Genomic DNA, 57,671 nt, shown 5'->3' with positions numbered 1-57,671 from the left:
GGCTGCATCACCGATGCGTTCAGATAAGGGCGGGATATTGATGACTATTTCGCTGAGGCGATAATACAAATCTTCCCTGAAACGTCCGGTGCTGGCCAATTCTTTCAAATTTTGATGAGTCGCGCAGACGATGCGCACATCGACAGGAATTTCCTTATGACCACCGATGCGCTCGACCACCCGCTCCTGCAAAAAACGCAGTAATTTAGCCTGCAGTGACATGGGTAAATCGCCGACCTCATCAAGGAAAAACGTACCCTCATTGGCTAATTCGATTTTGCCTAGATTCTGTTTAACTGCTCCCGTGAACGCGCCTTTCTCGTAACCGAACAGCTCACTCTCCAATAAATTTTCGGGAATGGCCGCGCAATTGATCGCCATGAAGCGCTTATTCTCACGTGGGCTAAGCTGATGCAGGGCGCGCGCCAAGACTTCTTTGCCGGTGCCGCTATTGCCCAACAACATCACTGAGGCCGAAGACGGCGCGACTTTTTCTATGTTGCGACAGACTTTCAACATGCCGGGGTCGCGACTGATGACACCAGACATGGGCGATGACGATTGAATTTGCAACATGCGACGATTCTCTAGCTGTAGTTGATGCAAGAAAAAAGCGCGCTCTATGACCAAGCCTAACAAGGTAGGATCAAACGGTTTTTGATGGAAATCGTAGGCTCCCAGAGCGATCGCCTTGACTGCATTATCGCGCTCCTGGTTGCCGGATAAAACGATGATTTTGGTATCCGGTGCCAGCGCCAAAATTTGCTGCAAGATAGCCAAACCTTCGGTCGCGCCATCCGGATCTGGCGGCAAGCCCAGATCCATGGTCACCACCGCCGGCTCATGCCTGCGCACATGGGCTAAAGCAGACTCTCGGTCACCGGCCACCAATACCTCGTAGGCATCGAAGCTCCAGCGCAATTGCTTCTGCAATCCCAGATCGTCTTCAATGATCAACAATGTCTTTTTTTCCTGGCTCACAGCGTAACCTTTTGTGGTGTATGTTTCATTAAGCGGCTTTCTGCTCCGGCTCAAATAGCGACAAGACTAACTTGAATGTGCTTCCTTTTGAGGGTTGGCTACTCACTTCCAGCGTACCACCTAATTCCTGCACATATTCCTTAGTTTCAAATACCCCGATACCCATGCCCGCTAGCTTGGTAGAAACAAAAGGACTAAACAATTTTTCCTGGATAAATTCTTCTGTCATCCCCACTCCGGTGTCGCGAATCTCGACAATTGCATTATTCGCGTCTTGCCGCAAGATCACTCTGACTTCACCATCTTTGGCTGTGGCTTCGATGGCGTTTTGTACTATGTGTCCTATGACTCTCTCTAGCCGTCCCCAGTCGGCCTTGATGCAGAGATTTTTTTCTAAAATTTCCAAAACTGGCTTCGGTGTGTAGGGTGCTTTTGATTCCACCACCTGGGCTAATAATTGATCCAAAAAGATGCCACTACGCTCTTCGGTGCTGGCGCCACGGCTGAGCTTTTGCAGCAGGACTTTCATTTTTTGTACAGAATGCTCTATGGTATCGAGCATGTCTTGCTGAAATTCAGGATTATTCTTATGCTTCTCTGCATTCGACAGCAACAAGGATAATTGCGCCACCAGATTCTTAAGATCGTGCACCATGAAGGTAGACATACGGTTAAACGATTCAAACTGTCTTGCCACCATCAGTGCATTGGCTGAATCCTGCTGAGCCAGATAACTGGCGGCCTGGCTACCCGCTATTTTCAATAAATCGAGGATTTCCCAATTCAGCTTAAGCGCACTTCTGGCCTTGGCCAACACCACAAAGCCAAATAATTTACCGTGCAAAATTAATGGCAAGACTAGCCAGGCTTTATCATAGGCCGTCAACCAAGTCGGGATAATAACCGCCTCATAGGTTTCAGAGCCAAAATCTACATCGCTAAGATCGATCACCCATTGCTTCTCTTCCAGTAAGCGACAAAAACCGCTAGTCATAGGCTCGGCACTGTCGTTTAGCTGCATATTCCATTGACTCGATGCTTCGCAAAAGCTGGATTCCCGCACCACAAACAAGGCCGCCGCCGGGCTCTCGACTAATTCCGCCAGCGCACGGATGGCCCGTTCTCCCAGATCTGGCCCAGGCATAGCGAGCGTGCGGGTAAACCGTATCCACTCTTCTCTATAGTCATAATTATAATTGTAAAAATGTTTACTTATAAAGACTTTCAACCAAGAGCGTACCGATCCAGAGAATATCAATACAACCAACAGAACCACGGCACCAAACAAAAAGGCGACCTGCATCACGAAGCCCCAGTTACCGCCAAAATAACGCAAATAATAACCAGCGGCGGCCATCGCTAATAGATAAAAAGCGGCACCGAGCAAGGTCGCAGAATGAAATAAGATCCGGCGCGATACCAGGATGCCCTGCGACCATTTAGGATTACGCGCAATCGAAATCGCCAAGAGCGGCACGGTGATAGCATCAACGATGCCGCGCGCGGCCCATATCTCTACATTCACCTTACGGAACAGCATGGCGTCGCTATACAGATAGAAATCGTAGACAAACAATCCACCTATGCCGAGACACGCAAATTTGATACCCCAACGTCCTTTTTCTGAGGTGTTTCTAAAGAACTGCTCGACCAGCAACATACCAATTACCGACATCACCACGCGCCCATTGGTCTCACCCAATAGATTAAGAATCGTCTTGAGAAAATCAGGTAGAGCAAGTTCGCGCAGCAGCGTGGCAAATAATTGTAGGATTAAAAATCCACAGATCACCAAGACATGAGGCTTGGCATTGGCTAGCGCAGAAAGCCGAATTTCTTGCGGTGGATCTAACAAAATAAGTAAAAAAATTACCCACGCCGCACTACGCGCGAACTCAAGCGTATGCGCCAAGACGCTTAGGGGGATTTCTAAATAGGCATGCGAAGCGAGACTTGCAGCCCAGACCGCGGTCAGTAAGCAAGCAGCTGTCATCGACAACCAATGCAATCTACCGCGCCATTTGGTGAGCAAAAGCAGGGAAAGAAGTGCAAATGCCACCGCTGCGATGGCATAACTTAGAACCGCAACGCTAATGAACATCCGGACTACTTTCTGATGAAGTCAGACGAGAAGTGAGCAATTTCATCGCGCACCTTTCCCCAGCAATACAACTTGTACTGTTTCCAAAAGAATTAAAACATCCAAAAACAGACTATTGTTTTTCACGTAGTAAAGATCGTATTGCAGTTTTTGCAGTGCATCCTCTACCGAAGCGCCATAGGCGTAACGCACTTGTGCCATGCCAGTAATGCCAGGTTTAATACTGTGCCGCATATTGTAAAAAGGAACTTCTTTGCAGAGTTGCTCGACAAAAAATGGGCGTTCTGGGCGCGGCCCAACGAAGCTCATCTCGCCTTTTAAGACGTTAATAATTTGTGGCAATTCATCGATACGCAATTTACGTATCACACTACCTACCCGCGTGGTGCGGGGGTCATTGCTAGTCGCCCATTGTGGGGTATTGGCTTGCTCGGCACTGATTCCCATACTGCGAAATTTCAGTACACTATATGTTTGGCCATTTTTTCCTACCCGCTCTTGTCGATAAAAAATGGGTCCGCGATCTTCCAGAACAATCAGGCTGGCAGTAAAAATCATGAGCGGCAAGGTCAATACAAATAAAAAAGCACTCACCACCAGATCGAAGATTTGCTTGCTAAATTTACGTGAAAAACTTTGATTGAAACCTTCGCCAAATACCAGCCAACCTGGCTGTAAAGATTCCACCCGAATCTGGCAGGCCTCGCGCTCAAAAAAAGCCGCCGCATCGATGACTTTGACGCCATTCAATTTGCAATCTAATAGGTCTTGTATAGGAAATTGAGCGCCGCGACGGTTTTGTACCGCCACCACAATTTCATCGGCCTGATGTTTTGCTGCCAGAGCAACGATACCTTCCGAGTGTGGCAGTATGTACTTGGCAAGCACGCAAGTCTCTTCGTTCGCCACAGGTACAAAACCTATGATGTCATAGTCATGGTGAGCAGTATTACTCAAGGCCAGTGCATGGCATTCTTGCGCGAGTTTGCCTGTACCTAAAAATATAATGCGTGATTTCAACAAGCTAGATTCGGATGTTTTAAAAAACAGTACCCGACCCAACAACACCCCGCTAGCGGAAAATACAAAGACCAGCCCCATCACCCCACGACCTAAATACAGATCGGGAAATACATAAAACAGCATCGTGATCATGGTCAAGGCCAACGCGAATGCCGGCATTAAACGCAAAAAAGTATTGCGTATTCCCTCGCGAAAATTAATTTGATACATGCCCAAGGCACTGAGGCTAAAAACCACAGTCAGCGCAAAGGTGACTGCAGTAAAGAAAAAGTGCTCTATGCCGACAAACGAAGGGTAACTATGATCTAGCATCCTGACCATGGCACCCAAATAGACAGCGCCCAGCGAAATACAAAACTCAAATATCAATAAGCTAAAGGTAATTTTAGAGACATGGTGATTTGCGATTCGCAACATTGAAACTCCGAGTTTGCTGCTAGAGCGAGGGGTTTTAGATAAAAAATGCTTAATTTACATATTTTTTAAATATTTTTTATTTTAACATCCTTGCATGACAGTATGATTAAGAAGACAATCAATAATCGATTTATAGGCCTCACTCGATGCCGATTCACAACATATTTTGCCTCGGCAAGCATCACACTGGAACTTACTATACAAGCCAAATTTGCTTGATGCAACGCCAACAATAACGAAGCGTGAAATTTCTAAAAACTGTTGCAAATACGGAGAACTCCATCATGAGAGCGCTTGCTAAAATTTTTATTATCAGTAGCATTTTTTTTGCCACTGCGTCACAGGCCAATGACAAGACTGAGGCCTTGCAATTGCTGCAGCAGATCCGCGACAACATAGCCAAAGCCGCCTGCGATGATCAGCAACAATGCAAAACCATAGGGATAGGGCTGAAAGCATGCGGTGGCCCCGAGCTCTATCTTGCATGGTCTAACCTTGCTACCAACGCAGAGTTATTAAACTCGCTTAGCCAGCGCTATCGCAGCTTGCGTGAAGCGCAAATCAAGGCATCCGGAGAAATCAGCAACTGCATGGCGATCAAAGACCCCGGTGCTTATTGTCAGTTTCCGGCAGAAAAGCCGACTATGGGTACATGTCAATTAGGTTTAGAAGGCGTAAACATTGCAAAATGAAATGCTTGGGAAGGAAAAATAGAAAAAGGCTGCAATTTTAAAATTGCAGCCTTTGTTATTGCAGTCTGAATCAAGGATCTAGACTGCCGCAGTTAATGCTGTAGAAATACTTACTTGCTAATTCTAGTATCACTACGCTCGCCAACTGCAGTTGGAGCTACTGCACCCGTTTCTATTCGCAGGATAGTAGTCGCCTGCACGTTACCACCAGCATCTTTAAACTGCCCGGCCGCCAAGTAACGTTGATTCGTTGCCAAACCAGACCAGCTCATGCCGACAGTCGCATTCGCACCGGAAACCACCTTACTTGGAGCTGCCAAGCTGAAATTGCCACCAGTATCGCCTGTCGTCACGACCCAGTTAGACATGCGGTAGCTCATATCTGGGTTACCAGTTGCCGTTCCGTAGGCAGTTACACAGACTTTATAATTACCTGCTGCCGGGCTAGCGACTTGTACCTGTTCTGCAGATCCATCATTGCCAGAATAGACGTAACTACCATCAGGTTTCAACAACATCATGTCGAAATCATCAGCGCCTGGGTTACTAGTATCCTGATTACGCAAAGAGAAGCGTGCCGCTACTGTATTGGCTGGGATAGCAAAATTATGCACCTTAGTCGATGCGGTATCGCTGCCTGCAACACATGCCGCCTTCAATTGTGCACTGGTCAAAGCGCCTGGTGCCAGAGTAACGGAGTCACCTAAAGTTGCAGCTTTCAAGCCACCTTTCGCTGTTCCCATCAAACCTGTGAAGCCAGTCTTAATGGCAAACAACTTGCTGCCAGACACTTTGTCGCTAGTGAGTTCAGCTGGAGCTGAAATCGCCTTTCCAACCAAGGCACTGAGTGGACTACGAACCACGTGACCTGCTGCATCCGACCAAGTCAAGGCACCATATGCCCAGACGTTTTCGACTGCGGTAACGGGTGTGATCTTAACCGTAAATGCAGCCTTTGCACCCGCTGCCAAATTCAAAGTTGAAGGCGTCACCAATACATTAAACCCTGGCAAACTCGCTACCGCATTGTAAGTTGCCGCAGTATCGCTGACGTTGGTCACTTCACGCGTCATGGTTGTAGGGCCGACTACGTTACCGACAGTTAATGAAGGTAAGTTGAGGTTGTAGGTCTCATTCAAAGTACCAATAGTGGTACAGTCAGAGGCTGGAACGACTGCCGCTTTATTTACCTTACATTGATATTTGATGTAATCGTTTTTACCCAAGTCATACACTAAACCTGGATTGGCCGCGCCATTTGGATTCACATGACCTGCGCCTTGTGACCATGGCAATTTACCATTTTGCATACCGATCAGGCCGTCATCCAAGGTAGGAGTAGACGTTGTCATCATGGCGGACTTAACAGCCGCAGGTGACCAAGTCGGGTGCTGTTGGCGCAACAGCGTCGCGATACCCGCAATATGCGGAGACGACATAGACGTACCTTGATAGGACGCCCAAGCTGGAGCTCCAGCGGCGCTGCCATCGGCAATCGCATTTCTCTCTGCCTCAGTCATGCCAGGAGTTACATTGGCAATGATATCGACACCAGGACCGGTGATGTCAGGCTTAAGTTGATTACCATCAAACCGATTCGGACCACGTGAGGAAAAGCCCGCCATGATAGGTGCTGGCACCTTGACTACGCCAAATTTTGATATTGCTGCATTGGCGGAAGCCGTAGTTGCGTAGGTTTTGATCAGTGCGCCATCGGCAACGCTGACGTGCACAGTCGGCACTGAATGCACTTCGGCGACCAAGCCAGCACCATTATCGACCAGCACCATACCGACACCACCAGCATTTAACACTGCCAAACTCTTGTCGACACGGGCATTGGTACCACGCGTGCAGGTCACTACTTTACCAGCGACCTTTGCGGGATCCAACAGTGGCGTGCCAGGAGACACAACACTGTTACTAAAACATAGTTTTAATTCAGTAGCATCAGCACCTGCCAGGCCTGCGTCTTCTGCCCGTATCATAGGAGACGCAGCTAAATCAACGGTATTGAAACTCGCACCAGAATACTTCGCGCCGTTACCTAAAGTGACTGAACTCTTCAAGCTGCGATCATGTGTAGATGCCGCAACAGTAGTCAGCCAAGGGCTGATATGCGCCACCTGGTTATCTGGTCCGCTATTCCCAGCCGATGCGGCAACAAAAACACCTGCATTGGCAGCACGCAAGAATGCCTGTTCCGCCAAGTCATTGACGCTTTCACCACCACTGATGGAGAAGTTAATCACGTTCACACCATCTTTAACTGCCTGATCAATCGCACTCACGATATCGATACTGGTACAACTATTTTTGCTGCCAGTGCCATCAGTGGCGGTGGCATCGACAAAGGTCCAGCATACTTTGTACGCAGCAATACGGGCGCGTGGCGCCATCCCTGTCGCGATCCCCATAGGGACGCCACTGATGACCGCAGTCGCCCCCCAGTTGCCAGCGACAGTAGAGGCTGTATGATCACCATGACCTCCGTGGCCTACAGTGCCACCGACGGAATCACGTGGAGAATCGAGAAATTCGGTCCAGTGAAAAGTCGGGTTGCTGGCCTTCATGCCGCTAGCGTAGGCATGCGCGCCGACCAATTTATTATTACAATGTTTGGCTGGATCGAAGCCCAGGCCGCTATCGCATGCACCTTTGTAGCTTGCAGGTGCAGGGCCAAAAACTTGGGTACCGCCAGCATCATGGGTAGGAACACCATTGGCATCAACGCGATCAGCAAATGCGGTATTTTCTGGCCAGATACCGCCATCGATAATACCAACCACCATGCCTTCGCCCGACATATTGCGACCACCAAGCTGCGACCACATACCATTGGCTGCATCTAAACCTAAAAAGCTCGTGGTCGTAATGGTCTGTAGCTGGCGCATTTCGTTTGCCTGCACACTAAGAACATTAGGATTATTTTGCAGACTCTGGACCTCGGCATCCGTCAACATGGCGGCAAAACCATTGAGTACCGTGTTGTAGGACGCCAGAATTTCTGCATTGGCGATAGTTGAAGTCACCAGATTTTGCTGGTCACCCAGATAGCGCACATAATTCTGTACATCGACAGATTCAAAATTAATACGGCTACCGGAAGTTGCCTGAGTTGGCGCTAAATTGGCCACGCCGCCGGCATAACTGGCGGTTGGTTGAGCTTGTAGTTGTACGATATAAGGACGACGTGCTTCTTGCGCGTAGGTGCTGGCGGAAAAACCGGAAAGCAGCAGCATCGCGGCCAAAGAAATTGGGCGAAGTTTCATATTCTTGATCCTTGAGAGTGTAGAGGACTGATCTAATTTTTATACAGTGTTGCGACGACGCAGGCCGGCAATTCCCAGCATGCCCAAGCCCATTAACAACCAGCTTGAAGGCTCAGGAACCGTTGCGGTGAGAATATTATCCAAGGCAAAATTGACTTTACTATTGCCGTTGGTGCAACCACTGTAATTGGCGTTAGTACAGGAAAAGCCAAGGAAACGCACGTAGTCGAAATAGATGCCTGCGAAACTGTCGTTCAAGGTCAAAGTCGTGAAATTGTATTCACCATTACTTAAGCCAGATAACAATATATCTGTTTCTATGGCATTAGCACCTTGATATCCTTTAACTCGAATAAAACTACTAGCAGGTAAAGTATCGCCTACCCCGATGGTGCTCGCTAACAAACTTTTTAATTGAAATCGTTGATTGTCTTCACGGCCGAGATAGACATAACCATCGTTCAAAGTCCCGTAATAATTGCTCTGGTTATTTTGCGGGCAGCGCAGTCCATCGGCACAAATGTCGCCTTGATTGCTACCGTCGATGAAAGCACCAATCAGGTCGCCGTCGGTCCTGCCAACGCCGTAACTTTCGGTCCAGAATTGACCTGCGTTTTTATGATCGCCATGAAAGACGAAGGGGCCGTCTTGCTGGGTCTCAAAATCGACAGTGGTAAACATGCTCGCGTGCGCGACACCAACGCTTAAGCAAGTCAAAGCAACGGCGGCAATGCTAGTTTTTAGTAGCTGTTTCATGCTCAGTCCTCATCTCAAATTATTTTTAAAATTTTCCTCCTGGACCGAGTTTCGTTCCAAGTTGCTGTTAAATATAACAATTCAATTACGCGATGTGGAAATTATTTTATCAACAATAATTTACCAAATATCACTCAAGCCCAAATTAAATTCGGCACTTCATAGATGAATTTTTATGCAAATTAATGTGGAAAATTTCTTCCAAAAAGCGAAAAATTTTTGCGAATTTTGTGCTCTTGTTGGTGTGCGGAAATTGCTGCAATTGCATAATTTATGTGCAGCAATATTCTGTGCAGAAATAAGTCAATCGAGAAAAATTTTTAAATAAACTCCGACGAAATTTGAAACTGCGTGTTAATCTTTCGCACATAAAATAGCGCTCATAAACAATTTTTGCTGACTTGCCAGACACGTTCAAAAAACAAAAATGAGTAAAAGCTAAGCAAAATTTCGGGAGAATAGGTCTAATGCGTGAAGTAAAAAATAGCGACAACAAGAACTTGCAATCGAAGACTAAACATGAGGGTTTTACCCTATTAGAATTACTGGTTGTTATCGTAATTATCGGTTTGTTAGCGGCTTACGTAGGCCCAAAGTATTTCTCACAATTAGGTAAATCTGAAGTGACGATTGCCAAAGCCCAAATCGAGGCTTTCGAAAAATCCTTAGACACCTATCGTTTAGATCTTGGTCATTATCCAAATAGTGAAGAAGGTTTAGGCGCCTTACTGAGCGCACCGGCAGCCAATGCCGCGAAATGGAATGGCCCTTACCTTAAAAAAGCTGTTCCACCAGATCCTTGGGGGCATCCCTATATTTACCGTTCGCCGGGAGCTAAATCTGATTTTGAAATCGTCTCCTTTGGACGCGATGGTCAGCCTGGCGGTAGCGGTGAAGACGCCGATATCAGCAACTAATTGCCACTGTTCACCCTAAGATGAGTTAAGCGCCATGCGGTACGATGTTCGAGCCTTAGCGCCCGATTTAGTGATATCCCTATTGACTATCGAAGCAGTTGACGAGGCCGATGCGCGCCGCCAACTTGAGGCCCGTGGTCTATTCGTTAGCGCGATCAATCCTGCACAGGCTAGTTGGCGCAAAGGACGCAGCGGCCAACCCAAAAGCACGCTTTCCCTAGTGCTGTTCAGTCAAGAATTATTGGCACTATTGAGCGCAGGATTAGGCGTGGTTGAAGCACTCGAAGCCTTACAAGAAAAAGAAGCCAACGCCGCCACGCACTCGGTATTGGGACGCTTGTTAGCTGGTTTGCGCGAGGGCAAACGCTTCTCCGCAGTGTTAGCTGAACAAGCTAATCTGTTCCCGCCTTTATATGTAGGTATAGTCAAAGCCGCTGAGGGCACCAGTGATCTTCCGCGTTCACTTACCCGCTTTATCGACTATCAGCAACGCATCGATATCGTGCGCGGAAAAATCATCAGTGCCGCAATTTATCCTATGATTTTGCTCGGTGTAGGGGGCGGTGTCAGTGCCTTCCTGATCACCTATGTAGTGCCACGCTTTGCCGAAGTGTATCAAGGTGCCGGACGTAATTTGCCGTGGATGTCGCAATTATTGTTGAGCTGGGGGCAATTTGCCGCGAATCACGGTGCGCTCTTATTTGCGGCGATAGTCGGCATCCTTAGCCTCGGCTTTGTATTGGTACGTCGTATGCTGGCGCAAGGTGGCATTGCCCGTATTTTAGCCAAATTGCCTGGCGTTGGTGAGCGCGTGCATGTCTATCAATTATCCCGTCTGTATCTGACCTTGGGCATGTTGATAGAAGGCGGCATCCCTATCGTGCAGGCGATTAGCACGGTGCAGGATATGGTTACGCCGACGGTCAGAGTCGGCTTAAACAACGCCCGCAGCATGATAGAGTCAGGCATGTCGCTGTCGATCGCCTTTGAGGAAAATAAACTGACTACGCCAATTTCATTACGCATGTTACGCGTGGGAGAACGTACCGGCGACATGGGACCTATGTTGACACAATCGGCAGCATTTTACGATGGCGAAATCAGTCGCTGGATAGATAGGTTTACACGCACGTTTGAACCTCTATTAATGGCCGCGATAGGCTTGATCGTTGGTGCCATCGTGGTCTTGCTGTATATGCCGATTTTTGATCTGGCCGGAGACATGTCATGATGGGCCAGGGAATGACGATTGATGCAGCATTACTGGCACGTGCCCGCACTCAAAGTCAAATATCACAACGTCCCTTGATCACAGAATTAGAGGAATTGAGTGGCAATGATCCGCGTCAAATAGTAAAGGGACTGGCACTGCCATTTGGCTTAGCAGTATTGGAAACGGCAGATATGCTGGGTTTAAAGCCGGCTTTTGATTTGCTCCCGCTATCACTAGCGATGGCGCGCCACTGTGTATTGTTACGCGATGTCGATCAAATCGTCATCGCAGTGATCGCAGATCCTTTTGATCTTGATTTGCAGACCTGGCTGAGTCATCGTGCCAATGCGAGTATCCGACAAGCACTTCCAATAAAATTAGCCTTGCAGTCTGACATTCAGGCCTATCTTTCCAAGCAGGAGGAATCGGCACGTGCGGTCGATAATTTATTGCCAGGTGCCATCGATACGAAGCGCGATCACAAAACCGCGGCTAATCTATCATTTGCCTCGGTGTCAGAGGCGGCTAGCCCAGCTGTCAAGCTAGTCAATTCAACTTTGTATGACGCCTTAAAAGCAAGTGCTTCTGACATTCACCTGGAAAGCACGTCGGCCGGTTTAGCGGTTAAATATAGGGTTGACGGTGTGCTAGATCACGCCACCTCAGTCAATGGTGTGGAGCTAGCCGAACAAGTTATCTCACGCCTGAAAGTGCTGGCGGAACTTGATATCGCCGAAAGACGGGTACCGCAGGACGGCAGCTTTAGGGTAGAAACTGGTGGACGTGAGATCGACTTGCGCGTCTCCATCATGCCGAGTATTCATGGCGAGGATGCAGTGATACGGATACTCGATAAGCGCGCCATGATAGAAGCCTATGGCGCGCTGACACTAGAATCGCTGGGCTTTGATATGGCGTCGCTGGTTAGTTTGCGAGCCTTAGCGCAAGAAGCGTATGGCATGTTGCTAGTCACCGGCCCAACTGGATCTGGTAAAACCACAACTCTGTATGCGGCATTAACTGAAATTCATAATGGCCGCGAAAAAATCATCACCATCGAAGATCCGGTTGAATATCAGTTACCTGGAATTTTACAAATCCCGGTAAATGAAAAAAAAGGCCTGACTTTTGCCAAGGGCTTGCGCTCCATCTTGCGGCATGACCCGGACAAAATTATGGTCGGTGAAATTCGCGACCGCGAAACAGCGGAAATTGCCGTACAGTCTGCGCTGACTGGTCACTTGGTCTTGACCACGGTGCATGCGAATAATGTGTTTGACGTATTTGGTCGCTTCACCCACATGGGCATCGATCCGTATGCCTTCGTTTCTGCACTTAATGGCATTTGGGCGCAACGTTTAGTACGTATGAATTGCCCGCATTGCGCCAGCCCTCATGTGCCTAGCGATGCTGAATTAGCGAGCGTTAATCTGTCGCGCATAGAAGTGCAGGATTTTCAGTTCATGCAGGGAAAAGGCTGCGGCGATTGCCGTGGCACTGGCTACAAGGGGCGACGTTCCATCGCCGAAATTCTAACTTTGAATGACGAAATTCGCGAGCTGATCGTCGACAAACGTCCGATACGCCAAATCAAAGCAGCGGCCTACGCCAATGGCACTAGAAGCCTGCGTTTAGCGGCTTTGGATTTAGTAAGACGCGGCGCCACTACGCTAACAGAAATCAAGCGGGTGACTTTGCATGCTTAAACGTTTCGGGCAATCATTAAGAATCGGCATTACAGGTGACAGCGTCACTGTGCTGCGTATCAGCCGCTGGCGCGGACCAGCTGTAACAGTGCTTTCAGAGCAAAAATATACGGCAGTCGATAGCTACACGCCAGACCAGTTAAGCCTACGGCTGCAACAAAGCCTGCAAGGAATAGGCGCAAATAAACTCCCAACGACGATAGTGCTGGCTGACGATTTAGTCCGGCTTTGGCAGGTAAGCCCGCCACTAGGAAGCACTCGCATCGCGGATATACAGGCAGCGGCGGCCATGCGTTTTCTCTCTTTGTTTGGCGAGCCAATCGGCGATTGGCAGATGAGTGCCGACTGGCAGGTGCAGCGATCATTTTTTGCCGCTGCAGTACCACATACGATACTTAAGGTACTGACACAACAAGCAGATGCACATCAATTGGCTTTGGTCGAGATAGCACCGCAATTTGTTTTGGCGTGGAACCGCTGGAGTGCCAAGCTCACGCCAGGAGCATGGTTCGCTTCGATCAGCGATCAAGTGCTAAGCGTGGCTTTAATCGAAAAATCAAACATCTGCGCTCTGCACAGTATTTTAGTGCCGGCAGAAGCAAGTTATGAATGGCTGCAAGCATATCTGGCGAAACTAGGTTTATTGCTGAATATTGCAGTTCCAAAGCATTTACAAATATGTGGGAAATTCAGTCCGAATTGGAGGCAAGAGACCGCAGCACTCAACTGTAGCCGGCTAGACCAGGCAAGACGAGGAATGCCAGCGTATAGCGCTGGTGTAGAGTTAGCCCTGACAGGAGTAGCTCTATGAAAAAAATTAAAATTGATTTTGCAAAGAATAGTCTGCGCCGGACGATCTGGCATACTGCGCCGTTGTACTGGTTTATTTTTATCCTTGGTGTGGCAGCCTGCCTAGCAATTAGTTATACGATACTCCAAGCTCGGGCGCTGCAACAAGAGCAGCAAGCGGCTAGAAATAAAATTTTGAAGGCGCGCGATAGTCAAATAGTGCCGGTCAAAAAACTTGACATCCCAGTGGCACAGGCAAGTGCCGTAAATCAAGTTGTGTTGCAGCTCAATCTGCCATGGCGCGAGTTGCAGTATGCATTAGACGAAGCAACTAACGAAAAAGTCGCGCTGCTAGCTCTGGAGCCTGAGGCAAAATCGCGCTTATTGAAAATCACAGCAGAAACTAAAAACAGTGATGATATGTTGTCCTATATTGACAGACTAAAATTACAAGATTTTTTTGTCAGCGTAGTCTTGAACAAACATGAAATAAATGAACAAGACGCGAATAGACCCTGGCGCTTTCAACTAGATCTGCAATGGTCAGAAAAAGCTAGCAAGCCATGAATTTCTCTACTTTCACTATGCTTCAATTGCAGACGCGTTTATGGCTACAGCAACGCGGGCTCATCGCCTCAACTGGGATCGTCTTGCTAGTATTAGCATGCCTAGCCTGCTTGGCTTATTTTTCATATGCTAGAACGCTAGCATCACCGGAGCCAATCGCTAATCTAGCTAAATTAGAGAAAAAAGATAACCCTATACCGACGACCAACGAGTTTCAGAATCTGGCGGTTTTTTATGATAGCTTGGGCGAGCGGCGCTATGCGGAGCAACAACTGAAAACCATATTCGCATTGGCAAATAAAAATGCTTTAAGCCTGACCAAGGGGCAGTACAAATTAAATTATGATAAAAATTCTCAGGTCTATACCTACCAGATAGTTTTGCCAGTCAAAGGCCCTTATCAGTCCATCTGGCAGTTTGTACTCCAGACTCTGGATGTGATACCGTTTTCGGCATTGAATGAAATTAGCTTTAAACGTGATAGTGTCAACGACAACCTGCCAGAAGCGCGTTTGCATCTGAGCCTGTATCTACATGACGTAGCGAAAAAGGGATCGCCATGAAGACGCGCCATTTAGTAATGGGGTTGTGTCTCTTGCTCGCAGCTGGCGTCGCTTTGTTTGGAGATAAAACTCCTGCTGGGGGCGTGGCAGAAGCAGTAGCGCGCGCCACACCTGCAAAAACAGCGGCGACCTCAACTATAAAATCGCCAGTATCTAGCGCTGCCGTCAGCGCCAGCGTGAGGATAGAAAGCATACTGCCACGCCCCAAATTAGCACCCGAAGACAGTATGGGTGATAGCACGACCGTCTCAGCAGTGGCAATGTTTGGAAATCAAAACTGGAATCCGCCACCGCCGCCAGCGGCCAAATTTATACCCGTAGCGCCCGTGCCTCCTAGCGCGCCGCCACTACCGTTTGTGTATTTGGGAAAATCCCTCGCCGATGGCACCTGGGAAGTATTTCTGGGGCGCGGTGATCGCACTATCATCGTCCAAAATAATAGCGTCATCGATGGCACCTATCGCGTTGCCGAGATAAAACCGCCGCTGCTCACCTTCACTTACCTTCCGTTGAATCAGATTCAACAGCTCACTATTGGAGTTCTCGACTGATGTTAAGTCAAACGCAAAAATACCGCTCATCGGATGCGCTGCTGTTCCGTTTGCTAAAATCCTTCGCCCTGCCTTTGTTGTTGCTGAGCTTAACAGGCTGTGCCGCTCAAATAGCGTATAGGGATGCCAAAAAATTAGTCGCTGAAGATCAAATCGAGGCGGGACTTGTCAAATACAGGGAGGCCATGCGTGCAGATCCGTATAACGCGGAATATAGGATTGCCTATCTACGTATCCGCGACAAGAATGTCCTGCAATTACTGGAGCAGGGTGAAGCACTCTTAAAAGAGGGAAATAACGAAGCGGCAAGAAATAGTTTTAACCAAGCTTTAGCATTGGACGCTGCTAGTGAGCGGGCGCGTAACGATTTGAGGTCATTAGAAATAAATATGCGCCAGGAAAAACAAATAGCGGCGGCCTCAACTGCGCTAGAGATGAAAGAAAACGAGACCGCACGTCAGATACTCAATGCCGTCTTAGCAGAAAGCCCTGGTAATCAAAAAGCACGTAGCTTGCTGGCGTCTATCGCCGAAAGCCCCAAAGCGGCAAGTGCAGAATCAGGGATAGCAAAGCAATTTAAGAAACCAATTTCTATACAATTTAAAGATACGCCTTTGCGCCAGGTATTTGACGTCATCGCCCGCACCTCTGGTTTAAATTTTGTTTTCGATAAGGATGTCAAGGCGGATCAGAAGGCCACCATCTCATTAAAAAATAGCAGTATAGAATTGGCGGTTTACTACCTGTTAATGAGTAATCAGCTAGAGCAGCAAATCGTCGATGCCAACACCATCATGATTTATCCGAATAGCGCCGCCAAACTCAAGGAATACCAAGAAATGGTGGTAAAGACCTTCTTTATTGCCAATGCAGATGCCAAGCTGGTCGCCAATACGCTTAAAACCATACTCAAATCCAAAGACATTGTGGTCGATGAAAAGCTCAATCTTGTCATCTTGCGAGACACACGTGAGTCTATACGTCTCGCAGAAAAATTAGTCGCCTTACAGGATATTCCAGAAGCTGAAGTCATGCTGGAAGTAGAGATACTCGAAGTCAAGACTAATCGCTTGACTGAACTTGGCGTTGCATGGCCCGCTAGTTTGGCATTGTCGCCCTTAACGGCTGGTAACGGCGTAGGTTTTACGATTGCGGATCTACGTAATTTAAATCAAAATAATATCGGGATTACCCCACCTAGTGTGACCATCAATGCCAACACCAAGGATGGTGACGCCAACACTCTTGCCAATCCGCGGATAAGAGTCAGAAACCGGGAGAAAGCTAAAGTACATATCGGTGAAAAATTACCGAGCGTCACCACCACCGTCTCTCCCGGCGCAGCCGGATTCGCATCGGAATCGGTCAGTTACATCGATGTCGGCTTAACGCTCAATGTAGAACCGACTATCTATCTGAATAATGAAGTAGCGATCAGGGTGGATCTGGAAGTGAGTAATTTACTTGGAACCATGACCACGAAATCCGGCACCGTCGGCTACCAAATTGGGACGCGTAAAGCCACCACGGTATTGCAATTAAAAGATGGTGAGAATCAGGTACTAGCCGGTCTCATCAGCAATGAAGATCGTAGCAATGGCAATAAAGTTCCTGGTGTTGGCGATCTGCCGCTCCTTGGCCGTCTGTTTGGCAGCACCAAAGACGATACGCAAAAAACAGAAATCGTGCTTTCTATCACACCCAGGCTGATACGTAACATTCGCCGCCCGGAAGCGAATTCCTCCGAATTTTCCGCAGGTACGGACGCTAACTTTAGAAATCGGCCGGATGCTGTGGCCCGTGCCCCAGCGATAGTAGCACCCGCCAAAGTTGAGCCAGTTGCCACTCCCGTGCTCATTCCGGTCTGGCCAGCAGCGACCGAGGTTGGCACAGAACCGGTAGTGAAGCAGGAAAAATAATGTCCACCCAGTGCTATAAATTGCGCGGCTTTACCCTCATAGAATTGTTAGTTACTCTGGCGATTCTAGGTTTGCTGGCTAGCCTGGCTATTCCAGTGAAACAGGTGGCGCAACAACGTCAGCAAGAACGGCAATTGCGTACCGCATTGAACGAGATACGACATGCCATTGATGCCTATAAAGCAGCGGCGGATGAAGGTCGTATCGTCAGATCGGGCGCTGGAAATTCTTATCCGGAGAGTTTGGAATTACTCGTGGAAGGCGTCACGGATCTGAGCAGCCCCAAACATGCGAAGCTGTTTTTTTTGCGGCGTTTACCACGCGACCCATTCAACCCCAATACCGAGCTGAGTGAGTCTCAAACTTGGGGCAAGCGCAGCTATGCCAGCGAGGCCAGTGATCCGCGTGAAGGCGCCGATGTTTATGACATTTACTCGACCTCGGAAAAACTGGGCCTGAACGGCATTCCGTATAGAAAATGGTAAACATGAAAAGTCTAACGCGACGAGGTATGGGATTTACGCTGATAGAATTATTGGTGGTCTTGGGCATTATCGCCCTGATGTTGACACTGGCGGTACCGCGCTATTTCCCCACCATAGATGCGGCGAAGGAGGCCATGCTGGCCGATAATTTACGGAATATGCGCAGCACGATAGATCAATATTATGCCGACACTGGGCGCTATCCAGAAACCCTAGTGCAACTGGTCGAGAAAAAATATCTCAAAGCCCTACCTATCGATCCGATTACAGAAAGCACGGAAACCTGGATTATCTTGGCACCAGAAGATGACACTAAAGGTAATGTCTACAACATCAAAAGTGGTGCCAGCGGCAATGATCGTAATGGTAAACCCTATCTAGACTGGTGATGGCATGAGGGTGAAAACTAGCGCTCGACAAATTCAATCTGGCTTCACCTATGTGGGTTTGATCGTCTTAGTAGCGATCATAGGATTAGTCGCGGCCAGTACCTTGAAAATGGGAGCCTTGTTACAACGCCGTGCGGCGGAGCAAGACTTGCTGGAAATCGGTGCGGCCTTCACCTCAGCCTTTAACAGTTACGCGGAAGCTTCAGGGCCAGAACAACGTCGAAGCCCCACTACACTCGATCAGTTATTGCGCGATCCGCGCTTCCCCAGCACCAAGCGGCACTTACGTACTTTATATGCAGACCCAATTAGCGGTGAGACTAAGTGGGGCTTTGTAATGGGTTTAGATAAGCTGAGTATCGTAGGCGTGTATAGCTTATCGAATGCAAAACCTATCAAACAGGGAAACTTTGCGCCTGGCTTTGAGCAGTTTGAAAACAAGACGCATCTTAGTGAATGGAAATTTGTGGGACGTGAAGCGCGACTATTAAACCAACCTGCGATTGCTCCTAAGCCGGCGCCTCTTGCTCCCTTACCGACATCAGCTACAGATGCAGTTAAGCCAGGCTCACAAGGCAGTCTATTTAATCTTACTCAGCCATGATGTTGACCAATTGGGTCAAATCATAGCCGCCGTCATGCGCTTGCGTTGGCGAACTTAGTACCATATTGCCAAACCCACACACTCTGGTGATACCCAGCAACTTGGCCATACTCAGTAAGCGTTCACTTTCATTAATGGATCCGCAGCAACCCATAGTCTGCATCCAGTATTTTTCATCTTTAAGTCCTTGCAAGATGGCCGTCACATCGTCGTACTTAAGGATGTGTAAAAAACGGCATAAAGGAGAGGGTATCAAGCCGGACTTCCACTGACTCCAAACTGCGGTTGTCCATGAATTTTCTTTGGGACAATGCAGCTTCACTCCTCCATTGAGAATACTCTCGGCCTTGATATCCTCTCTGGCATTAATGATATCGACATAGTCGTCGCTACTACGCATTGCTGGCGCATCAGCGTAAACCGATTGGAAGCTCGCATGCAAACAATCCAGGAAACGCTCAAATTGTTGATTAGAAATTTTACTTTCGACAAACAGCGCTTGCAAATTATTGCAAGCTTTTTGATCCCACATACTGACGTCCATCACTATGTTTTTACATAAGCTTTCTAGTTGAGCGTCTTTCAGACCCGCTGCGGTCAATACGCCAATCCCGTATTTCGGACCATGGCTGAGTATCCTTGCCGTGTAGCCCAGATCGGCACGCCAGCTCATCACGGCATCCATACCGCCCCAAACGATAATTCTATCAACACTGTTTTTAAATAATATTTCTATCTCTTTATCGCCACCTTTCCAACAAAAAGCAACAAGCCGAGTGACCAATACTTGATCGACGTCTGCGTCCAGCAGGCTTTCGAGAAAGATGCCGGGCACGCCGCCATCCGCGCTGGAGAATTTATAAAAATTGATATTGCCGGAGAGTAGGCCATCGACCAGGCCATCTAAGCCAGACACTAGGGTATTGGTTGCGCCTATATGTAGTACCAGACCGACTGGGCAGACTAATTTATTACCTATGGCTGCTTGCCATCTTTGTTCTAGCGTTGGTCTTGAAAAAAATTGCGCGCACTCATTAAAAAACAGGATAATCGAACTGCCGACTATTCCAGAGTTTTCTAAGTGCGCCAAGATACGCTTATGGAAAATATTGCTTTCATCGCTCCAGAGTTTGCCCAGTCTGGCCAGAATATCTATAGTTTTATCTAGAGAAGGAGGTGGACTTAGTGCCAGTGTCTTACCTGTCTCAAGCAAAGATTGAAGGTCGTTTGCGTGTATCGGTGCGCTACTGTTTAGCATACGCCCAAATTGAAAGCTCTTATTTAGCATGACCGCCCCTTCTGGATATATTGCTCTGCATTGAGGGCGCAGGTCATGGCTTTTTTCGAGCCTCCTCGTCCTAAGATGGTCAAATAATCTCCTGAACGACCACATGTGCAATGCTGCTCTAGATACCCCAAATCCGAACTAAGTAAGGAAGCCGAGGGATAGCTTTGCAAGATAGGGGTAAATAGTTGAACTAAACCAGTCTCCCCATACGTGAGCGGCTCCATAGTTCTAAGATCGCGTATCACCACATGAGCCAGAGCCGAAACATGCAATTTGTTTTTCTCGCAGGCCACATAGAGCGCTGGATGCTCAACCAGAGAGTAAGAATCGCGGATAGCCGAAGCTGGCAGATTGCTAAGGCTGGCTAGATAAGTGTACAGATTAAAATCTTCACCGTACAAATGCGCGAACTCTTTCCAGCCTCCACCGCTCAAAATATAACTATCTTCTGGAAATTTCACTTCCCCATATTTTTGATGATAGGCTTTGATGATCTCGCAACTGTAGTGTAGAAAGCCCAATATTCGAATGGGCTGTTCTGCCAGCACGTAGGCTCTTAAGGTCTCAACTGCGCGCTCAAGTAAAAATACGGTGTGACCATTTTGGTCCAGATCGAGCGCATAAAAATTTGCCAAACTCGGGGTAAGCTGTGACACCACGCTATCGGTACCTGCCGTGCCAGCGCCATTCGAGGCATCTGGGCTATAGCCTGCGAACAAATAGTTGGCCGCTTGCTTACTAGCCAATCCAAACTCAGCGTAGACCTTGAGTATCCCAGCGACGATGCGTACTAAAGAAGTCTCATCGATAGTAATTTCCGCCTTTTGTCCACTCGTTCCGGAGGACAGAATACTCAGTGCGGGCGCTGCATGCGCACTACTACTTAAGCTATATTTTTTGAGTACTGCAGAAGTGATATACGGAATATTTAGGAGATCATCAAAACCCTGCAAAGACGCCAAGTTACAATCTGATAAGTACATCAGTTGGCGATAAAAATCATAGTCCTGATATTGGATATGCAGAGTTTCTCGCATTGCCTCAAAAAACGCCAGCTTCCATTTTTCGTCTTTATTGAAGCTATCGAAACCGTATAAACGATCCACCGCATTGCTGCTATTTTGGCCAAGCATTTGGGCCTTAGCGAATAGCAATTGCGGCGATGCAATCAGGTTTTTGAGCTGATTCACACTGCTCTCCTTTGAAAATGAGTTTTCTAAAAACCACTTCGAAAAACAGAACAGCGCACTTAAATTAAACTTAAACCCTTTACAATATAGTTAATAAAATAAGAAAGTGTTAGGAATTTTTATTTCCCTATGCAGAAACGCGAAAAAATCACTCCGAGCAAGTCATCAGAAGTAAATTCACCGGTAATGCTGTTGAGTCTATCCTGGGTCAATCTCAATTCTTCGGCGAATAAATCCAAAGATTGATCGTTTTGCGCAGCATAGCTGGCCGCAAATTCGAGATGTTCACGTGCCTGCTTGAGCGCGATCAGATGACGTTCGCGCGCCAGGTAGAGGGATTCACCAGTCTGTTGCCAGCCAGCGATGCGCAACAACTCTTTGCGCAATAAATCCATGCCCAGATGCTCTTGCGCCGACAAATAGATATGCGTCGCGTCTTCCATTTCATCAACGCTAGCATGATGACCAGAAACATCGATCTTATTCCAGATGCGGATCACCGGCACGCCATCGGGGAATCTGGCAACGATAGCCTCATCGGCACGGGTTGGGCCACGGCTGGCATCAAGAAGATGCAAGATGACGTCAGCTTTTTCGACTTCGGCCCAAGTGCGTTCTATTCCTATACGTTCAACCGCGTCGATCACGTCGATGTTCTCACCGAACTCTGGCTCATCGTGATCGTGTCGTATCCCGGCCGTATCGATGATATTGAGCGGGATGCCTTCTATGTGTATGGTTTCTGTGACCTTATCACGGGTGGTTCCGGCAATCGGGGTAACGATGGCGACATCATCGCCGGCCAAAGCATTGAGCAAAGATGATTTGCCTACATTTGGCTGACCTGCCAGCACTATATTCAGACCGCTACGTAACAATGCCCCTTGTGCGGCTTGCTCAAAGACTTTTTGAAGTGCGTCTTGTATCGTTAATAATTGACCACGTGCGTTCGATTTTTCCAGAAAGTCGATTTCTTCTTCAGGGAAATCCAAGGTCGCCTCGACCAACATACGCAAGTGCACCACTTTTTCTACCAAAGCATTAATGACTGTTGAGAAGGCGCCGGATAAGGATTGTGATGCCGATTTTGCCGCCGCCTCGGTAGATGCCTCAATCAGATCAGCAACTGCTTCGGCCTGCGCTAGATCAAGCTTATCGTTCAAGAATGCGCGTTGAGTAAATTCACCAGGTTGTGCCAATCGCAGACCGGCGTCTTTACCGGCCTCCAGGCAGCGCGCCAGCAACATCTGCATTACGACAGGACCGCCATGTCCTTGTAACTCAAGCACATCCTCTCCGGTATACGAATTTGGTGCCTTAAAAAAAATGGCTAAGCCCTGATCAATCACGCTGCCATCGGCCTGGGTAAACGGCAAATAAGTGGCATGCCGCGGTTTTAATTGGGCAACGCCAAACAAGGCACTGACGATGGGCGCAAGATCTTTGCCAGATATGCGGACTACGCCTATGCCGCCACGACCGGGTGCCGTAGCAATCGCGGTGATGGGAGTTGGGTCATAAGTACTGTGATGGTTCATAAGGAATTTTAACCTTGCAGGCTTAACCCGCAAAAAATTTATAGTGCGTGTGATCTAAATACTACATGACTTGTGGCTTTGCCATAAAAAAAGCCCATGCTCGCATGGGCTTTTTTCTATTTACATAGATGCGTAAATCAAGACTTATGTTCAGCTGGGATCATTTTGTTATTAATCACCCATTGCTGGGCAATCGACAACACGTTATTCACTACCCAGTACAGTACCAAGCCAGACGGAAAGAAGAAGAACATCACCGAAAAAGCCAAAGGCATGAACAGCATCATCTTCGCTTGCATAGGATCAGCAGGCGCAGGATTGAGCTTGGTCGTGATATACATAGAGATCGCGTAGATCACTGGCAATATATACCAAGGATCTGGTGCAGTCAGATCAGTGATCCAGCCCACCCAAGGCGCACCGCGCATTTCTACGCTGGCTTGCAAGACCCAATACAAAGACAAGAACACCGGCATTTGGATCAAGATAGGCAAGCAACCACCAAGCGGATTGATTTTTTCTTTCTTGTACAACTCCATCATCGCCTGATTCATTTTCTGCGGATCATTTTTGTATTGCTCGCGCACCGCAGTCATTTTTGGTGTGACCACTTTCATCTTCGCCATACTGCGGTAACCGGCAGCCGATAAGGGGAACAAAGCAAGTTTGATAGCAATGGTGAAGACCACGATAGTCCAACCCCAGTTACCCAATAATTTGTGGATCAATTCCATCAACCAAAACAGCGGCTTGGCAACTATCGTCAATACGCCATAGTCCTTCACCAGCTCTAAACCCGGTGTGACTTTTTCCAATAATGCCGATTCTTGCGGACCGGAATACAAACGAGCATCCATTGACACTGTCGCACCTGGAGCGATCGTTCCCATAGGCAAGATACTGCCCACTGCGTACAGATTGGTATCGACTTTTTTAGTGAAAATTTCGCGCTGTGTTTTATCTTGTGGAATAAATGCAGAGACGAAGAAATGTTCAATCACAGAAACCCAACCGTTATCGGCCTTAGTCGCATGGTTGCTATTACTAGAGCCAAGTTTTTCAGTTTCTTGTTTACCAATTTTTTCAAAATCAAGCTTCTGAAATTTGTCTGCATCGGTGTACACAGCAGGTGCAAAAAAGTCGCCGCTACCTGAGAACATGCCACCGCTTTCAGGTTTAGTACCGTCATGCAATAATTGCAAATACAGGGATGGCGTAATCGCAGCCGCGCTGTTATTGCTTACTTCATGCTTGACGTCGATAACGTAGTCAGCTTTTTTGAAGGTAAAAGTTTTCGTCAGCTTGACGCCAGCCTGCTCGGACTCCAATACCAATTGAACCTGGTTACCATCGCCCAAGCTACGTACACCTGGTTTAGCGATAAAGCCGGATTTATGATTAGGGAAATTACCGCCTAACAAACCTGTCTGTGCCAAGTAAGTGCGTTTCGCATCTTGCGTGAACAGCACCACGTTTTTGCTGTGGTCATGGCTATCTTTGTGTTTAAGCAGCTCTAGGCGTTTTACTTCGCCGCCTATGGTATCGATATCCGCCTTGATCAAATCCGTGGTGATGGTAATGATTTCACTCTTAATAGCTGGCGTATCTGCGGCAACAGCAGTGCCACTGGCAGCCGTGGCGTCAGCTAAAGCCTTGGGTGCATTGGCAGTTGCGCTGGCCGATGCAGCCGTATTCTTGCTCTGTTGCGCAGTTGGTGTAGGGAAAAACATAGATTGCTTGCCGCTATGGCGCATCCAGTTGTCCCAGAGGATCAACAGCGACATCGAAAAAACAACCCACAGCACGGTACGTTTGATATCCATTTGTGTATTTGACGAAGATTAGGAGAGTTTAGAAGAATGACCCGCAACAGATGTGGGGGCAGATGTTTGTTTTTCAGCCTTGGGTGGAACATTATCCACGCCGCCGGGATGCCACGGATGGCATTTACACAGGCGCTTTCCTGCCATCAAACTACCTTGGCAAGCACCATATTCGCGGATGGCTTCTGCCGCATACTCGGAACAACTAGGATAAAAACGGCAGCGCTGCCCTAACATAGGGCTGATCATTAGTTTATATCCGCGTAGTAACAGTAGCAGCAAGGATTTCATGATGCGGGTTCGACCGGAATTTTTTGTGAAGCAAACAGACGCAGGATTTCCACCCTCAACTCACGTTTAAGTTGGGCGGTAGTGGCAGGACCTGCCTTGCTATTGACCGGTTTAGACAAACGCACTATGCAATCGACATTAATTAATGTCGATTGTCGAAACACTTCGCGTGTCACACGTTTGATTGCATTGCGCGTTGCTGCGCGCGGGGCAAATCGCTTTGCCGCAACCACACCCAAGCGGGCGTGCTCCAAGGCAGTCGGACGGGCATACAAAACGAAATGTGCCGTTCTTTGTACGGGGCGCAAACGAAAAACGGATGAAAACTCATCCGTTTTAACGATACGCCTAACGCGCGCAAAATCTCCGCTGGCGTTGGTCATGTCGATTGCATTGATCATCTCAATAATCTAGCTATCGCCACATTCAGCCTAAGCTGCTATGGCCATAGCCAGAACAGATCAAGCTGCCAGGCGTTTACGGCCCTTGGCGCGACGTGCATTCAGAACAGCGCGGCCGCCGCGGGTTGCCATACGTGCGCGGAAACCGTGAGTGCGCTTACGGCGAACTACGGAAGGTTGATAAGTACGTTTCATGTTGATCTCGCTATTTTAAGCAAATAATAAATCGGAATTACGGGTAATAGCGTGAAGCGCGTCGATAAAACTTACACTTAATTTACACTTTCTCACACTCTATTCACACCATTACTGCCCCAAAACCGCTGCTCATGACTGCTTCACCGGCTGTTTCATTAAAAACAACAAATGCCACATCCAATAAAATAGGGGTAGGGAACCCATAATTATTCACCACTTTGCTAGGTCATGTCAATCCATTTGACGCAAATTTAATCAGGCTTGCGCTTTTAATAATTAAGAAATTTCCCTCCAAGCTGTGGATAACTCTGGCTGGCAAGGGTAGAATAGCGGATTAGTGTGTCAGCTTTATTTTGTTCTTTTTGCAATTGTGCCGGATTGATACTTCTACGGTATTTAGCAACATACTGGCAAGTCCAAAAAGTAAGACGAACGAAGTTTTCTGTTCATACGCAAGCATTTTATAACGAGTATTCATGGATAATTTTTGGCAAGCCTGTTCTTCTCAACTAGAGCAGGAGCTCACGCCGCAACAATACAGCGCTTGGATCAAGCCTTTAGCCCCCGTTGATTACGAAAACGGTCGCTTGCGTATTGGCGCGCCGAATCGCTTTAAGTTAGATTGGGTAAAGACGCAATTCGCCAGCCGCATCACAGAATTAGCCGTGCAGTATTGGGACGATACGATAGAAGTGCAGTTTATTATCGACCCGCGCATTAATAAAAAACCTGTGCCTAGCGTACCGGCGTCTAGCAGCATGCCTAGTGCGGCCAATATCGCGCAGCAACACAGCCAGGATGGCGACCGGCCTAGCCACGCCGAAATGCCGCAATACCCGGAGCCAACGCCGCAGCCATCACCACGGCGCGAGCAAAGCCGTATCAACTCGGATTTGACCTTCGATAGCTTCGTCACTGGTAAGGCCAATCAACTGGCGCGTGCCGCTGCGATACAAGTAGCAAATAATCCTGGTGTCTCGTACAACCCGCTGTTCTTATATGGCGGCGTTGGTCTGGGTAAAACGCATTTGATCCACGCCATCGGCAACCAAATTTTGGTGGATAACCCGAACGCTAAAATTCGCTACATCCACGCCGAGCAGTACGTGCGCGACGTCGTTACGGCTTACCAGCGCAAGGGTTTTGATGAGTTCAAACGTTATTACCATTCGCTAGATTTATTGCTGATCGATGATATTCAATTCTTTGGTGGCAAAAGTCGCACCCAAGAAGAATTCTTCTACGCGTTTGAAGCCTTAATCGCCGCCAAGAAACAAATCATCATCACCAGTGATACCTATCCAAAAGAAATCACCGGCATGGATGACCGCTTGATCTCGCGTTTTGATTCTGGCCTGACGGTCGCCATCGAACCGCCAGAGCTCGAAATGCGGGTCGCCATTTTGCTCAAAAAAGCCACCAGCGAAGGCGTGCATTTTTCTGATGACGTGGCCTTCTTCGTGGCCAAGCATTTGCGCTCCAACGTACGCGAACTGGAAGGCGCTTTGCGCAAGATTTTGGCTTACTCGCGCTTCCACGGTAAAGAGATCACGATCGACGTCACCAAAGAAGCGCTGAAGGATTTATTGTCGGTACAAAACCGCCAGATCTCAGTTGAAAATATACAAAAAACTGTGGCAGATTTTTTCCACATCAAAGTGGCGGATATGTACTCCAAACGTCGTCCGGCGAATATCGCCAGACCGCGTCAGATCGCCATGTATCTGGCAAAAGAATTGACACAAAAAAGTTTGCCAGAGATCGGCGAATTATTTGGTGGGCGCGATCACACCACCGTCTTGCATGCGGTACGCAAGATCACAGCAGATCGCGGTAAAAGCCCGGAATGCAATCATGAGCTGCACGTTTTAGAGCAGACTCTGAAGGGCTAAGTTTGAGGTAAGCGCAAGCAGAGATCAGCCTGCTTGCCGCTAGCAATAAGCTCGGCAATATAAGCTCGGCAATACAAGTAATCAAGTAATGAACCATCCTTTATCAACCACAAATTAAGCGAGGATATACAAATGCAATTGGTAAAAACCCACCGAGATACTTTACTCCGACCTTTGCAAATCGTGAGTGGTATTGTCGAGCGTCGGCACACTTTGCCGATTCTGGCCAATATCCTCATACGCAAAGATGGTGAAAAGGTCTCCTTCCTGTCGACTGACATCGAAGTTCAGATCACCACGCATGCCGAAATCGGTTCGGGCGGCGAAGTCACGGCGACCACCGTTGCAGCCCGTAAATTGCTCGATATTTTGCGCGCCTTGCCGGATGATAATGACGTCTCCATCAAGCTAGAAAACAAGAAAATGACCGTGCAATCGGGCAAATCGCGTTTTTCTTTGCAAACCCTGGCGGCTGAAGAATTCCCTACAGTAGCGCAAGCCGAGACTTACAACGCCAGCGTCAGCCTGCCGCAAAAAGCCCTCAAGCACCTGTTTAACATGGTGCATTTCTCGATGGCGCAGCAAGACATCCGTTACTACCTCAATGGCTTATTATTAGTCGTCGATGGCAAGAACGTGATTGCGGTTGCCACCGACGGTCACCGTCTGGCGTATTGCCAGGTAGAAGTCGAGCAAGAGTTTGCGCGTCAAGAAGTCATCATCCCGCGCAAGACGATTATCGAATTGCAGCGCCTGCTAGAAGACAAAGACGAGCCGGTACAACTAGACATCGCCAACAATCAGGTCAAACTGACTTTTGCCGATATCGAGTTAATCTCTAAGCTGGTCGAAGGCAAGTTCCCTGACTTCAACCGCGTCATCCCTAAAGGCTACAAGAACAACTTCACGCTAGGTCGCGAACAACTGCTGCGCTCCTTGCAACGCGTTGCCATCATGACCAGTGATAAGTTTAAAGGCGTGCGTTGCGTGATCACCCCGGGTCTGATGCAAATCTTGTCTACCAATGCCGATCAGGAAGAAGCGGTCGAAGAGATTGAAATCGATTACGGAGGAGACAGCGTCGATATCGGTTTTAACGTCACCTACTTGCTCGATGTATTGAACAATCTCAAGGTCGATCAGATCAACATCGCCCTTGGCGATTCCAACTCATCGGCTTTGCTGACCATCCCAGAAAACACCGACTTCAAATACGTCGTGATGCCAATGCGGATCTAGTAGCAAAGAACAAGAACCCTCTCCCGCGTGCGGCGCAGTTTCCGCAAGTGGGCAGGGGTGAGGGCGGTCGATAAAACCGGGCATCCGAAAATTCCGCGAGCAGATTTCCACAAGAATTCCGTTTCGGATTTTTTAAATAATGCAGTCTATCAGCCACCCTCACCCCAACCCTTTCCCGCACGCGGGAGAGGGAGTAATAAACAACCTTGAACAAGTAACACATTAATTCAGAAGGTAGCCATGTCCGAGAACACCCAAGACAATACTCCAGCATCAGAATCCGCCACATCGGCAGGTTATGGCGCATCCTCCATCCAGATTCTGGAAGGCCTGGAAGCCGTGCGTAAGCGCCCCGGCATGTATATCGGTGATACGTCGGACGGCACCGGTCTGCATCATCTGGTATTTGAAGTGCTGGATAACTCCATCGATGAATCCTTAGCTGGCCACTGTACCGAGATCAACGTCACTATCCACAGCGACAACTCGATCTCGATTACCGATAACGGCCGCGGTATTCCTACCGGCATCAAGTTTGACGACAAGCACGAGCCTAAGCGTAGCGCGGCCGAGATCGTTATGACCGAGCTGCATGCCGGTGGTAAGTTCGATCAAAACTCCTACAAAGTATCGGGCGGTTTGCACGGCGTCGGTGTTTCTTGCGTGAATGGCTTGTCTAAATTACTCAAGCTCACCATCCGCCGCGACGGTAAAAAATACGCCATGGAATTCGTCCGTGGTGTACCGCAAAACCGCGAGATAGAAACCATCAACGGCGTGGTCTGCTCACCGATCAAAGTGATAGGCGACACCGAAAAGCGCGGTACCGAAGTGCATTTCTGGGCCGATGAAGAAATCTTCACACACGTAGAATTCCATTACGAAATCCTGGCCAAGCGTATCCGCGAATTGTCTTTCCTCAACAACGGCGTACGCATCAAACTCAGCGACCATCGCACTGGCAAAGAAGAAATGTTCGCGTTCGAAGGCGGCACCCGCGGCTTCGTTGAATACATCAACAAAACCAAGAGCGTCTTGCACCCGACGATTTTCCAGGCAACTGGCGAGCGCCTGTCCGACCAGGGCACCAACATCAGCGTCGACGTCTCGATGCAATGGAACGACGCCTACAACGAACAAGTTTTATGCTTCACGAATAACATCCCGCAACGCGACGGCGGTAGCCATCTCACCGGCCTGCGCGCAGCGATGACACGCGTCATCAACAAGTACATAGAAGAACACGACTACGCCAAAAAAGCCAAGGTAGAAGTCACCGGCGACGATATGCGCGAAGGTCTGACCTGCGTCTTGTCGGTTAAAGTACCAGAGCCAAAATTTAGCTCGCAAACCAAAGACAAGCTGGTATCAAGCGAGGTACGCGGCCCGGTAGAAGAGATCGTTGCCAAGACCCTGTCCGATTATTTGCAAGAACGCCCGAACGACGCCAAAATCATCTGCGGCAAAATCGTCGAAGCCTCGCGCGCCCGTGAAGCCGCCCGCAAAGCGCGCGAACTGACACGCCGCAAAGGCATCATGGACGGTTTAGGTTTATCTGCCAAACTGGCCGATTGCCAGGAAAAAGACCCGGCCCTGTGCGAACTGTATATCGTCGAGGGTGATTCTGCGGGTGGATCGGCTAAGCAAGGGCGTGACCGTAAGTTCCAGGCGATTCTGCCACTGCGCGGTAAAGTGCTGAACGTAGAAAAAGCCCGTTTCGAAAAAATGTTATCCAGCGAACAGATCACCACCCTGATCGCCACGCTCGGCACCTCGATCGGCCCGGACGAATTTAACGTCGAAAAACTGCGCTACCACCGCATCATCATCATGACCGATGCCGACGTCGATGGTGCCCACATCCGTACCCTGCTGCTGACCCTGTTCTACCGCCAGATGCCGCAACTGGTAGAGCGCGGCCACATCTACATCGCCCAACCGCCACTGTATAAAGTCAAGGCTGGCCGCGACGAGCGCTACCTTAAAGATGATGCCGAAGAAGCCAGCTACATGATGACCGTGGCCTTAACCGGTGCCGCCCTGACCCCAAGCACAGGCGCAGAGCCTATCACCGGCGAGCCGCTGGCAGAATTGGTACGCCAATACAATCTGGCCAACGCCGTCATGATGCGCCTCACCCGCGTGATCGACCGCGCTGCCCTCACCGCCATCATGACTGGCGTGACGCTGCAACTCGATACGGCAGAGAACGCCGCCATCTCGGCCCAGGCACTGACAGACACCATCAACGACACCGCGGTAAAAGCCATCGTACGCACCGATGACGTCACCGGCACCTTCAGCCTGCGCATAGAACGCATGTTCCACGGTAACGTCAAAGTGAGCAGCATCGACTACGACTTTAGCGAGAGCGCCGACTACCGCGTACTGGCCAACGCCGCCCTGACCTTTAAAGGCCTGTTAGGCGAAGGTGCCTTCATACGCCGTGGCGAAGGTGAGCGCGCCAAAGAAAGCGCCGTAGCCGACTTCCACCACGCCATGCTATGGCTGCGCGACGAAGCCGAACGCGGCGTCAGCAAGCAACGCTACAAAGGACTGGGCGAGATGAACCCAAGCCAACTGTGGGAAACCACGATGGACCCAACCGTCCGCCGCTTATTGAAGGTACAGATCGACGACGCGATCGCCGCCGATCAGATCTTCACCACGCTGATGGGCGATGATGTAGAACCGCGTAGAGCATTCATAGAATCGAATGCTTTGCGTGCTGGGAATATTGATACCTGATCCAAATCCAAATCACAAAAAGCCCTGCCACTTGGTCGGGCTTTTTTATTGGATGTAAAATTTAAAAACAGGCAGGCCCAGCGCGCATAGCCCATGCGGGTTTCCAGCCATGCTGGCCTGAAAGGCGCATGGGTATTGCGCGACAGGCCGGTACTGTTTTTAGATTGTTGACTTAAATGAAGAACACCAGCGGAGGCACTATGGCAATTCAACTCGATCTAAGCTCACTAGAAAACGCCTTGCAACGCCTGAGCGAAGCACTGCAAGCCTATGCACTAGATACCGGCAACTCGCTGTACCGCGACGCCAGCATCCAGCGTTTTGAATTCTGCTACGAGTTAAGCCACAAAATGCTTAAGCGCTATCTGGAGTTAGCCTCACCCAACCCGGTGGAAATCGACGAACTGGCCTTTCCCGATTTAATCAGAACCGGCAGCGAACAAGGTTTATTGCGCAGCGGCTGGGATAGATGGAAAGATTACCGTCATGCGCGCAGCATTACCAGTCATACCTACGACGAAGCAAAGGCTATCGCCGTCATGCAAATGGTGCCGGATTTTTACATTGAAGGCACTGCGCTACTCAAAGAACTAGGCAAGCGCTGCCAACCCTAAATATGCACAACATCCCTGACATCGCCATCACGCCAGAGCAATGGGAGATAGTCTCAGCCATTCTGCAAAAACACGTGCCGGACAAAGCAATCTGGGCCTTCGGCTCGCGTGCGAAACATCAAGAAAAACCTTATTCGGATCTCGATCTTGCCATCATCAGCGACACCGGATTAACGCTCAGCCTGCTCGCCGCCATCGAACATGATTTCTCGGAATCGGATCTGCCGTTCAAGGTGGATGTGGTGGATAGTGCGGTGATTAGCCCGGCGTTTCGCGCGATTATTGAAAGCCATAGAATAAGAATTAAGTAAGCGTCAGCACCTACCGCAAGCAGAAGTCTGGGCCTACGGCAGCCGCATCACCAACGACTATTACGAAGCCAGCGACCTCGATCTGGTAGTGCGTAATCCAACTGATTTAAGCCAGGCCAGTGACGGCATTCTTGATCTGCAAGAAGCACTGGTGGAAAGCGATATTCCTATCCTGGTGCAGGTAGTCGACTGGGCGCGGATACCTGTTTCGTTTCTTGCTGAGATTGAGGCTGGGTATGTGGTGGTGTTGGAGTGAGTTATTTTCCGATGTTGGAATGTTAGAACTGAGCCCAGCTTTTGCGACTTTTGTTAAGAATCGAAAAGTGTTCGCAAATAACTAAAAAGTTAACTGATGCTTGTTTGTCGCCATATTGCAATGTACTATTGTCAACCACTTCTCAATTCCTGAAGTCTGTCGAAATCAAAAAAACTATCTAACAAGGACATATGGAACTACCTGTTATTAATTGGTTCGAAGAACCCATAAAAGAATCTGTCACTTCAGTGTTTCATGGTTTAAATGCATTTATTGAGTCAATAGATTTGTTCAATAAATTTAGGAAAACACATTTTGAAATGCTACAGCACCAGGTTGGCACTGTAAAAATTTTAGGCATGCAGCATCCAATGGATCTCAAGGATTTATATTACCCTGCGGCGGTTTCAACGGATATTAGACGTCGAATATATGCGCCTGAATCGAATACTCTTGACGTTAAATCGAAAAAAAAAAATAGGAAACACGATATTAATTCGACGCAAGCAGGCGATGTGTTCATATCGAAGAATAAAAGAGTTGTAGTGCTTGGTGGACCTGGCGCAGGAAAAACCACATTCTTAAAATTTCTGGCGTTGGCATATTCTGATAAGAATATTTTTTCGAAAACAAAACTCACTACTTCACAACTTCCTATATATCTTCATCTTCCGTTGCTCGCTCGAGAAGGGTCAGGGATTTTGGAAAGCATCAGTTCACTTCTCACACAAAGAGAGGGCCCATATGCTATAGATTTTTATACACGGTTATTATTAAGTGGCGATTGCACATTATTTTTAGATTCGCTTGATGAGGTTCCACAAGAATCTCGACAATCGATTATTGACAAGATAAATGCATTTTCTGCACTGTACCAAAAATGCTCAATAGTTTTGACTTGTCGAACTGCCGACTACGAACCAGTTTTTGAGAATTTTTCAGAAATTGAACTTATTCGGCTCACAAAAGATGCAATTGAATCCATCATTAAAGCTTGGTTTGGCAAGGACCACGAACGGGGAAGTAAATTACTTTCGTTGCTCTTTAATGACGAAACAGTATCTTCGCTAACTGAGACACCGTTGTTACTTAGCTTGTTATGCATTCAATTTAAGAATGATCTAGCACTTCCAAAGAAGCGAACGGAACTCTATCGTCGTTGTGTGGACGCACTGTTGCGGGACTGGGATAGTACGCGAGGTTTCAGACGCGATACGTCTTATGCTCAGTTATCAGATGACAAAAAAGAGAAAATATTTGAGGCAATCGCAGGCAAAAGTTGTAGCAACTCAATTGAATATGAATTTAGTGAAGCATTCGTTTTAAATGCGTTGTCAGAGGAAATATCAAGATTTTCAATAGACTCCAATGAAGCTAAGGGTATTCTTACTGAAATTGAGAGTCATCATGGCATTCTAGAAAAATGCTCTGCCGAAAGCTATGAGTTTAGCCATGGCACGATGCAGGAATACTTTGCAGCACGGTATTTTGTAGCAAAACGAGTTGAAATGAATGTATTAAAGAAACACTATGATGAGCAGGAGTGGCATAACATTATTATGTTCATGGTATCGATAATGGACGATCCGTCAGATCTTTTGAATTTCTTAGTTTTAAAATCTTCCATGGTAACATTTCAAAATTATCCTGCATTTGGAAAGCGACTCTTCCATCTGTTACTTTTGTATAGGTGCATGGCAACGGGTGTTTCAATTTCACAAGAATTAAGAACTGAAATTTGTACGCATTTAGTAAAAAGTCAAATTAATATGCTTTCACAACTAAACGGTGATGGAGTGCTTCCATTTGCTGCAAGAATTCCAAATGGTGTACGCCAGGCACTTTTTCATTACAAAAAAAATAGACCGAGCTTAATTAAAATCCTTCAACCCTACCGAAATTTAATGAATGAAATTGCATTGAATCCTGTAAAAGAATATGCGGAAAAAGTTACTGAGCAAGTGGAAAAAATGGATCCTTTTGCTAATCAAAAGATATATCCTGCATTGGGTATAGCCACTTGTATTCTCGCTCCAATTTCCGATGCAAAGCCAGAATTTTTCTTCAAAAAGATGATTCACTACTCAGAAGAAATGTTGCGCCGTCAACTAGGAGAGGGTATTCGGTCGGTTCTCGTAGAATCAATTTCAATTCACCAAACCATGTATCCAGAAATCTGCAAACCATAACACGTCGGTTCGCAATTGGTGTCTTGCGGCCAAGGCCGTAACCCACAATAAGTAGGGTGCAAATAGCTGCAGGCGTATTGCACCGCATGGGATCGTTCATAGACGACATGCGGCGCAATCGATGAACCCCGTTGCGCCCTAGCGATTGCGGGTTATCGGCTACGAAAAAATGGGGTCAGGTCTTTCGCTAGCGTATTTTGCAAAAAATGGGGTCAGGTCTTTCGCTAGCGTATTTTGTGGCCGAGGTCAGTTCTAGTATTTCATCATTTTCAAAACCCATCACGCATATCCCATGCGGTTTGCAGACCAATATGCCGCCACGAGCCGCATGGATATTGCGCAGACGGTTTCTGATTTTTCAAAAACTCACCCGCCACCGCTATGCAGCAGCCTCGATCACCTAGTATTCGAGGCGACTCTTGTTGATTCGTTTTTGATTCGTTTTTGATTCGCTGTTGATTCTGCCTTGGCTTCCGCAAAGGATCTTGATTTTTTTATTTCAATGAAATGATGAGGTCTTTTTGCAGCGTTTCTATATTCGGGACCGTTTTGTATCTGAGTACTTTGTGTCCTGCTTGTAGGAGTGAAGCGATCCGTTTTTCGTCTTGCAGTTCGCGCCCTTTATGGCTAGCATCATCAAGCTCAATAACTGCTTGCACTTCAAAAGCTTTATTGCAAATAACAAAGTCTGCCACTTTCCGGTCGAAGGTATTTCTTGCGGCGCGCTCTTTGGTGGTGACTAGCGCGGAAAAAGCAACTTGCGCTAAAACGATTTGATCCGGGAATGCTTCTACCAATCTAAAAAACATTGGTTGTTCATTTTTAGTTAAAGGGATTTTTGCTTTGATTAATGCGGTAGCTGTTTTTGCTTTGAGTTTTTTGGCAATGATGGCGATGGCGATTGCTGCGACAAAGATGAAAAACAATAGTGGTAGTACGCTGGTGATTAGTTTCATTCATTTCTTTAAGTTTCTTTAAAGACATATTTTAACCTGCGGCAGTTAATCAATTTATACAGATTCTCACTGAACTTGCGCGATTTTTGATTGCGACTATGTTTTCTAAATCGATAGGGCGCAGCATCGCTTTAATTTAAAAACCCATCACGCAATATCCATGCGGCTCGTAGGCCAATATCGTGCCACGAGCCGCATGGATATTGCGCGGTCGATTTCAGTAAGTTTGTAACTCAGAACCGACAAGGCTATGCATCGCATTAACAATATGAGTCTATCAGCATCGGCGCAAATAATTGATGCTCAATACCTCTTTATGCTAATTGCTCTTCAAACCGAAATACATTCTCAATCACAAACCGTTTCGCCCCATTAATCACATCCGCACGCAACGGTATGGCGAGGATTTATATTCTGATTTTGCTTTGATTGATGCGATTCAAATACACGGTCTAGCTCACTTCTAGTTGGGTTGATGGATAGCACAGAATGGCTTGTTTCTCTGCCCACGTAGCGGGCGGCTAGTGATTGAAATCATTAATCTAACAATGCAATAAATAACTGATTAAATATTCAGTTGTTTATTAATTTTTGCGGTAATATTTGCGTACTTTTTACATTCCCGATTCGCGCAAGAAAATGGGACTCAACATGAGCGACAAAAAACTGATCCGCAACAGCACTGCAGAATTTCTGATGTTTACCGGCCAGGCTGGTGAGCAGAGCATCGAGGCGCGTTACGAGAACGACACCGTCTGGCTGACGCAAAAACTGATGGCTGAGCTCTTCGCCGTGGATGTTCGTACCATCAGCGAACACCTCAAAAACATCTACGAGTCCGGCGAAATCCAGCGAGAGGCAACTATCCGGAAATTCCGGACAGTTCAGACCGAAGGTGATCGTGAAGTGGGTCGTAGTATCGATTTCTACAACCTCGACGCCATTATCTCAGTAGGTTACCGCGTCAACTCGCTGCGCGCTACCCAGTTCCGGCAATGGGCGACGCAGATCCTGCGTGAGTTCGCAATCAAAGGCTATGTGCTCGACAAGAAGCGCATGGAAAACGGTGCTTTTCTCGGCGAGGATTATTTCGAGCACCTGCTGGCAGAAATCCGCGAGATTCGCCTTAGCGAGCGCAGGTTCTACCAGAAAGTCACGGATATTTATTCGACCGCGCTTGACTACAACAAGGCTGCGCCCACGACCAAAGCTTTTTTTGCCAAGGTCCAGAACAAGCTGCATTTTGCGATTCACGGTCACACCGCTGCTGAACTGATCGTGCAGCGCGCCGACAGTGGCAAGGCGTGCATGGGCCTGAGTTCCTGGGAGCAGGCACCTGACGGCAAGATCCTTAAAACTGATGTGGTCGTCGCCAAGAATTATCTGAATCAAGACGAACTGGAATCGCTAGGCCGCATCGTCAATGCCTATCTCGACCTGGCCGAAGATCGCGCCCGACGAAATATTCCGATGACGATGGAAGATTGGGCAAAACGACTGGATACTTTTCTGGAATTTACTGACCGCGAAATTTTGCGCGATGGCGGCAAGGTCTCGGCCGAACTGGCCAAAGCTCACGCCGAAAGCGAGTTCGAAAAATACCGCATCGTGCAAGACCGATTATTTGAGAGCGACTTCGACAGGGTACTCAAGCAGATCAAGCCGGAGCGTGGATCTGGAAACGATGATGAATAAAGCCGCTGGCATAGCCGGATTAGAGGGGCGAATTGATGACTACGCCTGAACGATAGGGCTCAGCTTCGATTAATTTTTGCATGCCGAGATTGCGCGAAAGCGTGCTCGCAATAATAAATCATCTCAAATTCTCTATTCGCGAATAGAGAATAAAAAATGGTTGGGGCAGTCATTCCAAGCTTCCCAAAACCCATCACGCATATCCCATGCGGCCTGCAGGCCAATATGCTGCCACGAGCCGCATGGATATTGCGCAGACGGGTTCTGATTTTTCAAAAACTCACCCGTCACCGCTATGCGGCAAGGCCGTACCGTGTTTTGAAATCTTAAACGGCCTTCACGCTGCCCTCATTCAAATACCATTTACCAGTATCAAATCAAAATCAGCACCAGTGCGACGCAATTGTTTTAGATGCTCGTGTTCTGGATCTGTGTACCAAGCCTGCGCATGTTCAGCCGTGGGGAACTCTACCACCACCACCATCGCGCCGACTTGTAAATCACCTTCCAATTTTTGTGCGCCTGATTTGGCCAGCACCTTCCCTTGGTGGCGTGCAAACACGGCGGGCATTTTTTCGCCGTATTCCTTTTGCCAATCTGTGTTGTGGGCGGTGATAAAACCGATTGCATATGCTGCCATTTTTTTTACCTCTTTGATTGAGTGTTGAAGGACTGGCTTGATTGCTCTGCATCACCAGTGTGCTTCTTGCTGAGTTTCAGTTTGTTTGTCACGTACTGCATTATTAAGCAAAGCAATTAAGGGATAAATGGGCTCACGCTTTGTAGACCCGTAACTTATAATTTCGAATATGAGTAATAAACTACAAAGCATGCATGTCTTCGTTGTCGCCGCCACTTCAGAGAGCTTCGCGGCGGCCGCGCGCGCACTCGATATGTCGTCGGTGATGGTGGGCAAACACGTACAGGCGCTAGAGCAGCAGCTAGGCGCCAGCCTGATAGCGCGCACCACGCGCAAGCAGACATTGACTGAGATAGGCGTCAATTATCTGGAGCGTTGCCGTGATGTGTTGGCCAGCGTGGCGGCCGCCGATGCGGTTGCCGAAAATTTGCGCGCCACACCGCAAGGCAATTTGCGGATTAGCGCGCCGGTGGCTTACGGCACGCATCGCTTAATGCCCGTCATCAGTGAATATGCGGCCAACTACCCGCAGGTTAACATTGATCTTGAATTGAATAACCGCGTGGTTAACATGGCGGACGAGGCGGTCGATGTGGCGATACGCTCTGGCTCTTTGTCAGATACTGATTTGATCGCCCGCCCCTTAAGGGCTAGCCGCATGCTGGCGGCGGCCAGCCCGTCTTATCTGGCGCGGCATGCGGCACCCGTGCATCCGTCCGATTTGGCGCAGCACAATTGCCTGTCCCTGGCGGCGTGGGGTAGCAAGCCGGTTTGGCGCTTTAGCAAGGCCGGTGAGACAGTGCTGGTGCCGGTAGAAGCTGCGTTCGCGAGTAATTATGGCCAGGCATTATTGGCCGCCGCAGTGAGTGGCATGGGTGTTGTGGTGCAGACCGACGCAATGCTGGAAGCCTCTATCGCTGCCGGTCACTTGGTCTTGTTATTACCCGATTGGGAGCTGCCTTCACGTGCCTTGCATGTGGTGCGCCGGGCAGAGATACGGCCTAGTGCCAAAGTGCGCAGTTTTATTGACCTGGTCGTTGCCAAGTTGGCTTAGTTTATTGCAGCTTTGCTTGAGATTTAGTTCGGCATGGAGCGCTAAGAATTCAAATCACAGCACCGCTAGCGCGCAATCGAATCATACGGTGCAGCTTGGATTATTTTTTTACTGAATATTTCTAAATTTCAAAAGCCAACACGCATATTCCACGCGGCCTGCAGGCCCATATCGTGCCACGAGCCGCATGCAAATTGCGCAGTCAAATTCTGATATTTCAAATACTCAAGCAGCTTGCAGCTCAGCATCGCGCTGAAATTACGCCCGGCTGATGCTGCCCTTTTGCTGGTCGCTTGGCCGCAACCCACCGTCTTTACCTGTCTATGCTTCTGAAGGTGAGGTTGATTCTGGCTGCGCTGATGCGTTTGCTCGGTGGTAGCCGGTGCAGCCAATGGCTTTGCGTTGTGCCTTTCATCACCAATAGGCTGCCGTGCGCCAAGACTAAGGAAACGATTTCTTGGCTGACTTTGTGTTTGAAGGCAAATTTTCGTTCTGCGCCAAAACTTAAGGAGCCGATCGCGCCATTTTTTTTCAAATCTTTTTCGGCATCGCTATGCCAGGCCATGCCTTCTTCACCGTCATGGTACAAATTGAGCAGGCAAGAATTAAATTTTTCGCCGGTTCTCTGTTCGACAAGTGCTTTTAATTCTAATAATTCTGCGGTCCACGGCAGGGCGTGCTTGGTGGTATTTGAATAGGTGTATTCAAATTTTTTGTCGCCATACCAGGCTACTTTTCGTTTGGTCAGTATCAGTTTTCCATAGATCAGCGCCTGATCATTTTCCCATGCGATGCTCTGCATTAAACAGGCGAAATAATCATCTGCCTGTTTGGCTGGCAAGAGTTTGCCGTAATAATTGACGACACCATCTTTGGGTAATAAATTGTGTGCGGCGTCTAAGTCGTCAAATAAATCCATTTTTTGTATTCTGTTTTAGGAAGGCGAAAGTGCATACGCATATTTCATGCGCTCTGCGGAGCAATATCATGCCACGAGCCGCATGGAATATGCGCAGACAAGTTCTGATTTTGCAAAAATTCTAGGCTAGCCGCAATGCGGCGGATCGTGACTGTTTTAAGGACACGCTCCGCCTTGCATCTCAAGCCAAGTCTGCTTTGGCTTGCAAGCTTATGCCGGCGCTGCGGCAGGCTTCAATCCCGCCACTCAGGTAACGCACCTCGAAGCCACGCGCACGCAAGGACAGCGCCGCCGAGCGACCAATGTCTAAGCCCTTGACGCAATACACCAAGACTGGCCGTGTGCGGTCTAGCGTGCCACTCCACTGGGCCAACAACGCCGGATCGTACCAACTGGCACCGGCCAGCATGTCGCTGGCCGCGGCGAAGTCTTCCGCGCGCCGTACATCGATCAGGCTTGCCGCTGCATTGTCGAGTGCAGCTATACCTACGCCCAATGCTGCGGCATCACCCGCCACTGCCGCGCCATAGCGGCGGTACACCGCATCCCAACGGATATTTTGCATGAATGCGTCCACATAGGCCGCCGCTTTGGCGCCGAAATCCATGTGATAGGCATGTTCGTACATGTCCAGGGCGAGCAGCGCGCTGGCACCGGCCAGCATATGGGTGTGGTCGGCGGCCCAATGATTGACTAGCCGACCCTCGCGTGCCGACCAGGCCAGGATCGCCCACCCCGAGCCACCGCCCATCGCCTTGGCCAAGGCGCTGAACTCGGCTTGCCAGCGTGCCACCGAACCAAAATCACGTGTCAAGGCGATCGCGAGCCCATTCGATGGCAGCACACCATTGCCACCTAGCGCATCGAAATACAGCTCATGCAGCACCGCAGAATTGCTAGCGACCAGCTCTTCGCGCTTCAAGCCGTTGATCTGAAAACCCGGCGCGCTGGCCCAGTCCAGCTGCGCCAGTTGTGCGCGTATCGCCTTGAGCCGCTTGACCGCACCGGCATAATTGTTTTCATGATGACTCTGTATCAGTGCGGGCGACAAGCCTGTGAGGCTATTCAGCTCGATGCTCAGGGCTTGAAGTTGCAGGTCCATGGATTTTTCCTTCAATGTGTGAGCTTAGGGATGGGACAGCAGGGGATACAACATCAGTCCCAGCAACGCGGCCACCAACACGATCGCCGGTTCAGGGATTTTTTTGAAGCGCCACAGCACTACCAGCGTGGCAAGCGCGAGTAGCGCCGTCACCAGGTCAGTGATAGAGCGTTGCGCGATCACCAGCACGGCGCCGGTGAGCGCACCGATGGCCGCGGCAGTCACCCCGTCCACGAAGGCAACGATGCCGGGCTGTTTGCCATGTTTTTTGAAATACGGTGCCGGTAATATGGTGAGCAGGTAACACGGTATAAAGGTCGCGAGCGCGGCCACCAAGGCACCCCAGAAACCGGCTACCAGGTAGCCAATGAAAGCGGTCGTGATGACCACCGGGCCCGGCGTGATCATCGCCACCGCGACCGCATCCACAAACTGGCGGTCGTTAAGCCAATGGTGCTCGGTCACCACGCCGCTGTATAGAAACGGCACGATCGCCAGGCCGCTACCAAACACGAAGCTACCAGCGTAGGCAAAGAAGGCGCCAAGCTGCGCCAGCAAATCCCACTGGCTGCTAGCGGCAGCCAGCACAGCGGCCAGCGGCAGCACGGCAGCGACACCATGCAGGCGCCCGCCTAACCAGCGTTTTGGCGGCACCCTCAGCAACCAGACCAGCAGGCCCGCGCCCAGGAACAGCCAGACACTTTCGGACTGAGTTAACAAGGTAAGGATGGCGCTGACCAGGTAGATCGCCCATAGCAGCTTATCGCGCCCTATGTTCTTGCTGGTGAGCTTGTAGGCACTCATGGCAATGATGCCTATCACGGCGGCACCCACGCCGTAAAACACCGCCTGCATCCAGGCTATCCCGCCAAATTCTACGTAGGCGGCGCCAATGCCCAGTACCATCAAAAACGAGGGCAGCACGAAGGCGATGCCGGCCAGCGTGGCGCCCAGCACGCGGTAATGCACATAGCCCAGGTAGATGGCAAGCTGGGCCGCCAGCGGACCGGGCATTAGCTGCGCTAACGCCATGCCCTCCTTGTAATCACTCTCGGAAATCCACAGACGGCGCTCCACCAGATCACGGTACATATAGCCAACCAGGGCAACCGGGCCGCCAAAGCCGCAACTGCCCAGCGCCAGCATGTAGCACACCAGTTGCCACAGCGAGTAGCGCGCCGGGCTGGCAAGTTGTTGTGTGGTGGTGGTGTTGGTATTGGTGTCGCTCATGCTTATCTTTTCTTTTTCAAGTCTTGGCGCGCGCAGGCGCGCGGCCGAAATGTGCATACAGAGAATCGAGTACACCACCCACCTCTGCCAGCAGCGCGTCATCGTCAGGCAGGCGCTCGCGGGCACCGGCCAGCATGGCTTCAAAGCCAGCGCCTTCGGCAACCTGTCCGTCCCCGATGTCCAGCGATCGCACCATGGCACCCATGCGCAACAGCGCCGGGTCATCCTCTAGTCCAAAGCTGGCCATCAGGGTTTCAAAGCTGACCCGCTCGCCCACATGGCTAAAGGCGGCGCCATCGAAGTCGAAACCGAGCGCCTGGGGCGGGCAGTCGGCTGGCTTGGACAACCATAGAAAGCGTGCCGCAGTGTCAATAAAACGCTGGATCAACCACGCGCTGGCGACCCGATCCACCCACAGACTTCGGCGGGTCGCCCACAAACGAGCTTGATAATCGGCGATGTCTAGACGGGCGATCTGAGCCTCGCTACCCTGCGGCTCATCCGGCGACAGTACCCGCTCCACACGTTGTTTGAAATCACTCCACGCGACTTCGGCCTCCAGACTAGATTCGCCGGGAAAAAAATCTATGGCCAGCAATGCCTGGTACTCGCGTAATAGCTTTTTCTGCAGCCGAGTCAGCTCGCTCACCGTGAGTGAGGGCAGGGTCGCTGCCAGCGTCTTCCACGACGCGATCAGGCTCGCAAAGTCGGCGCTGCGCTCGAATAACAGGGCGTAAGCAGGCGCATCCGCCGAGCTTGCCGGGGCCACCTGCATGAGCCAGGCGCTACCGCCTTCGCGTGCACATTCGTCGGCGAGTTCTTGCAGGGCAGCGCTGTGCATGTCTGTGGCAGGCAGCAGATAAGCACCATCACGCAGCGCAGCGCAGCCCAGGGTTTTGAAGGCGCGCCAGATACGCATGCGCGCCGTTGCACTCTGAGTGGGCAGGGACACCACCAGCAGTAACCATGCGGAGGTGTCGCTAAGTTTTTTTGAATTATCCATGTAACGAATACTACATTACTGTATTTATCTCTACAAGAATATTTTTAGACATGAATGAACAACTTGAAAATCGAGCCAGGCTGCCAAATGCTCACATCTAAAGCCCGACACGTATATCCGATGCGGCCTGCAGGCCAATAGGGTGCCAAGAGCCGCATGGATATTGCGCAAGCGATTTTCAATCCGGCAAAAACACTTGCTTCAAAAGTAAGTGGCAGTAACGCTTAGCCACTTGTGTTGTGGCATTTGGCGTCCGAAAATGGCGCGACGCTTAGGCCTCGCCGCCTGATACTGTTGGCTTACATTCAGCTGGAGTAAGCCATGACATTTCAAATCCGCGGTCTCGCGCCTGCGCAATTTACACACTTGTTTTCGCTCAGCGATGCAGAGCTGAGCGTGCAAGGGATAGACCGGCACATTGCCGATGAAGAGCTCAGCTTCCCTTGCAGGGTTAGCCTGCAAGATGCGGCGATAGGAGAAGAACTTTTATTGCTCAATTTTGCGCATTTAGAAACCAGCTCCGCCTATCAGGCTAAGGGCCCAATCTTTGTGCGCCGTGATGCGTTGCTAGCACCACTGTTTGTCGATAGGCTACCGCCCATGTTAGATCAGGCACACCGGCTATTTTCTGTGCGCGCCTTCGATAGTAGCGATCGTATGGTCGATGCCGAGGTGGCCAGCGGCAGCGAATTGCCAGCACTGCTAAGGCATTTTTTGAGCAAGCCAGAAGTCAATTATCTGCACGTGCATTTTGCCCGACGTGGTTGTTTTGCAGCGCGCGTCGAGCGTAGGAATTAAGCTATTGAACTAAAGAGCGCAGCATCGTTCTTTTTAAGGAGAACTTCTAAAAACCCCATACTCGGGCGCATCGCGGCGTTGCATATCCTCGCAATACCGACGTATTGCTCCGGTTTGCGCCTTGCGCTGCATCCCGATTAACGGGTTTTTAGAAGTTCCCTAAGAGCTAACCCGCAATCCCCATGCGGCTTCCAGGCCGAAATGCTGCCAGGAGGCGCATGGATATTGCGCAAACGATTTCAGCCAGTTAGCTTCGGTTGTACGCAGTCAATAAACCTATTTGCGCTTGCATGTCATCAATCGCCACGCGCAAACGCCGTTAAGGTATCGCCAGCTAATCGATAGCGTATCCACTCGTCTTGTGGACTAGCACCCAAGGATAAATAGAATTGGATCGCTGGCTCGTTCCAATCCAGCACGCTCCATTCCAGACGGCCGCAACCTGTTTCGCGAGCAATGCCTGCTAAATGGCGCAGCATTGTTTTGCCGGCACCGCTACCGCGATGTTCGGGGGAGATGTATAAATCCTCCAGATACATACCCTTACGGCCTAACCAGGTCGAGTAGCTGTAGAAATAGATGGCAAAGCCGACCGCTAGTCCGTCTATCAGGCAGATCAGCCCATGTGCCGGGCTATCGGCTGCAAACAAGCTGCGCTCAATATCTGCGACACTGGCGATGACTTCATGCTGCGCTTTTTCATAGATCGCCAGTTCGGTGATGTAGTGGTGGATCAGCGCAGCATCGCTGACGGTGGCTTGGCGTATTTCAATCTTCATATGGCTTCCCTGGTTGACTATTTAATTTGCATTTGCGTGATAGTAAGCATTCTCGTACTATGCAGCAAGTGCAATGAATTCAATTGATTATGAACAGTATGCATTTAGACTTGCGCAAGCTAGACCTCAACCTATTGCTGGTCTTTAATGCCATATATCAGCAAAAGTCTGTCACCGCTGCCGCCAATGAGTTGGCCATGAGCCCATCGGCACTCAGCCATGCCCTGACACGTTTGCGACTATCACTTGGCGATGAGTTATTTGTCCGGCTAGGCAATCAAATGCAGGCTACGTTAAGAGCCGAGCAAATCGCCGAGCCTGTCAGCCAGGCATTACAGCAATTGTCCGCCAGCCTGAGCTTAAACGAGCGATTTGATCCCATCAGTAGCGAGCGTTGCTTTGTCTTTTCGGCGTCTGATTACACGGCGTTTGCGATTTTGCCGCGGGTTATGGCCGCCTTACAAAAGAGCGCACCTAAGCTCAAGATCAAGGTCGTCAATTCCAGCCAAAAACTGGCGATAGCTGATCTGGCTGCCGGCCATATCGATTTTGCTCTAGGCTATGACGAAGAGCGCTTACCGCTACCGGCCGGTATCGAAGATTTTGATTGGCTGCAGGACGAGTATGTCGTGATTGCCAGTCAACAGCATTCCTTGATCCGTGGAAAACTGACGCTAGCTCAGTATTTAAAAGCACGTCACGCCATCGTCACGCCCTGGAATGAAAACCGTGGCGTGATCGATTTTGTGTTGGATGGCCTGTGCTTGCAACGTGAGGTCGTGATGCAGCTGCCAACTGTCATGGTGGCACCTTTTATTGTTGCCGAAAGTGAGCTGCTCATGACCATACCGCGCCATGCCGCTGAAACTTTGGCGCGTGCTGCGCCTATCACTATTTATCCGGCGCCATTCAAGATCCCACCGTACACCTTGAAAATCTACAGTCATTGCAAATATGCGCGGACTGAAGCGCACCTGTGGTTACGTAAAGAGTTGATGCGATTGGTGCCAAGCGGGTAAGACGCAATGAATAAACCCATTGCCTCTTACCGGCTTGGCGATTGCAGATTGCTAGTGAAGCTCTTGCAAAATATCAAGACCCGAGCACACGGACTTCTGCGGCTGACACCACTCGTCCTCCATTCACCTCTGACAATGCGAGCAATTTGACGTAGCGTGCGTTGACGGTACTAAAATTCACGCTAGACATGGAGATTGTTTTCGCCCAGCTTCCCTGACCCATCAATGACCAGTTAATCGCATCCAGACTAACCAGCACTTGATAGTTTGCGATATTGCCTTCGTAAATATTGCTACGCGCTTCCTGTTTTGGCAAATAACTGAGGCCATTGACTTGTCGCACGCCACCCAGATCCACAGTGAGGTAATGCGGGAAGGCCGAGTCGGCACTAGTCCAGGCGTTCATAGGATTATCGTTCAACACGTTCGCCGCACCGTCTGAGACAGTTTGGCTGTCATAAGCGATCACTTTGGCGACGGTTCTTGGCAATACGCCTGATACCATCGTTTTACTGACGCTGCCTTCTATGTGACCGCTAAATCCTCTCAGGAAGGAAGAGTCGGTGGGAATAAAAGCGACTAAATCGTACCATCCATCTTTGGTGTACCAACTGTCAGAGACCGTGGAACCTGCTGCGATTTGGTAACTCCAGGGACCATCGCTACGGTAACCGCCGGCGCACACCCGCACCTCAATGGGGTTGCCGGAAGTGAAGGTATTTTTCATGTTGAGAATAATGCGATTGGCCGCGCTATCGTAAGCAGCAGTGATCTCGATTCCATATTTGGCCAAGTCGCCACGGTAGCGGCGGGTAAAACCATTTGGCCCGTAGGCGGTCATGTCAAATTTTCCGCTGCTGGCAGAATTCACGGAAAAATAGTCGGTGACGGGCGCATTCGTGCCAGTGCCAGCAGGCACGACGTAAGACCAGGCCGCATACGCGCGAAATTCATTGATGACGACATTCACGGCGCAACCAGCGGTGCCGGCATTACTCATATCGAGCCAGAGCCGGCCACCCGCTTTGTCGGGGCGGGCAGAGACATTGAGTTGATATGGCAGCGCTTGCAAAACTTTCGCGCCAGGTTCTTGTGACAATAAAACTTGATTGCCCGGCACGCCGACAGGATTGGTGACGGAGCATACTTTTACTTTGTCGTCAGTGCGAGGTAACACTGGCACGCTAGGGTCAACCGTATAGTTGCCGCCAAAATTGAGTGCCGAAGTGAGATCACCGCAAACCGTTTTGCGCCATGGCGTAATATTCGGTGCCAGCACGTCGCGATTAAAACGCGCCTTGATCCACTTTTCTAAAAAGCGATTGATGGAGGTATGGTCAAAGGTTTCCGAACAGACCCGGCCACCGCGACTCCAGGGCGAGATCAGCATGGTTGGCACACGCGAACCGAGACCATAAGGTGTATTCGTGCCTGGTGCCAGTTCGGCAGTGCGATAACTGGACTGGAAAGATTCTGTCGGCGGCGAAGGCGGGACCACATGGTCAAAAAATCCGCCGTTTTCATCGTAGGTCAGAATGAATACGGTTTTCTCCCAGACCGTCAAATTCGATGCCAGCGCATCCAAAATACTGTGGATATAGTTAGCACCGGCAGACAGAGAATAGTTGGGATGCTCAGTGGTATTGGCAGGCCCGACTATATACGACACCGCGGGTAATTTGTTGGCCATGATGTCGGCCTTGAAATCGACGATACTCATGCCCGCTGCAGAGCGCTTGATACCGCGTTGATAAAGAGGCGAAGTGGTGGGCGCAGTATTAAAGAGTTTGAAGCCGTCTAAGGCGTTGTCGCCATAATTATCTTGTTCTTGATAGGTCTGCCAGGAAATGCCTGCGTTCTGCATTAATTCTGCATAGGTGGTCCAGCTCCAGCTATGTCCGGGTGCATCGCCGCCATTGGTTTCACCACCGGAAGTGCCGGTCCAGACATATAAGCGATTCGGTGCAGTAGAGGAAGCGGTGGAGCAGAAATACTGATCGCATACCGTAAATTGATCCGCTAAGGCGAAGTGAAACGGGATGTCGGCACGCGTGTAGTGACACATCGTGCTAGTTCCTTTGGCCGCGATCCAGGCATCATATTTCCCTGAATTCCAGGCCTGATGTCCGGTTGCCCAATCGTGTGCCAGATCGGGCACACATTCTTCCGTCACACCGGATCGCGTAGCGCGGAAAGGCAGGACGGTAGTACTGCCATACGGTTGGGAAAAAACGCTGCTGCCATTCAGAAAGCGTTGCGGATGGGGATCGCTAAAGCCGCGCACACCACCAAGCGTGCCAAAATAATGGTCAAAACTGCGGTTTTCCTGAACCAAGATCACCACATGCTCGACATCGGCTAAGGTCCCTGCGGGAACAGGTGCGGCCAAGGCTTTTTGTAAAGAGAGCGGCAGTAAACCTAAGCTGGCACTGGCCCCTGCAGCCGTCGCGGCAAGGGATAAAAACTTACGTCTGGGAGTTGAATTGCTCATGGTTCAGTCTCTTCAATAAAAAGATGAAAAGAGAGAACTTACTGATTTGAAATGACGCCAGCATGACGGCCTGATGACAGCTTGATGACCGATTGCGTGACGATTGCATGACCCATGCGGAACGCGCTCTGCTTTACAAGTAAACGGCCAGGGTTAGCCGCCACCAGCGGCAGCGCTAGCGTCTGGCATTTTCAAAACCCATCACGCATACCCTATGCGGCCCGCAGGCCAATATGCTGCCACCAGGCGCATACGGATTGCGTATAGCATGTACGCCATCATTTAGCGCCAGCGGGCTATCCGCCCAGTGAGCCGCCCCACTTCAGCTAGCGCTTGAGGCGAACTCCTGATGTACGCAAAGCGCGCCTTGGCCAAAGCGTGTAAATTATCGTTTTTCTAACTTCATTCACACTAGGCAAACCATGCTTATCAAAGCTATCCGCGACCAGTCGCTACCGATGCGTCATATTGTCCATGTGCGCAATCATCTGATTTCTACCGATGTCTTGCCGGACGAAGGCGGCAGCGATGCCGGACCTTCGCCGCACGATTTATACGACGCGGCACTGGCCGCGTGCAAGGCACTGACCGTGGTGTGGTTCGCCAAACGCAAAGGGATACCCTTAGAACAGGTCGAGACCACCACCGAGCGCGATGCCAGCGAAGAGCGCAAGGGCATCTATCGTCTGGCAGTGACACTCCACCTCAGCGGCGAGCTGAGCGATGCACAGCGCCAGGAGTTGCTAGCTGCTGCTGAAAAGTGCCCGGTTCACAAACTGATGAGCACAACAAGCACTGAAATAAGCACAGTATTGGCTTAAACCATGACGACATTTACGATTCTCAATGGCCATCAAAAAGATCTTGGCGGTGGCATGCTGATACACCGGTTTCTGCCAGCGGCAAGTAAGCAGGCGGTCGGCCCCTTCATTTTCTTTGATCATTTTGGCCCGCTGGATGTGGAGCCAAACGCCAAGCATGACGTGCGCCCGCATCCGCATATTGGGCTGGCGACCGTTACCTATCTATTTGAGGGCGCGATGGATCACAGGGACAGCCTAGGCTGCTTCCAGCGCATAGAACCCGGCGCCATCAACTGGATGACGGCCGGACGCGGCATCGTCCATTCAGAACGAACCCCAAGCGATCTGGCCGGTGTCGCGCACCGTTCCCACGGCCTGCAATTATGGACAGCCTTGCCGCACCAAAACGAAGAGGATGAACCCAGTTTCACGCATACACCGCATTCCGAGCTGCCCGTCATCCATCTCGATGGTGCCGTGGTGAAGGTGCTGATCGGCAGCGCTTTCGGGCAAACCTCACCGGTGGCCACCTATATGCAAACCCTGTATCTGGACGTCGTACTGGAGGCGGGGCAAGAGTTGCGCCTGACTGATCTGCCGCCCGAGGCCGCCATCTACCCGATTAGCGGCGAACTTGAGATCGACTCGCAGACCCTGCAATTGCACAGCATGGCCCTGCTGGCTGCCGGCAGCGCACCGCTGGTACGTGCGCACGATGCCTGCCGTTTTGTGGTGATAGGGGGCGAACCACTAGACGGGCCGCGCTTCATTTGGTGGAATTTTGTCTCATCAAGCAAAGAGCGTATCGCGCAGGCCAGCGATGACTGGGAAGCGCAGCGCATGGGACAAGTGCCCGGCGAAACTGAGTTTATCCCACTACCGCAGCGTCGCTAAGATAGCGCGCCCCGACTGCACGCCAGCCTAACGCTGGGGTCGCAGCGGGGCAGGTTCGATTCCATCATGTTCAAAATCGAAGACGTAAATTCCATGCAATTTACAAGGCCGTAACCCGCAGTAAGTAGGGTGCCAATTGCCGCAGGCGTATTGCACCGCATGGAATAGTTCATAGACGCCATGCGGCACAATAGATGAAAGCCATTGGCCTCAATTAAGTCCTTCACTTAGCTCCTACCAGACTCAACACCAAAGACTCAACGGCGGGTCTTTCATCAGCACTCTTAGCATGTCGCTGCGTGAGATGAAGCCGACTAGTCGCTCCGACTCATCTAAAATCGGCACACCATCGATTTCATACTCCAACATCACGCGAGCGATGCGGCGGATATCGGTCAGCGGTGCACTGGCAACAACCGGGCTGCGCATCACATCACTGACACGCCTATCGAGTACTTCGGTCGGCGCATCTTGCGAAAGATTAAGGCTAGTGAGCAGGTCGCGTTCACTCACGACGCCTATCAGTTTAGCTGCACTGTTGAACACTGGCGCTTGGTGTATTCCGCTTTCACGCATCAGTTCCCATGCCGCAGCAACGGTATCATCTACGTTCACGCTAATCACTTTGGTTTGCATAATTTGCCGCGCGTGAAACAGTGGGCCTCGTTCGAATTCGCTCGGCAAGGTCGACCGATAGGCATTGATTGCACTTTGTTCTGCGGTGGTAGGCGGCAAGACCTTGGCAGGAAATTGACTAGGAATAATATCGGCACCTAGCTCAGCCCCATCCTCCTCCACTGAGCGTCCCTGCTGCGCGCGACGCATCGGATTTACACGACTAATGCCTTCGTATGAGCCTGAATACACTCTCCCAGTGACGCCATAAACCGAAAACATCATGACTCCTCAATTGTAAGCACTCAGCTACGCATTGATATTCATAGCGCAGCCTATGCACTGCTTCACATCATTCATCCGATGCCAGATTCGCGCTAACTAATACTGTGAAGCGCCAGCTTCTCGATTTTCAATTGCACCATGGTCGCTGACTTTTGAGTGGTCGTTAACTTGTAGCGCTCTTGCTCTTTCAAGTATTCCTGAACCTCGGTTTCCTGATTCGCTGAAACAGTAGTCTCTGTGTAGCCTTGCTCGATAAAAGCATCACGATAATGCTGACGAACTTGTTTGAAGTCGGCCTTGCCTTCAAACTGGGCGCTCCCCGCTTGATCCCACGCGATACGTACCATGCCACTGTAACGGGCAATAGGCGCAATATCAGTTCCACTGACTTCACGTAGCGCCGCTCGCTTCAAATCCAAGCCACTCATCACGCTCTCTAACGTGTCTGTTGCCACCGCCGCCCCTGGCACCAACCCCTCTAATGCCTCCCTTGCCCCAGGTACCGCAGCTTCGAGTGTTTTGCTGGTCCCCGGGATCACATGTTCAAGCTTACCCAGTACAACTTCAGATATTTTTGGCGCGCTATTGAGCATATCGGCGGCAACATCCCGACTTTGATACAACAGCCATTGTGCCGAAGCGATTAAAGCCCAAATCAACATCACTGCCACAAATAAAACACTGCCGACTATCCAATACAAGGTTTTACGAGAAATGCCCGAGCCTGAGCGGAAATAGGCTGATGCATACGAAAATAAGCTACGTGAATCCATGGACCTACTCCTAATAAAAGCTATCTTTACAGCGCTTGCGTCAATTATTATAGGCAAGGAATATACCTCTAACAAATCGAAAGATGTACGCATTTAGATCGAATATTTAGATGTATCACGCTAAGGCCTGCCCATTAGCAGAGCCACGACAGCCGGTGTCATCCATTCGCCTCAAGTTTTAAGAAGTCGAACAAAATACTCACAAATTATCGCGATAAAAATGTGCTTCTAACGGCATCACATTAGTTTTGCAAAATATCCTCGTGCCCTGTGCTTCATTGCTGGTTGCGTGAATCGCAGCAGGCAGCCATGTGGATCTAGCGGAACTGGCGTTGCTATTAATGCGGATGTGCGCACCCGCCTAGCAGGCTAAGCAGCTTCAATCGAGAGAATTTATACGCTCAGCGACTAGACGAAATAAAAAGCTCAGCTTCGAATATAGATCGAAGCTAAGCTTTTTGACCTGGCTTTTGACCTGGCTTTTGACCTGGCTTTTGACCTGGCTTTTGACCTTGGTTTTGACCTTGGTTTTGACCTTGGTTTTGACCTTGGTTTTGACCTTGGTTTTGACCTGGCTTTTGACTAGAATTCGCATGTGGCGCTGCCAATTGTGCGGGGCAGAAAATGGATCAGAAGTGAAGCTGTCTGAGCGCAGCGAGTTTGCTTCATTTCCCATTTTACGACCTGCATAATTGGGCATCCCGCAGGGACAGCGACTTTGCGTCGCCTTTTTTGGCATACCTTTTTTGGCGGAAGCAAAAAAGGTATGTAGTTGCCGGTCTACCACCGGCCAGCAATCACACAACAACGACAGAAGTAGAAACAAGACCAAGCCACAGCAAAGCAAAAACAGCATGCCGCCATCACGCATATTCCATGCGGCTCTCAGGCCTATGTGCTTGAAGAAGCGCATGGAATATGCGCGCTGGCAGGATGCTTATGAAATTTCATACGGCGCAATAGATAAAGCCAATTGCGCCCTACGATTGCGCCTTACCGCGTTAATAGATAAAGCCGATTACGCCTTACGGAGTTGAGTAAGAATATTGAATACGTCAACACAAGACCTGACCCTATCAAGTGCCTATCAAGTGCGCAAGACCTGACCCTATCAAGTGCGCTATCAAGTGTTCTTTAATTCAAACTATGCATAAAGCAAGTGCTTGGCGTAGGGCTTTGGCTAGTACTAGATCGCTGGCATCGTGGGAAGCGACTATTGGAGCGAGATCTTTGAGCCATGCGCCTTTTCCTGCGGATGAATTGTCAGTCGATTTAAGTTGAATATGGTCCGAATATTCATAACAACCAACTATTTTGGTTTCTTTAAAAAATTTTTTATCCGACACCTCGCCGCGATCTTCGTAATATTCCGCCATCATAGCTTGATGCGCTTCTTTCTCTTTATACATATGCGGAGAATAAAATCCTGGATTGCGGTTATTTAAGCAAGCTCGCAATGCTGCTCCAAGCACTTCTTCGCTATCATTAATGTTAAGTTTGGTGAATTTTCCATGCCCACCCAATAATCCATTCGATGCTCTTGATTGACTCGTCATCAACAACTGTCCATTAGAGCGCAAAAAAATTTTACAACCTTGCTCACATCGTTCCATTACTTCCTCACGTTGCCTTGATAATTACAATTTTTATTCCGTTCGCTGTCGCATATGCTATCGCACGATTCACCGCTGCAATCTGCGCTGCAGTACCACCAACTCGGTAAGGCGTAATCCGTAGGGCGCTAATAGCGAAGCGTATTACGCCGAATGGAATCGTTCAAAAACTGCAAAGACCGAGCGACGCCAACATCATTAACCTGCCTGTCACATCATGTACACCCGGGAGTCATAGGGGTCAGCTTCGATTATTTTTTACTGAATATTTCTAAATTTCAAAATCCAACACGCATATCCGACGCTGCCTGCAGGCCCATATCGTGCCACGAGCCGCATGAATATTGCGCGGTCAAATTCTGATATTTCAAATACTCAAGCATGTTGCGGCTCAGCATCGCTGTGCAATTAAGCTAGGCTGACGCTACCCTGTTGCTGGCCGACTTGCCACCATTCACAGTATTTATCTGTCTATGCTTCTGAAGGTGAGGTTGATTCTGGCTTGGCTGATGCGTTTTGTCGGCGGTAGCCGGTGCAGCCAATGGCTTTGCGTTGTGCCCTTCATCACCAATAGGCTGCCGTGCGCTAAGACTAAGGAAACGATTTCTTGGCTGACTTTGTGTTTGAATGCAAATTTTCGTTCTGCGCCAAAACTTAAGGAGCCAATCGCGCCATTTTTTTTCAGATCTTTTTCGGCATCGCTATGCCAGGCCATGCCTTCCTCACCGTCATGGTACAAATTGAGTAGGCAAGAGTTGAATTTTTCACCGGTTCTTTCTTCGACAAGTGCTTTTAATTCTAATAATTCTGCGGTCCACGGCAAGGCGTGCTTGGTGGTATTTGAATAGGTGTATTCAAATTTTTTGTCGCCATACCAGGCTACTTTTCGTTTGGTCAGTATCAATTTTCCATAGATCAAGGCCTGATCATTTTCCCATGCAATGCTCTTCATCAAACAGGCGAAATAATCATCTGCCTGTTTGGCTGGCAAGAGTTTGCCGTAATAATTGACGACACCATCTTTGGGTAATAAATTGTGTGCGGCGTCTAAGTCGTCAAATAAATCCATTTTTTGTATTCTGTTTTAAGAAGGCAAAAGTGCCCAGCCTGGCCTTGATTTCGAAACCGCATACGCATATTTCATGCGCTCTACAGAGCAAAAATGCTGCTAGTTTGACGCAACAACTGCTGAGACCAATAAACGATCAATACGGTTCTTGTCGAGATCGACGACTTCGATACGTAAGCCTGCCCATTCGAAATATTCCGATGACTTGGGGATGTAGCCAAAGTGGGTTAACACAAAGCCAGCCAAGGTATGGTAAGAGCCTGAGGTTTCTTCGGGAAAGCTAAGGTCTGTGCCCAAAATTTCACGAAAACGGTTAAACGAAACGCCACCGTCTATCAACCAGGAGCCATCTTCACGTTGTACAGAATCGGCTTCTTGATTATTGTCGGTCGCGGCGACATCACCGACTAAAGCGCCGAGCACGTCACTTAAGGTAACGATACCTTCAATTTCGCCATACTCATTGATCACCAGCGCCAATTCAGCGCGATTTTTTTTGAATGCTTCGAGTAACTGCATGGCGCTGAGCGATTCGGGTATGAAGAGCGCAGGCGTGACCGCTGCCGCAATATCGACATTGACGATGGACTGTTTTTCTATGGCTTGATCAAATAGGTGACCAGCATGAATGATGCCGATGACGTTAGACAGGTTTCCTTTGCAAACCGGAAAACGACTGTAAGGGCTGGCGGCAATTTTCTTTAGGTTGTATTGAAGAGATTCTTCGATATCAATGAAGTCAATATCCATGCGCGGTGTCATTAATGCCGCCACGCGTTGATCGTCAAGGCGTAGTGCGCGCGAAACAATCTCATGTTCAGTTTTTTCAAATAAGCCGGCGTCGGTTCCCTCTTTCAGCATGCCGGTAATTTCTTCTTCGGTGACCGCATTATTTTTAACTTGATGTAGTCCCATTAAACGTAACAAGGCTTCGGTCGTGATGGTCAGAATTTTGACAAATGGCCCCATCATCTGTGACAAGCGCTGCATAGGCGCCGCGATCAGTGAAGCGACCGTCTCTGGATATTGCATGGCAATTCGCTTTGGTAACAGCTCGCCCAGTATCAAAGACGAAAAAGTAATGCCCACAACCACAATGACTAATGCGACTTCTCTGGCAAATTGCCCAATGAGAGGCAGTTGCTCGATTTTTGGCATGAGTTGCGCGACTAAGGAAGCCTCACCAAACGCACCATTGAAAATGCCGATGAGCGTGATGCCAACTTGTATGGTGGATAAAAAACGACTTGGGCTGTCGGAGAGCACTAAAGCAGCTTTCGCGCCACGGCTACCATTGTCGGCCAGTTTCTGTAAGCGAATTCGCTTGGAAGAAACCACCGCAATTTCTGACATGGCAAACAAGCCATTGATCAGAATCAAACCAAGGATAATTAATATGTCCATTGCCGGAGGGTACTTCGCATGGTCCTACCCCCATTTATTGAAGAGGGCTTATTGTAACCAGAATTTTTTCCTTGGTGTAGCGGATCGCCTTATTTGATAGGCAGCAATCAAATAGCGGCTGTTTCAGGTATTTTTCCCCAGCTGGATTCGCTGTCTTAGCTTTGTTAGCTGCATTGAAAATAGATCAAATTCGCATGCGGCCTTTTATTTACGCGCTGGGCGGCACTGACGATCCAAGATCTGCGCATGGCAAGCGAGGGCCGAACTACTAGTCCGCTGCATGTTATGTAGCCGCAGCTGATACCGAGTGTGGTTCAAAAAATTTCTTCAAAGCGCCGCAATATTCAATCGCGTGGTTTTCAACTCATCTCTTAGCCAATCCAAAAAAGCCTGGCGCCGGTGATCAGCAGCGAAAGGAAGGGGCGACAGCAAATAATATTCCGAGCCATCTTCCACGAAACCAAATGGGGCGATCAAGCGGCGGTTTTTTAGCTCCTCTTCAACCATGTAGATCGATGCCATTGCCACGCCCAAGCCGGCGCTGGCAGCCTGCAGAGTCAGGTAAAAATGTTCGTACTGGGTGCTGCTGGGCGACAGCAGCGGCGTGCCGGATGCCGCTTCCCAGCGCCGCCAGGCGTCCGGGCGCGATGCGGTCTGCAACAGACTTTGCTGATCCAGATGCAAGTTTCCGGCTTTCAGCAAGGCGGGTACGCACACCGGCGCCACCAGTTCTCGCGCCACAGGCTCGGCGTGGCAGTCTAAGCCCCACTTGAAATCGTTGCGTCGCAAAGCCAGATCGACATGACTACTTTGGAAATCAATCGCACCACCAGCGGCGAACAGGTGTAGATCTATGCCAGGACAGCAGCTCTTAAAACTATTGATGCGCGGGATTAGCCAGCGCATTGCCAGCGTCGGTTCGCACGACACCACCAGCGCTTGCTGGTAGTCGGGTCGCCTGATCTGACGTATTCCTAGCGCCAGCTGCTGCATCACTTCGCTGCAGGTCAATTTGAAGGCAGCGCCTTCTCGGGTCAGAAAAACTGCCCTATTCCTGCGCTCAAACAAGGCCACACCGAGCGCTTCTTCTAGCTGCATGATCTGGCGGCTGACCGCGCCATGGGTGACGTGCAGCTCTTCCGCTGCGCGCACGAAACTCACGTGTCGGGCGGCCACTTCAAACACCCGAATCGCGTTCAGGGAAGGCATATGGAAATTCATCTGTGACTTTTTCTCAAGGATTTTGTCTAGTATAAATCGATTTTCAAGTTTCTTTGCTTCCCTGAGAATAGGACTTATACCAGCCAGTAGGATCGCCTAAGCAGGCGGCTGTGTCATTTTTAATCCCACACCAGGAACATGCTTTATGAACGAATTAATTACCGTTGCCATCATCACTATCCTGGCGGTGATCAGCCCCGGCGCCGATTTTGCGATGGTGACCAGAAACAGCTACCTGTATGGCCGCCGAGCCGGACTGCTGGCGGCCACCGGTATTGCACTAGGGGTACAGGTGCACGTGATGTACACCATGCTGGGGGTGGGTTTGCTGATCGCCCAGTCGCCCAGCTTATTTGGCCTCATCAAGATCATCGGAGCGCTGTAT

At 49.5% G+C, this 57,671-nt stretch carries 52 protein-coding genes and 1 pseudogene (2 of these 53 cut by a window edge); 26 read left to right on the top strand and 27 right to left on the bottom strand.

Annotation, left to right across the window (positions count from 1 at the left end):
* The 3 genes in view from prsR to EJN92_RS10510 are tightly spaced (at most 42 nt apart) and all read right to left on the bottom strand, a layout consistent with a single transcriptional unit that may run on beyond the window.
* A protein-coding gene (gene prsR, locus EJN92_RS10520; protein ID WP_126127779.1) for a PEP-CTERM-box response regulator transcription factor crosses the window boundary here: on the bottom strand, positions 1-981 show its 5' portion. The gene continues 372 nt to the left of window position 1, outside the view; 981 of the gene's 1,353 nt are visible here — the first part of the coding sequence; the start codon lies at positions 979-981; the stop codon falls past the left edge of the window.
* 28 nt (positions 982-1,009) lie between these two features.
* On the bottom strand, positions 1,010-3,082 hold the full coding sequence (prsK, locus tag EJN92_RS10515; protein WP_126127778.1) for an XrtA/PEP-CTERM system histidine kinase PrsK: 2,073 nt from the start codon (positions 3,080-3,082) through the stop codon (positions 1,010-1,012).
* 42 nt (positions 3,083-3,124) lie between these two features.
* Positions 3,125-4,522 carry a TIGR03013 family XrtA/PEP-CTERM system glycosyltransferase gene (locus EJN92_RS10510; RefSeq protein WP_126127777.1) on the bottom strand — a complete coding sequence of 466 codons (1,398 nt, stop codon included), beginning with the start codon at positions 4,520-4,522 and terminating at the stop codon, positions 3,125-3,127.
* 284 nt (positions 4,523-4,806) lie between these two features.
* Between EJN92_RS10510 and EJN92_RS10505 the strand changes: the two genes are divergently transcribed.
* Positions 4,807-5,214 carry a hypothetical protein gene (locus EJN92_RS10505; protein WP_227869799.1) on the top strand — a complete coding sequence of 136 codons (408 nt, stop codon included), beginning with the start codon at positions 4,807-4,809 and terminating at the stop codon, positions 5,212-5,214.
* A 110-nt stretch (positions 5,215-5,324) separates the two neighbouring features.
* Here the strand turns inward: EJN92_RS10505 and EJN92_RS10500 are convergent, their stop codons facing one another.
* Together EJN92_RS10500 and EJN92_RS10495 are read right to left on the bottom strand one after the other, a co-directional pair.
* Entirely contained in the window at positions 5,325-8,486 is a 3,162-nt protein-coding gene (locus tag EJN92_RS10500) for a S8 family serine peptidase (RefSeq protein WP_126127775.1), read from the bottom strand.
* A gap of 39 nt (positions 8,487-8,525) precedes the next feature.
* Entirely contained in the window at positions 8,526-9,242 is a 717-nt protein-coding gene (locus EJN92_RS10495) for an NF038120 family PEP-CTERM protein (RefSeq protein ID WP_126127774.1), read from the bottom strand.
* Between the two features lie 467 nt (positions 9,243-9,709).
* On the opposite strand from EJN92_RS10495, the gene gspG reads away from it, so the two are divergent.
* From gspG to EJN92_RS10440, 11 genes are read left to right on the top strand one after another with little or no spacing between them, the layout of a single operon-like run.
* A complete protein-coding gene (gspG, locus tag EJN92_RS10490; protein ID WP_126127773.1) occupies positions 9,710-10,159 on the top strand; it encodes a type II secretion system major pseudopilin GspG in 450 nt (149 codons plus the stop codon).
* A 34-nt stretch (positions 10,160-10,193) separates the two neighbouring features.
* A complete protein-coding gene (locus tag EJN92_RS10485; RefSeq protein WP_126127772.1) occupies positions 10,194-11,390 on the top strand; it encodes a type II secretion system F family protein in 1,197 nt (398 codons plus the stop codon).
* Positions 11,387-13,078 carry a GspE/PulE family protein gene (locus EJN92_RS10480; protein ID WP_126127771.1) on the top strand — a complete coding sequence of 564 codons (1,692 nt, stop codon included), beginning with the start codon at positions 11,387-11,389 and terminating at the stop codon, positions 13,076-13,078. Before EJN92_RS10485 ends, EJN92_RS10480 begins: the two co-directional genes overlap by 4 nt.
* Positions 13,071-13,889: a hypothetical protein gene (locus EJN92_RS10475; protein WP_126127770.1), complete on the top strand. Its 819-nt coding sequence runs from the start codon at positions 13,071-13,073 to the stop codon at positions 13,887-13,889. The genes EJN92_RS10480 and EJN92_RS10475 overlap by 8 nt, the downstream gene beginning before the upstream one ends.
* The gene (locus EJN92_RS10470) at positions 13,886-14,434 is read left to right on the top strand and encodes a hypothetical protein (RefSeq protein WP_126127769.1); all 549 of its coding nucleotides are present in this window, start codon (positions 13,886-13,888) and stop codon (positions 14,432-14,434) included. Before EJN92_RS10475 ends, EJN92_RS10470 begins: the two co-directional genes overlap by 4 nt.
* A 17-nt stretch (positions 14,435-14,451) precedes the next feature.
* A complete protein-coding gene (locus tag EJN92_RS10465; protein ID WP_227869798.1) occupies positions 14,452-14,997 on the top strand; it encodes a hypothetical protein in 546 nt (181 codons plus the stop codon).
* Positions 14,994-15,548 (top strand): hypothetical protein, encoded by a 555-nt coding sequence (locus EJN92_RS10460; protein WP_126127767.1) that lies wholly within the window; start codon positions 14,994-14,996, stop codon positions 15,546-15,548. Before EJN92_RS10465 ends, EJN92_RS10460 begins: the two co-directional genes overlap by 4 nt.
* The gene (locus EJN92_RS10455) at positions 15,548-17,467 is read left to right on the top strand and encodes a secretin and TonB N-terminal domain-containing protein (protein ID WP_126127766.1); all 1,920 of its coding nucleotides are present in this window, start codon (positions 15,548-15,550) and stop codon (positions 17,465-17,467) included. The genes EJN92_RS10460 and EJN92_RS10455 overlap by 1 nt, the downstream gene beginning before the upstream one ends.
* Entirely contained in the window at positions 17,467-17,952 is a 486-nt protein-coding gene (locus EJN92_RS10450) for a prepilin-type N-terminal cleavage/methylation domain-containing protein (protein ID WP_126127765.1), read from the top strand. Before EJN92_RS10455 ends, EJN92_RS10450 begins: the two co-directional genes overlap by 1 nt.
* Positions 17,946-18,341 carry a type II secretion system protein gene (locus tag EJN92_RS10445; protein WP_126127764.1) on the top strand — a complete coding sequence of 132 codons (396 nt, stop codon included), beginning with the start codon at positions 17,946-17,948 and terminating at the stop codon, positions 18,339-18,341. The genes EJN92_RS10450 and EJN92_RS10445 overlap by 7 nt, the downstream gene beginning before the upstream one ends.
* Before the next feature lie 4 nt (positions 18,342-18,345).
* Positions 18,346-18,945, top strand: coding sequence for a type II secretion system protein (locus EJN92_RS10440; protein WP_126127763.1), 600 nt, complete (start codon positions 18,346-18,348; stop codon positions 18,943-18,945).
* On the opposite strand, the gene EJN92_RS10435 is transcribed toward EJN92_RS10440, so the two are convergent.
* The 7 genes from EJN92_RS10435 to rpmH all read right to left on the bottom strand — a co-directional run bounded on the left by EJN92_RS10435 (position 18,932) and on the right by rpmH (position 25,671).
* The gene (locus tag EJN92_RS10435; protein WP_157984348.1) at positions 18,932-20,233 is read right to left on the bottom strand and encodes an acyl-CoA reductase; all 1,302 of its coding nucleotides are present in this window, start codon (positions 20,231-20,233) and stop codon (positions 18,932-18,934) included. The two genes, EJN92_RS10440 and EJN92_RS10435, sit on opposite strands and share 14 nt — an antisense overlap.
* Positions 20,227-21,423: a LuxE/PaaK family acyltransferase gene (locus tag EJN92_RS10430; RefSeq protein ID WP_126127761.1), complete on the bottom strand. Its 1,197-nt coding sequence runs from the start codon at positions 21,421-21,423 to the stop codon at positions 20,227-20,229. Before EJN92_RS10430 ends, EJN92_RS10435 begins: the two co-directional genes overlap by 7 nt.
* A 119-nt stretch (positions 21,424-21,542) precedes the next feature.
* The gene (gene mnmE, locus EJN92_RS10425) at positions 21,543-22,961 is read right to left on the bottom strand and encodes a tRNA uridine-5-carboxymethylaminomethyl(34) synthesis GTPase MnmE (protein ID WP_126127760.1); all 1,419 of its coding nucleotides are present in this window, start codon (positions 22,959-22,961) and stop codon (positions 21,543-21,545) included.
* A 137-nt stretch (positions 22,962-23,098) separates the two neighbouring features.
* Entirely contained in the window at positions 23,099-24,784 is a 1,686-nt protein-coding gene (gene yidC / locus EJN92_RS10420; protein ID WP_126127759.1) for a membrane protein insertase YidC, read from the bottom strand.
* 18 nt (positions 24,785-24,802) lie between these two features.
* Positions 24,803-25,075, bottom strand: coding sequence for a membrane protein insertion efficiency factor YidD (yidD, locus tag EJN92_RS10415; RefSeq protein ID WP_126127758.1), 273 nt, complete (start codon positions 25,073-25,075; stop codon positions 24,803-24,805).
* A complete protein-coding gene (locus EJN92_RS10410) occupies positions 25,072-25,476 on the bottom strand; it encodes a ribonuclease P protein component (RefSeq protein ID WP_227869797.1) in 405 nt (134 codons plus the stop codon). The genes yidD and EJN92_RS10410 overlap by 4 nt, the downstream gene beginning before the upstream one ends.
* 60 nt (positions 25,477-25,536) lie before the next feature.
* Complete coding sequence (rpmH, locus tag EJN92_RS10405) at positions 25,537-25,671, bottom strand: 50S ribosomal protein L34 (protein ID WP_061535510.1); 135 nt, start codon at positions 25,669-25,671, stop codon at positions 25,537-25,539.
* 479 nt (positions 25,672-26,150) lie between these two features.
* Here rpmH and dnaA point away from each other — a divergent pair, with 479 nt between their 5' ends.
* The 7 genes and pseudogenes from dnaA to EJN92_RS10370 all read left to right on the top strand — a co-directional run bounded on the left by dnaA (position 26,151) and on the right by EJN92_RS10370 (position 34,923).
* Positions 26,151-27,566 (top strand): chromosomal replication initiator protein DnaA, encoded by a 1,416-nt coding sequence (gene dnaA, locus EJN92_RS10400; RefSeq protein ID WP_126127757.1) that lies wholly within the window; start codon positions 26,151-26,153, stop codon positions 27,564-27,566.
* A gap of 132 nt (positions 27,567-27,698) precedes the next feature.
* Complete coding sequence (dnaN, locus tag EJN92_RS10395) at positions 27,699-28,805, top strand: DNA polymerase III subunit beta (protein WP_126127756.1); 1,107 nt, start codon at positions 27,699-27,701, stop codon at positions 28,803-28,805.
* 240 nt (positions 28,806-29,045) lie between these two features.
* Positions 29,046-31,553, top strand: a complete 2,508-nt coding sequence (gyrB, locus tag EJN92_RS10390; RefSeq protein ID WP_126127755.1) for a DNA topoisomerase (ATP-hydrolyzing) subunit B — start codon at positions 29,046-29,048, stop codon at positions 31,551-31,553.
* Between the two features lie 200 nt (positions 31,554-31,753).
* Positions 31,754-32,167 (top strand): nucleotidyltransferase substrate binding protein, encoded by a 414-nt coding sequence (locus EJN92_RS10385; protein ID WP_126127754.1) that lies wholly within the window; start codon positions 31,754-31,756, stop codon positions 32,165-32,167.
* A 2-nt stretch (positions 32,168-32,169) separates the two neighbouring features.
* Complete coding sequence (locus tag EJN92_RS10380; protein WP_126127753.1) at positions 32,170-32,478, top strand: nucleotidyltransferase family protein; 309 nt, start codon at positions 32,170-32,172, stop codon at positions 32,476-32,478.
* Positions 32,479-32,494: 16 nt separating this feature from the next.
* Positions 32,495-32,734, top strand: a pseudogene (locus tag EJN92_RS10375) (nucleotidyltransferase domain-containing protein); the annotation flags it as partial.
* 191 nt (positions 32,735-32,925) lie between these two features.
* Positions 32,926-34,923 carry an NACHT domain-containing protein gene (locus EJN92_RS10370; RefSeq protein WP_126127751.1) on the top strand — a complete coding sequence of 666 codons (1,998 nt, stop codon included), beginning with the start codon at positions 32,926-32,928 and terminating at the stop codon, positions 34,921-34,923.
* A 494-nt stretch (positions 34,924-35,417) separates the two neighbouring features.
* On the opposite strand, the gene EJN92_RS10365 is transcribed toward EJN92_RS10370, so the two are convergent.
* Positions 35,418-35,879 carry a DUF2726 domain-containing protein gene (locus EJN92_RS10365; RefSeq protein WP_126127750.1) on the bottom strand — a complete coding sequence of 154 codons (462 nt, stop codon included), beginning with the start codon at positions 35,877-35,879 and terminating at the stop codon, positions 35,418-35,420.
* A gap of 651 nt (positions 35,880-36,530) precedes the next feature.
* Here EJN92_RS10365 and EJN92_RS10360 point away from each other — a divergent pair.
* A complete protein-coding gene (locus EJN92_RS10360; protein ID WP_126127749.1) occupies positions 36,531-37,574 on the top strand; it encodes a virulence RhuM family protein in 1,044 nt (347 codons plus the stop codon).
* 352 nt (positions 37,575-37,926) lie between these two features.
* On the opposite strand, the gene EJN92_RS10355 is transcribed toward EJN92_RS10360, so the two are convergent.
* On the bottom strand, positions 37,927-38,214 hold the full coding sequence (locus tag EJN92_RS10355; protein WP_126127748.1) for a DUF1330 domain-containing protein: 288 nt from the start codon (positions 38,212-38,214) through the stop codon (positions 37,927-37,929).
* A 169-nt stretch (positions 38,215-38,383) separates the two neighbouring features.
* On the opposite strand from EJN92_RS10355, the gene EJN92_RS10350 reads away from it, so the two are divergent.
* Entirely contained in the window at positions 38,384-39,268 is an 885-nt protein-coding gene (locus EJN92_RS10350) for a LysR substrate-binding domain-containing protein (RefSeq protein ID WP_126127747.1), read from the top strand.
* A 313-nt stretch (positions 39,269-39,581) separates the two neighbouring features.
* On the opposite strand, the gene EJN92_RS10345 is transcribed toward EJN92_RS10350, so the two are convergent.
* The 4 genes from EJN92_RS10345 to EJN92_RS10330 form a co-directional block, all read right to left on the bottom strand.
* The gene (locus EJN92_RS10345; protein WP_126127746.1) at positions 39,582-40,187 is read right to left on the bottom strand and encodes an alpha-ketoglutarate-dependent dioxygenase AlkB family protein; all 606 of its coding nucleotides are present in this window, start codon (positions 40,185-40,187) and stop codon (positions 39,582-39,584) included.
* Between the two features lie 181 nt (positions 40,188-40,368).
* Positions 40,369-41,289 (bottom strand): Fe-Mn family superoxide dismutase, encoded by a 921-nt coding sequence (locus EJN92_RS10340; RefSeq protein ID WP_126127745.1) that lies wholly within the window; start codon positions 41,287-41,289, stop codon positions 40,369-40,371.
* Between the two features lie 24 nt (positions 41,290-41,313).
* Positions 41,314-42,519: a chromate transporter gene (locus EJN92_RS10335; protein WP_126127744.1), complete on the bottom strand. Its 1,206-nt coding sequence runs from the start codon at positions 42,517-42,519 to the stop codon at positions 41,314-41,316.
* Between the two features lie 16 nt (positions 42,520-42,535).
* On the bottom strand, positions 42,536-43,522 hold the full coding sequence (locus EJN92_RS10330) for a chromate resistance protein ChrB domain-containing protein (protein ID WP_126127743.1): 987 nt from the start codon (positions 43,520-43,522) through the stop codon (positions 42,536-42,538).
* Between the two features lie 321 nt (positions 43,523-43,843).
* On the opposite strand from EJN92_RS10330, the gene EJN92_RS10325 reads away from it, so the two are divergent.
* A complete protein-coding gene (locus EJN92_RS10325) occupies positions 43,844-44,320 on the top strand; it encodes a DUF1203 domain-containing protein (protein ID WP_126127742.1) in 477 nt (158 codons plus the stop codon).
* A gap of 296 nt (positions 44,321-44,616) precedes the next feature.
* On the opposite strand, the gene EJN92_RS10320 is transcribed toward EJN92_RS10325, so the two are convergent.
* Entirely contained in the window at positions 44,617-45,099 is a 483-nt protein-coding gene (locus EJN92_RS10320; protein ID WP_126127741.1) for a GNAT family N-acetyltransferase, read from the bottom strand.
* An 89-nt stretch (positions 45,100-45,188) separates the two neighbouring features.
* Here EJN92_RS10320 and EJN92_RS10315 point away from each other — a divergent pair, with 89 nt between their 5' ends.
* Positions 45,189-46,118 (top strand): LysR family transcriptional regulator, encoded by a 930-nt coding sequence (locus EJN92_RS10315; RefSeq protein WP_227869796.1) that lies wholly within the window; start codon positions 45,189-45,191, stop codon positions 46,116-46,118.
* Between the two features lie 73 nt (positions 46,119-46,191).
* On the opposite strand, the gene EJN92_RS10310 is transcribed toward EJN92_RS10315, so the two are convergent.
* The gene (locus EJN92_RS10310) at positions 46,192-48,609 is read right to left on the bottom strand and encodes a phosphocholine-specific phospholipase C (protein WP_126127740.1); all 2,418 of its coding nucleotides are present in this window, start codon (positions 48,607-48,609) and stop codon (positions 46,192-46,194) included.
* Positions 48,610-49,031: 422 nt separating this feature from the next.
* On the opposite strand from EJN92_RS10310, the gene EJN92_RS10305 reads away from it, so the two are divergent.
* Both EJN92_RS10305 and EJN92_RS10300 read left to right on the top strand, forming a co-directional pair.
* Positions 49,032-49,430: an OsmC family protein gene (locus EJN92_RS10305; RefSeq protein ID WP_126127739.1), complete on the top strand. Its 399-nt coding sequence runs from the start codon at positions 49,032-49,034 to the stop codon at positions 49,428-49,430.
* A 3-nt stretch (positions 49,431-49,433) separates the two neighbouring features.
* Entirely contained in the window at positions 49,434-50,306 is an 873-nt protein-coding gene (locus EJN92_RS10300) for a pirin family protein (protein WP_126127738.1), read from the top strand.
* Positions 50,307-50,549: 243 nt separating this feature from the next.
* Here EJN92_RS10300 and EJN92_RS10295 read toward each other — a convergent pair whose 3' ends face one another.
* From EJN92_RS10295 to EJN92_RS10265, 7 genes are all read right to left on the bottom strand, one after another.
* Positions 50,550-51,203: a CBS domain-containing protein gene (locus EJN92_RS10295; protein ID WP_126127737.1), complete on the bottom strand. Its 654-nt coding sequence runs from the start codon at positions 51,201-51,203 to the stop codon at positions 50,550-50,552.
* A 95-nt stretch (positions 51,204-51,298) separates the two neighbouring features.
* Positions 51,299-51,979 (bottom strand): hypothetical protein, encoded by a 681-nt coding sequence (locus EJN92_RS10290; protein WP_126127736.1) that lies wholly within the window; start codon positions 51,977-51,979, stop codon positions 51,299-51,301.
* Between the two features lie 379 nt (positions 51,980-52,358).
* Positions 52,359-52,574: a hypothetical protein gene (locus EJN92_RS10285; protein ID WP_126127735.1), complete on the bottom strand. Its 216-nt coding sequence runs from the start codon at positions 52,572-52,574 to the stop codon at positions 52,359-52,361.
* A gap of 544 nt (positions 52,575-53,118) precedes the next feature.
* Positions 53,119-53,535: a hypothetical protein gene (locus tag EJN92_RS10280; protein ID WP_126127734.1), complete on the bottom strand. Its 417-nt coding sequence runs from the start codon at positions 53,533-53,535 to the stop codon at positions 53,119-53,121.
* A 520-nt stretch (positions 53,536-54,055) separates the two neighbouring features.
* Positions 54,056-54,661: an alpha-ketoglutarate-dependent dioxygenase AlkB family protein gene (locus EJN92_RS10275; RefSeq protein ID WP_126127733.1), complete on the bottom strand. Its 606-nt coding sequence runs from the start codon at positions 54,659-54,661 to the stop codon at positions 54,056-54,058.
* Positions 54,662-54,760: 99 nt separating this feature from the next.
* Positions 54,761-56,065, bottom strand: a complete 1,305-nt coding sequence (locus tag EJN92_RS10270; protein ID WP_126127732.1) for a hemolysin family protein — start codon at positions 56,063-56,065, stop codon at positions 54,761-54,763.
* 327 nt (positions 56,066-56,392) lie between these two features.
* Positions 56,393-57,286, bottom strand: a complete 894-nt coding sequence (locus EJN92_RS10265; RefSeq protein WP_227869795.1) for a LysR family transcriptional regulator — start codon at positions 57,284-57,286, stop codon at positions 56,393-56,395.
* Between the two features lie 145 nt (positions 57,287-57,431).
* Between EJN92_RS10265 and EJN92_RS10260 the strand changes: the two genes are divergently transcribed.
* Positions 57,432-57,671 carry the 5' portion of a LysE family translocator gene (locus EJN92_RS10260; protein ID WP_126127731.1) on the top strand. Its footprint extends 378 nt past the window's final position, so 240 of the gene's 618 nt are visible here — the first part of the coding sequence; its start codon is at positions 57,432-57,434; its stop codon lies off the right edge, out of view.

Origin of the sequence: Undibacterium parvum, assembly GCF_003955735.1 — a bacterium.
In the GTDB taxonomy this organism is placed as follows: Bacteria; Pseudomonadota; Gammaproteobacteria; order Burkholderiales; family Burkholderiaceae_D; genus Undibacterium; species Undibacterium parvum.
Note: the sequence above shows the minus strand (reverse complement) of the source record. Positions and strands in the feature narration are given on the sequence as shown.

What these genes read in the sequence shown, in the direction of transcription:
- EJN92_RS10290 (WP_126127736.1), bottom strand. Translation starts at nt 51,979, where the DNA reads ATGGATTCACGTAGCTTATTTTCGTATGCATCAGCCTATTTCCGCTCA.
- EJN92_RS10370 (WP_126127751.1), top strand. Translation starts at nt 32,926, where the DNA reads ATGGAACTACCTGTTATTAATTGGTTCGAAGAACCCATAAAAGAATCT.
- EJN92_RS10475 (WP_126127770.1), top strand. Translation starts at nt 13,071, where the DNA reads ATGCTTAAACGTTTCGGGCAATCATTAAGAATCGGCATTACAGGTGAC.
- EJN92_RS10355 (WP_126127748.1), bottom strand. Translation starts at nt 38,214, where the DNA reads ATGGCAGCATATGCAATCGGTTTTATCACCGCCCACAACACAGATTGG.
- EJN92_RS10305 (WP_126127739.1), top strand. Translation starts at nt 49,032, where the DNA reads ATGCTTATCAAAGCTATCCGCGACCAGTCGCTACCGATGCGTCATATT.
- EJN92_RS10465 (WP_227869798.1), top strand. Translation starts at nt 14,452, where the DNA reads ATGCTTCAATTGCAGACGCGTTTATGGCTACAGCAACGCGGGCTCATC.
- EJN92_RS10315 (WP_227869796.1), top strand. Translation starts at nt 45,189, where the DNA reads ATGAACAGTATGCATTTAGACTTGCGCAAGCTAGACCTCAACCTATTG.
- EJN92_RS10275 (WP_126127733.1), bottom strand. Translation starts at nt 54,661, where the DNA reads ATGGATTTATTTGACGACTTAGACGCCGCACACAATTTATTACCCAAA.
- EJN92_RS10310 (WP_126127740.1), bottom strand. Translation starts at nt 48,609, where the DNA reads ATGAGCAATTCAACTCCCAGACGTAAGTTTTTATCCCTTGCCGCGACG.
- dnaA (WP_126127757.1), top strand. Translation starts at nt 26,151, where the DNA reads ATGGATAATTTTTGGCAAGCCTGTTCTTCTCAACTAGAGCAGGAGCTC.
- EJN92_RS10345 (WP_126127746.1), bottom strand. Translation starts at nt 40,187, where the DNA reads ATGGATTTATTTGACGACTTAGACGCCGCACACAATTTATTACCCAAA.
- EJN92_RS10340 (WP_126127745.1), bottom strand. Translation starts at nt 41,289, where the DNA reads ATGGACCTGCAACTTCAAGCCCTGAGCATCGAGCTGAATAGCCTCACA.
- EJN92_RS10300 (WP_126127738.1), top strand. Translation starts at nt 49,434, where the DNA reads ATGACGACATTTACGATTCTCAATGGCCATCAAAAAGATCTTGGCGGT.
- EJN92_RS10495 (WP_126127774.1), bottom strand. Translation starts at nt 9,242, where the DNA reads ATGAAACAGCTACTAAAAACTAGCATTGCCGCCGTTGCTTTGACTTGC.
- yidD (WP_126127758.1), bottom strand. Translation starts at nt 25,075, where the DNA reads ATGAAATCCTTGCTGCTACTGTTACTACGCGGATATAAACTAATGATC.
- yidC (WP_126127759.1), bottom strand. Translation starts at nt 24,784, where the DNA reads ATGGATATCAAACGTACCGTGCTGTGGGTTGTTTTTTCGATGTCGCTG.
- EJN92_RS10385 (WP_126127754.1), top strand. Translation starts at nt 31,754, where the DNA reads ATGGCAATTCAACTCGATCTAAGCTCACTAGAAAACGCCTTGCAACGC.
- EJN92_RS10480 (WP_126127771.1), top strand. Translation starts at nt 11,387, where the DNA reads ATGATGGGCCAGGGAATGACGATTGATGCAGCATTACTGGCACGTGCC.
- EJN92_RS10435 (WP_157984348.1), bottom strand. Translation starts at nt 20,233, where the DNA reads ATGCTAAATAAGAGCTTTCAATTTGGGCGTATGCTAAACAGTAGCGCA.
- EJN92_RS10460 (WP_126127767.1), top strand. Translation starts at nt 14,994, where the DNA reads ATGAAGACGCGCCATTTAGTAATGGGGTTGTGTCTCTTGCTCGCAGCT.
- EJN92_RS10325 (WP_126127742.1), top strand. Translation starts at nt 43,844, where the DNA reads ATGACATTTCAAATCCGCGGTCTCGCGCCTGCGCAATTTACACACTTG.
- EJN92_RS10440 (WP_126127763.1), top strand. Translation starts at nt 18,346, where the DNA reads ATGAGGGTGAAAACTAGCGCTCGACAAATTCAATCTGGCTTCACCTAT.
- gspG (WP_126127773.1), top strand. Translation starts at nt 9,710, where the DNA reads ATGCGTGAAGTAAAAAATAGCGACAACAAGAACTTGCAATCGAAGACT.
- EJN92_RS10350 (WP_126127747.1), top strand. Translation starts at nt 38,384, where the DNA reads ATGAGTAATAAACTACAAAGCATGCATGTCTTCGTTGTCGCCGCCACT.
- prsK (WP_126127778.1), bottom strand. Translation starts at nt 3,082, where the DNA reads ATGTTCATTAGCGTTGCGGTTCTAAGTTATGCCATCGCAGCGGTGGCA.
- EJN92_RS10445 (WP_126127764.1), top strand. Translation starts at nt 17,946, where the DNA reads ATGGTAAACATGAAAAGTCTAACGCGACGAGGTATGGGATTTACGCTG.
- EJN92_RS10295 (WP_126127737.1), bottom strand. Translation starts at nt 51,203, where the DNA reads ATGTTTTCGGTTTATGGCGTCACTGGGAGAGTGTATTCAGGCTCATAC.
- EJN92_RS10335 (WP_126127744.1), bottom strand. Translation starts at nt 42,519, where the DNA reads ATGAGCGACACCAATACCAACACCACCACCACACAACAACTTGCCAGC.
- mnmE (WP_126127760.1), bottom strand. Translation starts at nt 22,961, where the DNA reads ATGAACCATCACAGTACTTATGACCCAACTCCCATCACCGCGATTGCT.
- EJN92_RS10270 (WP_126127732.1), bottom strand. Translation starts at nt 56,065, where the DNA reads ATGGACATATTAATTATCCTTGGTTTGATTCTGATCAATGGCTTGTTT.
- EJN92_RS10280 (WP_126127734.1), bottom strand. Translation starts at nt 53,535, where the DNA reads ATGACGAGTCAATCAAGAGCATCGAATGGATTATTGGGTGGGCATGGA.
- rpmH (WP_061535510.1), bottom strand. Translation starts at nt 25,671, where the DNA reads ATGAAACGTACTTATCAACCTTCCGTAGTTCGCCGTAAGCGCACTCAC.
- dnaN (WP_126127756.1), top strand. Translation starts at nt 27,699, where the DNA reads ATGCAATTGGTAAAAACCCACCGAGATACTTTACTCCGACCTTTGCAA.
- EJN92_RS10285 (WP_126127735.1), bottom strand. Translation starts at nt 52,574, where the DNA reads ATGCGAATTCTAGTCAAAAGCCAGGTCAAAACCAAGGTCAAAACCAAG.
- EJN92_RS10380 (WP_126127753.1), top strand. Translation starts at nt 32,170, where the DNA reads ATGCACAACATCCCTGACATCGCCATCACGCCAGAGCAATGGGAGATA.
- EJN92_RS10330 (WP_126127743.1), bottom strand. Translation starts at nt 43,522, where the DNA reads ATGGATAATTCAAAAAAACTTAGCGACACCTCCGCATGGTTACTGCTG.
- EJN92_RS10485 (WP_126127772.1), top strand. Translation starts at nt 10,194, where the DNA reads ATGCGGTACGATGTTCGAGCCTTAGCGCCCGATTTAGTGATATCCCTA.
- EJN92_RS10470 (WP_126127769.1), top strand. Translation starts at nt 13,886, where the DNA reads ATGAAAAAAATTAAAATTGATTTTGCAAAGAATAGTCTGCGCCGGACG.
- EJN92_RS10500 (WP_126127775.1), bottom strand. Translation starts at nt 8,486, where the DNA reads ATGAAACTTCGCCCAATTTCTTTGGCCGCGATGCTGCTGCTTTCCGGT.
- EJN92_RS10455 (WP_126127766.1), top strand. Translation starts at nt 15,548, where the DNA reads ATGTTAAGTCAAACGCAAAAATACCGCTCATCGGATGCGCTGCTGTTC.
- gyrB (WP_126127755.1), top strand. Translation starts at nt 29,046, where the DNA reads ATGTCCGAGAACACCCAAGACAATACTCCAGCATCAGAATCCGCCACA.
- EJN92_RS10365 (WP_126127750.1), bottom strand. Translation starts at nt 35,879, where the DNA reads ATGAAACTAATCACCAGCGTACTACCACTATTGTTTTTCATCTTTGTC.
- EJN92_RS10450 (WP_126127765.1), top strand. Translation starts at nt 17,467, where the DNA reads ATGTCCACCCAGTGCTATAAATTGCGCGGCTTTACCCTCATAGAATTG.
- EJN92_RS10320 (WP_126127741.1), bottom strand. Translation starts at nt 45,099, where the DNA reads ATGAAGATTGAAATACGCCAAGCCACCGTCAGCGATGCTGCGCTGATC.
- EJN92_RS10360 (WP_126127749.1), top strand. Translation starts at nt 36,531, where the DNA reads ATGAGCGACAAAAAACTGATCCGCAACAGCACTGCAGAATTTCTGATG.
- EJN92_RS10265 (WP_227869795.1), bottom strand. Translation starts at nt 57,286, where the DNA reads ATGAATTTCCATATGCCTTCCCTGAACGCGATTCGGGTGTTTGAAGTG.
- EJN92_RS10505 (WP_227869799.1), top strand. Translation starts at nt 4,807, where the DNA reads ATGAGAGCGCTTGCTAAAATTTTTATTATCAGTAGCATTTTTTTTGCC.
- EJN92_RS10510 (WP_126127777.1), bottom strand. Translation starts at nt 4,522, where the DNA reads ATGTTGCGAATCGCAAATCACCATGTCTCTAAAATTACCTTTAGCTTA.
- EJN92_RS10410 (WP_227869797.1), bottom strand. Translation starts at nt 25,476, where the DNA reads ATGATCAATGCAATCGACATGACCAACGCCAGCGGAGATTTTGCGCGC.